This window comes from Sporosarcina sp. HYO08, assembly GCF_001563475.1.
GTDB lineage: Bacteria > Bacillota > Bacilli > Bacillales_A > Planococcaceae > Sporosarcina.
This window is the reverse complement of sequence record NZ_LPUT01000028.1, coordinates 1-57671: the sequence shown is the minus strand read 5'-3', so window position 1 is coordinate 57671 and position 57671 is coordinate 1. Positions and strand designations below refer to the sequence as shown.

The following is a 57671-nucleotide window of genomic DNA, read 5'->3' as shown; positions in this document are numbered from 1 at the left end:
ATGTTTGGCACTTTTCAATGGATTTGTTCCAATGGCCATAACCCCGATTTCCTGTTCTCCAATTTGTGCCGAATCCCGAATACAACCGTGAATGATGACACCAGCAAGTTTTCGGGATTCCGCAATTTCCCCGAGCCGATCCCCCATAAGTGCACATCTTCTAGAGCCGCTGCCATCTACGACGAGCACACTTCCTGCCGGCACTGTTTGCAACGCTTCCTTCACAAGCACATTGTCTTCCAACACTTTCACCGTTTCAATTGGCCCCGAAAAACGCTTATGCTTCCCATAAGAATGAAACGCAATTGAACAAACAATTAATTCATTTGCATAGTCATCACATAAGTCTGCTGTTTTGATGGACATCGCGCAACACCCCTTTAGTTTCTTTTCCCCCTCATTTCGCTATTGATCGGCCTTTCTCCTTTTTATTTCTTTCATTGATAAACAAAAAAGACTGAACGGCTATTGACAGCCATTCAGTCCTTGAAATTTATAAATTAACGTACACCTAGTGCCATTTTCGCGTAGCGGGACATCATATCGCGGGACCATGGTGGATTCCAAACGATATTGACCTCAACGTCTTTTACTTCTGGAAGCTCTAGCAGTTCTTGTTTAATATTCGCGACAATTTGCGGTCCCATTGGACACCCCATCGAAGTAAGCGTCATCGTTACTTTTGCAGTTCCGGCCTCGTCTAATTCAACATCATAAACGAGCCCAAGGTTAACGATATCGACACCAAGCTCCGGATCGATTACGTTTTCAATGGCTCCCATCATACTGTCTTTCATATCCTGACTCATTTGTGTACCCCCATTCATCAGTTGATGCTTTTATCATAACAGAATACACGTCAATCATTCAAATGTCTTGCCATCCATTCTGCCGCCAACAGCATTCCTTTTCTTGGTACAGCGTGTCCTGCATTTTCATCCGATTCAAATTTTAAATATTCGGGTCTTTGCTCATAATCTTTTTGAATGGATTCATAAAATTGATATGTAGGCTCATACGGCACGATCGTATCCTGTTTTCCGTGCCAGAAAAAAATGGGGCGATGATTTAAAGTTGATGGATTTTTCGCGAGGTCATATGTCCCGAGTCTATCCAGCATTTTATTTCGCTCTTCCCCAGACATCGGCAGTTCTAAGCCGTTTCGCTCAAAATGACGGATTTGTCCTTTTGCCAATTCTACAAAATCCGGAGCGCCCATCATAACAGCCGCTGTATCAATCCAATGGTAAGCGGTTAAGCAGCCAAGTGCCGTAATACCACCCATTGATGTACCGCTCAATCCAATCTTCGCAGTGATGTTCCGATTCAAAAGTTCTTTTCGAAGCAGGCCAACTTCCTCAATTGATTTCAAAACAATTTCCCAAAAATGCGGATACAACTGCTCCTCAGTTAACTGTTCGGAACGTGCTCCGTGAAGATCAGCATCGGGCAATAAAACGCGAAGGCCTCTTTTGGCCATGTTGTAAGCATAGTGTAAATTATGCTCTTTCGCACTTGTAAAGCCATGGAGAAATATGACGACGGGAACTTTTTTGTCGTCAAAAGCATCCTTTTCAACAATATGTAATAGTGGAATGTTCCCCCAAGTTTCTTCCATTAATAGCATGATCGCTGCCCCCCATCTTCCATGAGCGTACCAAAGTTTTTTCAGAAAAACAAAAGCCAGCATACCTCCATCGGATTTTTTTGACTTAGATCGCCTTATAAAGATAAACTATAGATGTTAAACGTATAAATGAAAGAACAACAATTTTTGGATTGATCAAGGAAGGCGCTTTTCGAGTGAATAGAAAAGTTCGATTTATGACAAAGGGGGAGAGTTTTTTTGAAGCCTCATTTAATTGTTCTTGACCTTGATGGGACATTATTAACTGATGAAAAAAAGATCACAGAGAAAACCGAGAAAACTTTAAAACTAGCCCAAGAAAAAGGTCATCATATTATGATTGCAACCGGAAGACCTTTTCGGACGAGTGAGCCTTTTTATCGGCAGCTAGAGTTGAAAACGCCTATTGTCAATTTCAATGGAGCTTTTGTTCACCATCCTGATGATCATTCTTGGCAGTCCGTTCATAAACCACTTGCTCTACCTGTCGTCCAGGATGTCATTGAAACGATACAGCCCTTTCAACACCAAAACATTATTGCCGAGGTGCTGGATGACGTTTTTATCAATACGCATGATGAAAAGCTACTATCGATCTATGGCAGTGGAAATCGGGTGCTGACTACTGGTGACTTGCGAAAAAAGCTGAGAGTGGATCCAACAAGCTTGCTCATTTGTGTAGAGCGCGGGACAACGGAGATCATTCGCAATCACTTAAGCGAAACACATGCTGAAATAATAGACCACAGGCGTTGGGGTGCACCGTATGCAGATGTGATTGAGGTCATCCATATTGGCCTTAGTAAGGCTGTTGGCGTTTCACAAGTTGCGAATCACCTTAATATTCCTAAAGAGCGTATTATTGCATTCGGTGATGAGGAAAATGATCTGGAAATGCTTGAACTCGCGGGTGTTGGCGTCGCAATGGGCAATTCTATTGATACTGTAAAGGTTATTGCAGATGAAATAACGGGTACAAACAATGACGATGGGATCGTCCCAATATTAAAAGAACGATTACACTTAAACGAGCTGTAACATGTAGGTTGGAGGAATTGACATGAAAATTTTTGCAGATAGCGCAAGTGATTTACCACTATCCTTTTTTGAAGAGAATGACGTAACGCTGTTGCCTTTGCACGTCATTATTGATGGGAAAGAATATGAGGACATCGTATCTATTCACCCACTGGAAGTTTACCAAGCGATTCGAGAAGGCAAACAGCCGAAAACATCACAAGCTTCACCTGAATTATTTCTAGAAACTTGGAAGAATCTTGCCGCATCTGGTGAGGATGGTCTTTATATTGCCTTTTCCTCGAAATTATCCGGAACACATGATACAGCCGTGATGATCAAAGACCAGGTCCAAGCAACAAATCCGAATATGAACTTAGTCATCATTGACTCGAGATGCGCATCCCTTGGCTACGGGCTGCTTGTAAAAGAGGCGGTACGTCTTCGAGACGAAGGCGATGATGTTCGTACGATCGAACGTAAAATTCGATTCATGGCGGCACATATGGAGCATTTGTTCACCGTGGAAGATCTTGATTATTTAGCAAAAGGCGGACGCGTTTCAAAAGCTAGTGCATTCGTCGGCGGATTGTTAAATATTAAGCCGCTTTTACATGTGGAAGATGGGCAGCTTGTGCCGCTAGAAAAACACCGGGGCCGTAAAAAAGTGTTGCGCAGAATGGCAGATCTCATGGCAGAACGAGGCGTGCAATTGTCACAACAAACAATCGCCATTAGCCACGGAGACGACGAAAGTGTAGCACTTGAATTGAAAGCCGCGATTGAAGAGTTATTTCGACCAAAAGCGATCGAAATCCATTTGATTGGTTCCACAATCGGTGCACATGTTGGCCCCGGAACCGTTGCTGTATTTTTCTTGAATAAACTGCCGAAAAATTAATATATAAAAGCTCCAAAGCATTTTTGCTTTGGAGCTTTTGCATTTAAGATGTTTTCATATCTTCTTCTTTACGCTTTTGCTTTCCTTTTCTCCAGACGATGAATAAGAAGCTTAAAAATAATACATAAACGAGAATGGATGCGATTAAGTAGGGGATGTTAAATCCTTTATCTTCATCTACAATAAACATTTCCGCAAGCTCACGTTCCATAACAATTCGAAACATGCCATCTTTTGACTCGCGCACTAGATCACCGTCCAAAACCCCCCGAAGCAAAACATTTTCGCCCACTACTTCTGGCGACAATGTAACACTTGCTGTTTTTGATGTATTATTAAGCGCAATAATCCATGTTTCTTTTTCCGATGAACGTTTAAAGACGATAAAACCATTTTCGTTATGCAGCATTTCAAAATGACCATTTCGTAACGTTTCAGATTGGTTTCTCAAAAGATTCAAGTTACTAATTAAATCCTTCAATTCCACATCTGTTTTGAAGTTCATCAACTGATGACTTTCAGCCCCGCTTGTTCCATTCATAGCAATTTCGGTTCCATACGTCATAAGCGGAATGCCAGGAAGCGTGAAAAGCGCAGTGGCTGCAACCTTCCATCTAGTTGGCGGAAACATTCTCGCTTCCACAATATCATGCGTAAATCTGTCGCTTGTTAACGTATCAAATTGGATCAAATTTGCTTGACTATCATCCGAAAAAATAGCCATTGGAGATGAATCAGCGTCAAACTTTGCAAACGATTGTCTAAGCGCAGTCATATTTTCTGTGTGAGGAATCGTATCAAAGTTTGCCGCACTTTCCTCAGTTGTTAACATATAGGCATGTGGCACAGCTTCCTTAACGGCCGCTATGAACTCATTTAACAAATCAGTTGATACTTTTTCAATTCCTGTTAATCGAACACCGTCCAACTCATTGTCTTTCACAAAAGCAACGAGCGCAGTTTTCAATGTTTCTTCCGTCTTAGAATCCGTTAGATCCCAGTCCACCGTTCCATCATCGCTCAGGTTAAATTTGACCTCGTCTTTTTTTACCCAAGTATGCTGCTCACTCACATGACTCAATGGAAAATCTGCAATCACGTAGAGTCCTTTTTTATGTATAGATTGAATCATTTCCGTAAATTGTTCTTCTGTTCCAAAATGCGGCTCGAGTGTTTTGTAATCTAGCACTTTACTGCCATCATAATTTTCCGCCTGAAAAACTGTGCCCAGTGATATCATCGTAAAGCCCATACCGGCAATATGTTCCAGACGATCGACAACACCAACAAAATCCCCTCCTTGGAATGCAAGCGGATCTTTTATGTCAATGTCGAAATCATTTCTGCCATCGCCATTATTAAAGCGATCGACAAGTAGATCATAAATACTTTCACCTTCAATTTTCCGTTCACTTTCCGCAAAACTGGTTAACGGCTGTAAAATTACCCCAATGATCAATGTAGATATGATGAGACCAAACCATTTTTTCCTTTTCACCGAAAAGCCTCCTAAAATGAGCTATCAATCGTTATTTTACCAAACAACAGATACTGCCGCCATTTATTCAAGATATTCCACTTTTTAAATAAGTCGAATATGTGAATAAAAAATTTTAATCCGTAACACTTGAAACATTTGTAATGAAACTGTAAAAACACACCCCTAACGCGATCATATCAATGTTTATCGCATCTCTATTGATGAATTGGTGTATCTTACCAAAATGGATCATCATTATTCCGTGATAAGATCAGTGCGTAGCTTACATCATCCGTTTTAGGAGGAACTTATGAAAAAACGTCTCATTACTACAACTTTAACATTTGCCATTGGATTTGCTGCGGTCATTCCAGTAGCAACTGATGTTCAACCATTACATGTATCAGCTGCTGCGGTTAATCCGCAAAATAATGATGCCGCTGTAGAAGCAAAAGCAAATCAAATCATTCAAACTGCTAAAAGTTTAATTGGAAAAGCAACTTATAGTAACACAGAATATAAAGCTACTTATCCTTACAAGTTTTCTTGCGCTACATTCCTTATGTATATTTTCGAAAAAAATGGCGTCGACCTCGCTACCTATAACGAAGATTATATGATGCAACAAGGCGTTCCAGTTAGTAAGAATCAATTACAAAAAGGTGATTTACTCTTCTTTGACAGTAAAGGCGGTAATGTACCTAATCATGTAGCAATGTACATTGGAGACAATCAAGTCATTCATATGGCTGATCCAAAACAGAATATCGTCATTTCTGATTTAGACAGCAAGCCTTACTATACAGATGCTTACATTACAGCACGAAGAGTTTTGCCAACTTTACTTCCTTCAAATCCCGCAACCGTTGGGGATCAAATTGTTTCAAATGCCTACCAATTAAAAGATACAAAACAATTTACTGGAACGAGATTCATTGATGAGGTATTTAAGAAAAACAATGTACAATTTGGCACGACAAATCTACAGCAGCTGATGAATAAAGGAACAACCGTTTCACGGTCAAACTTACAAAAAGGTGACTTGGTTTTCTTTAGCAACGCAAAAGGGTCCACTTATCCATCCCTCGTCGCCATCTATGCAGGGGACCATCGAATTATTGTACCGACTGCTTCTGGTGTCATAACAAGAGTACTTTTCGTAGATTACTATCAGCAACGTTATTTAACGGCAAAACGTGTTATTAATTAATAAATAGATTGATAAAAAAGTTGCGCAGTCTCTAACAGACAACGCAACTTTTTTTACTGATTTTCTTTCAATGCCTTGGCGAACGCAATCATTGAGCGACTAGACATGGGTCCTTTTATTAACACAACGGTTTGTTCATCGAGTTCTGATGCGAGTAAGTCGAACACGCCTGTTACATCTTGAAAATGATGCACATTTGCCTTTGTTCCATCCTCGATTGCTTTTTTAGATATTTCTTCTGACTGTTTTCCAATTGTAATGAGTGTATGAATCGCCCGCTTCGCTACCAGACTGCCAATCTCGCGATGATACTTCTCTTCAAAATCTCCCAATCTTTTGATATCGCCAAGTACAAGAATTACCTTCTTTCCTTTTCCAACAGAGTCCATCACTTTTAAAGCCGCTTCGACTGATGTAGGATTATTTGTCCATGTATCATCTATAATCGTACTTCCGCCAATTCCTTTCGAAAACTCCAAATGCCGTTCCATGTTTTGAAACGTTCTTAGACGCGCAATTGCTTCCCTGACATCCATTCCCAGTTCGTTCGCTACAGCAATGGCTGCCAATGCATTATAAACTTGATGTTCACCCAATCCGGGAACGAAAACCCGATACATTTGGTTTAAAATATGAAGCTGAAATGACATTCCCTTATTCATAAATCTTATATTGGAAGCCCTATATTTTGACTTCTTATCGATGCCAAAATAAATAACTTTTCCTTGAAATGTTTGAAGCGAAATCTTTTTAATATTTTGATCGTCAGCATTGAGAAGTAACGTGCCGCCTTCCGAAATCCCATCTATAATTTCTGATTTTGCTTGAATATAGCCTTCGAGATTTTTGCATCCATCCAAATGATGAACACCTATATTGGTAATCATTCCCATTGTCGGTTGATAGATCATGCATTGGTGTCGTATATTACCGGTATTGCCCAAGCCATGTTCAAATACTGCCACATCCGTATTGGCATCAATGCCCATCAAATAAGGGAGTGATTGCCGGGGTTCATTTTTGCTGCTGATTGAAGCTTGGACTGTCAGTTCTTTACTTAAAATATGCTTAATCATTTCTTTCGTTGTTGTTTTCCCGCAAGTACCTGTAATCGTTACAACCGGTATTTCAAAAAGACCTCGATAATAATTGAGAAACTTCCAGTATGCCTGCACAAGATTCCGCACTCTGATAATCGTGATATTTGAATAAGTCTTTTTTAGTTCTGATTTCGGCTGATCCGTAATGATCAAAGATGGTCCCTTGCTATTTATTTCCGTCCAATTGATCGAATCCTTCCTGCCAATAAATAGGAGTGTGTGACTATCTGTTAAATCATGTCTATGGTAGTAAATGGCATTCCTTACGTACCAATGCTCTGAACCTGTTACTAATTCCCCTTCTAATAACATGCGAACATCCTGCACTTTTAAATTTTCCAAAACAATCCACATCCCCTAATTATAGTCTGACCTTTCATCTCTTATTGTCTTTTCTTTATTTCTTGAATTCTATTGTATGTCGTTGAATCTTCTAACAACTGAAACATTTTGAGATCTGGAACATAATTCGCTTCTATGATCCAGAGTTCTCCAAAATCTGTCACTCCTACATCAAAACCGATAATCGATAAATCGGTATAGTTATCATTCAGCCTTAGTGTAGCAGATAGGCATAATTGATCCATCTCCTCTTCAATCAAGCTTCGGTAACGTGAAACGTTCGAATTTGCCAAAGCTGTTTCCAATAAGAGTACCTTTTGTGCAGCATTCGTAATAAAAAAACCCTTTGCTGCAACCTTTGCCAATTTACCAGTAATTTTCCACTCAGTATCTACTTTTTGTAAAAGTACCCTTACGTCAAACGGGCTGCCCCCAAGACTTGCCAATACTAATTTAGGCTGGACGATATAATCATTTTTTGAAAGATAGACTTCATATAAATAGTCGTACATTTCTTCAAATGAAGTCATCTTCCTCTTTCTAATTCCAGCATGCAGAAGATATGTTTGCTCCCCTCTTTTTTGTATGTGAACAATTCCATTTCCATGTTGTCCAACACATGGTTTGATAATAATTTCTTTATATTTTATTAAATATTCATGTAAGGATACAATCGTGAGTAAATCCGTGCTAGGAGCATAGGAAGATAATGGACCCCATCGCTTTAGTATTTGATATTGATCCCATTTACTAATTGAGAAATGTAAAATCGTATCACAAATCCACATCTTCCCAGTTAGGTCATAGATTAAATCTATTACGATCGTATTACATGCTGGAAAATATTCACCTAACTTCTCTGCTACCCGCGTTGCCAAACTTGTTGTTTTTGAACAGAATGATTGAAAATACTGTTCCCCTAATAACGATTGACACTTTTCCACATTAGAAACATGCATCCACGAAGTTTCCGTCGGCTTTCGGTGTACTGTGACATAATAATGGAAGTAGCTATTGAACAAAGTAGAACTTTTTTTCTTCGGTTGAATAATATAGTATTTCTGCTTCAGTAAATTTGCCAAATAGAAATGTAATGCTTCTATAGATGGTATTTGTTTCAGTTGGTTATTTGTCTGAACTTCAAATTGGTCATTATATAAAGTAATCACAGTTTGTTTAGGGCCAAAAGCGGGCTTTATAATAATCGAATGATATTTCTCCAAAAACTCTTCCAACTTCTCAATTGTATATTGTTCTGTTTCAAGTAAATGATTTGCAATTTTTACGTCAGAACTTAAAATTTTATTGAGACTAATCCTCCCTCTACTCGTTTTCACTTTCATGATCTCCTTCCAATATACTCATACTCAATACTATTCATAATGAAGATGAGTTCTTGGATAGTCGTAACGGTTCAGAAGAAAGAAAAAAACTCTCGGTGACCCGAGAGTTTTATGAGCAGGATTGGCACCCAATCGCTTCAATCGACCCCGAAGTGATTTTTGTCCTGCCGTTCTGATCAAAAAAATCAGTAATCACAAAACTAATGACTGAATCGTCCCCTGGTGCCCTTCCTTCGTCCCTAAATACAGCCTCAAACGAATACTCCTGACCGTTAACAAGCCCTGTTCCGATGACAGTTATGACACAACAGGCGCCAAAGGGCTGGCATTTAACGGATGCAATACGATTCGCCGTAAATGTAAAAGAATGATCATTAGGGGTTTCGGTGTCTACAAAGTTTAAAGATAGTGTTGACTTGTCTAGATTTGTAATCTTGACATCCGCGAGATAGGTTAGATCCCCTTCAACCGGCCAATTGTAATGAGTAAAAGTTACAAAGCGGTATTGTGCCGTTGCATTGACGTTTACGCCACAAGGACAATAAATTCCCATTTTTTCAGCCTCCTTCCTGGACATTACTTCACTATATTATTGATAGCTTGTACCTGATACTGTAAAACCCCCACTCAAAATAGACTTTATGACAACAAAAATCCCCCTTTACCTTTACGAGTAATGGTAAGGGGGTCAATTCTTCGTTCGTAGTTTAGCTGCCAGATCGATCATCGTCTTACTATACATATCTCCTTTAATAAGAATAACGGTATTTTCATCAGTGAACTGGGTGAGGAGATCATACGCACGTATACCATTGTGAAAGGAATAAACTTGTGCCTCAATCCCGAGATGTACTGCGTAATTTGCAATGATGCGCGCATGCTCGCCAATTGTAATGAGTACATCTACCCCGTGGCGTGTGATAAGTTCACCTGCCTGCTCGTGTATAATATATCCCCATGAACCTAAATCTGTGATTGTACCGATAATTGCTATTTTTCGCTTGTCTTTTCCAAGATCATTGAGTACTTTTAATGCAGCTTCCAACGAGGTTGTATTAATGCTCCACGTATCGTCCAATAATAACGATCCATTGATCCCTGTAAATACTTGGAGCTGCTTATTTAATTTTCGATACGTTTTCAAAAGATCTATCGCTTCTTGGATACTTACACCAACTTCATACACCGCGGCAATTGTTGCCAATGCGTTATACACTTGATGTTCTCCATATCCTGTCACAAATACGTGATACGTTTGTTCTTGATGATGTAATGTAAATGTCATGCCGCTTCTGTCATATTGAATAGTAGTGGCTCGAAAATGACACGATGGATGCTGTCCAATTTTTATCAATTTTCCTTGATAATCACTTCGATCAATTTTCATTGTATTTTGATCTTCAGCATTAATAATCAGAACACCATCTGTCTGATCTAGTATTTTCACCATTTCGCCTTTCGCTTCAATATACCCTTCTATCGATTTGCAATAGTTCAAGTGATGGGCTCCCACATTTGTAATAATGCCTATTGTTGGCTTGAAATATTTTCCTGCTGTTTGAATATCACCAGGTGCACCGACTGCCGTTTCAAAAACTGCGACTTCAATTTGATCATCTACACTTAATAAGTATTGTAAATGGGCTGTCCGAGAATTACTCGTATTCGTCGTGGCAGCTACTTTCTTTTGGGCAGCCAATATATGCTTGATCATTTCTTTTGTTGTTGTTTTACCTGAAGTGCCTGTAATCGCAATGATCGGTATTCGAAATAAGTCCCGGTAATAATGTACAAATTCCCAATAAGCCTGTTCCAAATTCAGTACATGAATGATTGTTAAATCCTCAGGGTCCCCAGGTAAGGCAACTTCCTGGTCGGTTACAAGTATCAGGGGAAAAAAGTCTTTTAAGCCTTTCCAATTGATAATTTTTTTGTTAGAAAAAAGAATCGTATTTGGATGTTTAATTTGCTTTAGCCGATAAGCCCCATATTGAACAATTACTTCATCTGATCCTTGCACCAACCTACCAGCAATGATATTTCTAATGCATTTGACCGTTAGCGGCCTCATGAGATCTTTCACACTCCTTTTCTTATCATACGCTGCGGCCAATCATTTGCTTGTACGAGCGACTAATAGTAGGAAACTAACTATCCTATTTTGCATTCCTGTCATACACATATATAGACTCGTTTTACTTCAGAGGTAAGCTATACTCTCGCTTATCAAATCATATTGATTTGCGTATTTTTTTGATTAGTGATGGTCGGGGGGCGACAGTTTGAAAACGATCGTTTTTTTAGGAACGAATAAATCAGGTTCTAGCCGCGAAGCAGTAAGAGCAGCTGAGCGGCTCGGGTATTTTACCGTTGTTTTCACCGATGATGAAAAGCAATTACTCCAAAGGACAGAATATCCCGATGTGCATAGGATGATTTTGATCAATACAAATGATCACCATGCTTTAAAACAAGAAATTGTAAAGCTTAAAATGAAAGGATTAGATATTAAAACGATTGTCAGTTTCGTTGATTCTAACGTGCATATGGCATCCATACTTTGCGATGAATTTTGTAACAGCAACACCTGCTCCAATTCTATTGAAATTATGGAAAACAAAGAGAACACAAGAGTTTTCTTAAAAAATCAAAGTTATACGCCTAACTTTCTTTTAATCCAGCCAGGAGAGTCAATACCAACAGATGAAATTCATTCGAAATTCCAGTTTCCTGTCATGGTCAAATTGCCCAATTCGACGGGCTCTAAAGACGTTCGTTTCACAAGAGGAATGAGGCAATTAGAAAAGGCTGTAAAAAGTTTAAGAGGAAAGAATCCAAACGATTCAATTATCATTGAAGAATATTTCGAGGGAGATCAATACTTAGTAGAGGTCATTGTCTCTAATTATCAACCTCATATTATCGGGATTGTTCAACAAGAAATTTCTCAGGGAGAACGTTTTATCGTTACAGGTTATGGATTATTGGTTGATGTCCAACCTTCGCTTCAAAAAGGGATCGAAACGTTAGTCCATTCAATTCTTCGCCAGTTTGGCATTCAAAATGGCGCTTTACATTTAGAAGTCCGGCTGACAAAAGATGGTTGGAAATTAGTTGAAATCAACCCAAGGATTTCAGGCGGTGCGATGAATCAAATGATCAAAGCAGCTTATGGGATCAACTTAGTAGAAGAAACGCTAAAATTATATTTAGGTAAAACGCCATCCCTTACTAAAAAAGTTAAGAACTACGTATACACACAATACGTCATTGTCTCCCAAAAAGGTATTTTGGCAAAAGTGACGGGAAAAGCGAAAGCGAAAAAGTTACCAGGCGTGATCGAAGTCTATGTAAAGCCTAAAAAAGGAGCTTGGCTCATCCCTCCATTATCGATGGGGCATCGGTATGCGTATGTCATTGCAGTTGGTGATAGTTTTGCGGAGGCCGAACGACGTGCAAAAAATGCTGCACGCACGATCACTTTCCATTTAGCAGAAGATTGAATAAAAAGTTCATTCCATACGTACAAAAACCGCCGGACGATTCCATTTTGATGGATCGTCCGGCGGTTTTAACTTCCCCATTATTCAACGATATGTCTCGTCTAAAAACTTTACGGTATCAAACATATTCGTTTTACTGGCGCCTTTCACCAAAATGGTATCATCTTTTTTCACGATACTTTGTAAAAGTGCATGCAGTTTTTCCTTATCTGTAAAATGGTAAATATTTTTTGCATTAAAACCATTTGCCTTTGCTTGCATGCCCATTTCTTCGGTTCGAAAACCATAGGTGATCAAAAGATCTATGCCCAATTGCGAAACATAGTCGCCTACTTTCCGGTATTCCCTCTCTCTTAAATTTCCTAGCTCCCTCATTTGTCCAATAATGGCGATCTTTCTTCCCTTTCCAATAGTAGACAGGACGTCTAAAGCTGCCTTTACGCCTTGTGGATGAGAGTGTACCGTATCATCAATGACCGTAATATTGTCACGGCAATTGTAAATTGTGAGCCTTCTAGGAGGCTTTCTAAAAATAAGCCCTGCCTTAATTTCCATCGGAGAAAAACCTAATTTATCTGCTATGGCAATTGCATTTAATGCATTATACACATGGTGCTCCCCTAGTATAGGTATGAATAATGAAACTTCTTGGCCTTGAAGCTTTATTTTAAAGCTCATACCAGTCTCTGCATATTTAATATCATATGCACGATAATCCGCTATTTTTTGAATGCCAATTGTAATTATTTGTCCTTTAAAGTTTTTCGTTTCTAGAAAGCGTGAGTTTTTGTCGTCTTTGTTTAGCACAAGGACGCCTTGCTGATCCATGCCATGTATTAACTCCGATTTTGCTTGGGCAACTTTTCGTATATCATCATCAAAATTTCCTACGTGGGCAAGACCAATATTCGTTACAATACTCATAGATGGTTGTAAGATTTCACAATGCTCCGTAATCACACCTTTATAAGCCATTCCATACTCCAGTACGACAGCATCATGTGTTTCATTAATAGCTGCTGCATGCTTTTTTGTATGCTCTGTCGTATTCCAATAATCTTTGGATTCAAATACATTCCATCTTTTTGATAAAATGGAGGCTAAAAAAGCTTTTGAAGTTGTTTTACCAGCACTTCCTGTTATTGCAATAATAGGTATTTTGCCTTTTTGTTCAATTTTTTCTCGCTTGAACTGATTAATTTTTTGTTGGATGCTCTTATAATTTTCGGCCAGATACTTTGCATAATGGATCGTATTTCTCACAACATCTAGTTCCAAGTAAAATGCCGGCGGACAGCCTGGTCTCCAATTCACTTCATAAATCCAAATCTTTTCATTTTCATCTAGGCCGATATCAATACCAATCTCGTCAATTACTTCGCCGAATTGAGTCATCTGTATTTCGTCTAAATGATGGGCAAGCGATAGTGTAAAATGTTCTAGCATTCGCTGAATATTATAAGCTTCTTCTTTAAACTCTTGTTGTAAAAATGGCCCTAAGTAATTCGTAAATCCCCCATTATTAATATTAGCAATGATCGAGCCCTTCGGTGCAACTCTCGGATAAATGGTTGTGATAACCCATTCTCCCTTGCCATTTTTTTGGACATGTAAACGAAAATCAAATACTTGACCAGACTTCGTCACGGACTGGATATAAGGCTGCATAATAAACCTGCCAGTCGACAAATGCTTTTGAATCAAATGATAAAGTTGTTGTTTTGTCATCTGTTCATTCATCGTATTTCTTCTTATTTCGTATAAATGATTTACTTTCGAAATGAAGAGAATCCCTTGCCCTTTTCGCCCATCTATTGGTTTAAACACAACTTTGTTAAAGGCCATTAAAAATTTGAAGAAACTTTCCGTATCTCTAACAATTTCCGAAGGAATTAGGTAGTTGGAAAACTCTTTCGCTTCTTTTAATCGATGATTGACACTCCATTTGTTGCCTATCGAATGTGTTGTAAAAGGAATGTCACTTTTTAACCGCTCGATAATTTCTTTGGACTCTGCTAATTTCTCTGGACTTCCTGCATTATAAATTACATCCGGAAAAGGCATGATCCTCTCCTGCCAATTGCCATTTTCATAAATCAACCCTCGAATCGAACGATTGATAAAGTTGACTGTCCCAGGAGAAAAATAGAAAAACGAAACCCCTTCTGCTTTCGCTACAGCTGCAAAAGCAAATGACTTGAGGACAGTTGTTGGATCTTTGCGATGGTGCAACATCCCAATGGTTGTCATTCTCAATTCTCCTTTTTGCTTTTTATAATATTTATAGTTCATTCCAAACATCTATTGACTGCTACAAAAGCTTACATGCCCTGTTCAAAGGCGAAAAAAAGCACCCTATAAATGAATTAGGATGCGATTAACATTTTGGTTCGATGATCACTTTTCTTTTTAGCAGTTCCACATCCAATGGCTGAACTGCGCAAACACATGATAATGGAATAATTGTACAAACATTCGTTTTCTGTAAGCGAAATACATCGCAAATAATATTCGTATCGCACCCTTCAATATCTAAAGGGCGCAGTAAAGATAATTTTGCACAACACAATTCTTCATCGATTTCTTCAATACGAAAAAACATCGTTTCAAAGCAACAGAAATCATCAAACTTATGAATGCGTTTAATAAAATCTCCTTTTTTTGTTTGCAATACGATGGGAATTGTATCCGTCCCAACAATTGTACGCAGCAAATCACAAAAATAATGTGTTGGGGATTTGGATATAAAATCCTGCATTGCTTTCAACTCTAACAATGCAGCGCATAAACATTGATTATTTTTCTCTGGAATGAAAATTGTCAATTCCCCCTACTACCTTTTTTCTATCATATTAATCATTAGAGTAGTTGGTTCAAAATATCTTTGGTTTTAGCCTATAAGGGTTCGATATAAAATCGAATTTCCCTTGCAGCTTTCAATGCACTTTGTTTCGCTCGTTCAGCAGTTTTGGCAACGGCAATAATACATGCACAGCGATGCCCCATACTCGTTGGATCTTTTATAATTGCACCTATAGAAGGCTGAATAGAAACGTATGTAACCCCCTCCTGTAATTGCGCATGCTCCGTTCCCGTCACTTTCAACAATTTCCCTATGGAACTGACTGTCAAATATTTAGCGTATACGTATTTTTCGGGCTTTTCAACAACAGAAGGACTTTTTCCAAGATGCATATTGATAATGGACTTGATTAGATTGACTCCACTGCCATCCTCTAAGATTCGGTTCATCGCTCCACCAGACATTCTTGGATTCATTTCAATCAGTTTCCATTGTCCATGCACAAGCTTCAATTCCAAATGACAAGAGCCAGTTTTAAGACCTATTTTTTTCACAATTGATGAAATCGTTGCTCGCAAACTGGTCATCACTTGATCATTCAGGACGGCTGGATAGCTGTACCCCATTACGATAAATCTCCCATTAAATTGAATATCTTGTTCAATCACCCCGATGATCATCATGTGATCCTGTAACACGAACAATTCCACTAAATATTGGGGACCTTCTAAAAACTCCTCCACCAATAGAGGGCTATTCGGATATTTTTTTTGTAATGCTGTAAGGTTTTTTAACAACTCCATCCGAGATGTAGCAAGTATGACGTCTTTTGATCCGCTTGAAATCGGTGGTTTAATGATCAATGGCAATAATGCTTCATGATTGTCCGTGAATCTTTTTGGCGAATCATTGATTTGAAAGACTGCATGCCACGGTGAGCTGTCATGATGATGTAAATGTGTTCGTAAATGGATTTTATTTTCCATCAGCTGTAATGCTGCTACTGAAAGGTCTGTTAAACCAAAGTAGTTTGATATCGCTGCAGCCATTGATACATACGGGTCTATAAAACTCAAAACTGCACAAAGTTGCATCCCTTGTTTTTCGAATTCTTCAATTTCACGAATGATTCCCTCTTTATCAATAAGATTCATCATATATACATAATGATCTACGTCTGGAAAAAGGTTTTCATCATTTTGAATGGATCTCTTATCGGTTAGTAATACAACTGTAAATCCCATTTCTTTTGCAATTGTGAGTGCTTCTTTACTCGTCCCATGACGATAACTGCCGATAAAAACAATCATTTTCATAAACGATTCACCCATTCTGCAATTGATATGAATACTATATGTAAAGACCAACGAAAGCGAGACAGTCACCCAAGTCGAACGAAAGCATAATATATAGGAGAGATTACATTAGGAGTGGAGTGTTTGAAAACACCGTGGATTAACTTTGCAGAAATGAGCAGACCACATACACGTCAACAAACGATTATTGTTTCCACAACTACTCCTCTAACCATTTCGGGTAAGGCCGAAGAAATCGTTGTGGCAGACGAATTAATCTATGAAAACACTTCTGTCAACAAACAAAATAGTCCGCAAGAACTTCCAAAACAACAACCAAAAATGGAAGATAGAAAAGTTATCATTCGGAAACTTTCAGCTCTATTAAAAGCGATTCAATTGCAAACCCCTTCCATACTCGACCATCCCCCCATGCAAGTCCAAAAAAACAATAGCAGCTTGGACTTGGACGAAAGCTATGAAGAAGCAAAGCAATTATCGGTACAACGTTTTATTCAAATCTTAAAGATCATTTGTGCCAACTTAAGTGACAAGCCAATGATTTCAGAACAGGCTCCAAAAAAAGAGATGTGTATTGAAGAATTGGTACATATTTTACAGCAAGTTCAAAAACATAAACATAACAATCACATTGCAAGATTCGCAACCGCTTTAAAACAAGTGCAAACGGTTCTAAGTGAACGTCCAGAAGCAGTCCACCATGATCCTGCGTCACTGTCTTCGTTCTATGAGGAAGAACATGCCGATGATAATGTTGCGTCAAAAGACAGTTTACTTAATGATGAAAGGCAATCTTACCAGACTGGTTTTGTTTATCAAAAAACAATTAAAACACCCTTTTCGACTGTCATTGAAATTGATGACTTCCATCATGCACCATTATTTCCCGAAGATATGCAATATACATTTGAATGGAGAGACAATCATAACGGCCAAAGTCCACAATTAGAAACCACTTTTGTCAGCTCGACTAACTATTACCCCGACCTGCCTTATTGCGAACTCGTTTGTTCTAAAATTCATGAGACAATCTTTTTATCCCCTTTGAACAATTTGAAAAAACAAAATCGTAATTTGCCACAGTCTACCGCAACACCTCTACACGCTAAACTGCCGAATGATCAAGCAGATGGCGGCAAGCATCCCCGCAAATCGATCAAAATTAAAGTTCCCGTCGTCATCGGGGAATATGAAATAGAAACAAGTCTGACAGAAGATGTTTTGTTTGAATATGAACCTATCCATTTAAAAAACATTTCAAAACGTGTAGTGCTAACGAATTGTCAGTTCAGCCCTGCAAAGTTTTCTGAACCCACCGGCAAAGGAATGCGATCAGCTTCAAAAGGATTATTATCAATCGAAGGATCTATCTTACAAACGATAGAATATACGGCCGCAGCCGATCAAACGAACCAACCAAGTCCGAATGACCAATTGTTTTCCTTACATGTAATGATGGCACTGGAAATTTGGATTCAACTTCTCCAAGTACAGGGAGTAGATGTTTCCGATCATCGTATAAATGATCAAGATGGATAGATCGCGCTATTTCCGAAATGTCTATCCATCTTGTTTGCACAGATCCCAAATACATAAATCTAGGATTTTTCTGCAATTTGAGGGGGAAAATGAAACAACTTTTAAAAAGCTCGGACAAAACTTCAAAAACGTCCGTTTTGCCCGAGCTACAAAGCATTTTTCACATACTGTAATACTGTAAGCTTACAAAATCAACCCAAGGAGATGTTTAATGATGAGTAATAATTGCGATCAAACCCCTCTCGTTCCAGCTTGTCCGATTACAAATGCAACTGATCAAATCCCTTTAGCCGATGAAGGTGTTGAGAATGTCTTAACCGGTGCCAATCCGATTATGAAGGTGCCAGTTGTCCTGGCAGAAAGAGCGCTTCAAATTGTTGTAGAGGCAAACATTCCACTAACTCCAGCAGCCACTGAAATCAAACGCGTGACAAAAAATGTGTTTTTAAATCAAGTAAAACTCGTCCCTGTTCGTTTCCGACGTATTGGCACAACTGACTATTTTGAAGTGACACGTGCCAAGTTGTTTGTCGCCGGATTCATTCGTAAAAACATTGAATATTCCTCAAGCAACTGCAATGGGACATTACGGGATCGGATTGCCGATGTTGAATTCTCAGGATTTGCAGAACTAACTCAAGGCGACTTCGAAACTTTCCCAATTATCGGTATTTCAGATAGCAGCAAAGCCTATTTCTTGAATGAATGTAATGATCAATCTCCACGTTTAGATAAGTATTTCTTCCAAAACCTCGTGAAATATAATGAGCAACCATACGGTGAATTACTTGGCGCAAACTTCTATGAACTCGACTATTCACCAACAAGCGTGGAGCCAGAAGGCGAGTTTTCGACCCTAAGAGAAAAAATTGTGATGGATCTTTATTTAAAAGTATTGCAAGTTCAGCAACACCGTGTAGCTACAACGAGAGTGATTCCAAGTTTCCCAGAAGGTACGCTTGGCATCTAATACTTCTCTTTGAAAAAGTGCCCGAAATGATTTTCATTACGGGCACTTTTTGTACGTTTATATATTTAACAAATATAGGTATGCCCATCCACTCTTATGTTGGTTAAGATAAAAATAGAGCCTGCCAGCATTTTTGCTAGCAGACCCTACTTACCTCATACCATATGAAGATTGGCTGCAAATTATGCAAACCAGTCAATGCCCATTGGCAGTTTGAACCCGTAAAACATCGTAACGAACAAGAATACGAAAAATAGAATCCAAAGCACCATGACATTTTTTCCTTTGTTCATACGGACAACTACCATTTCCATTAATCCAATCGTGACGAGGCCAAATAGAAACTTCATGCCATATTGTGCACCCATACCGTAATTCATCGTTTTCATGAAAAGCAAGATCCCTGACAATAAAATTAAAACATAAAATAGGCGTGCAATCATATGCGCGATCTTCTTGCCTTTTGAACCATTTGCCAGTACAGCAGTAATTAAAAATAAAATAATGCCTACGACCCAAGTGAAAATATGGAAATGAGTCGAATTTGATAATACGTCCAAACTTGTCACCTCATTACAATTTTAGGCCCTACATCACCATGTACCTCTCACGGTTGAGCTAAAAAAAGCTTAACATATTAAGAGGTTCGTATACAGTTTAACGCTTAGACGAATCGGTTCACAAGCGTACCGATCCCTTCGATTGACACTTTCACTGTATCGCCTTTCTTTATAAATGCCGGTGGATTCATCCCTTTTCCTACACCCGCAGGCGTACCTGTCAAAACAACATCGCCCGGCTCTAAAGTTACATAACGAGAAACGACTTCAATAATTTCGTCGATTTTAAAAACCATTGAAGATGTGTGGTCATTTTGACGTACATCGTCATTTACTTTTGTTACAATCGATAAATTATGGGCATTGGGAATTTCGTCTTTCGTCACGATATAAGGCCCCATTGGACACGCCCCATCAAAGCTTTTTCCAAGGAAAAATTGACCGTGTGCCGTTTGGATGTCACGTGCCGTTATATCATTCGCAATCGTATATCCAAAAACGTAGTCATAAGCAAGCTGCTTCGGAATGTTGCGCCCTTTTTTACTAATAATAACCGCTAGTTCCCCTTCATAATCGAGACTGTCCGTTTTTTCCTCATGTGACGGAAGGTCTTCCTGATCGGCTGCAATTGTAGTCGGAGATTTTGTGAAAATCATTAGCTTTTCAGGCGGCAAGTCCCCACCCATTTCAGCAGCGTGTTCTGCGTAGTTTTTCCCTACACATAAAATATTTTTTGGTGTTCTCGGAATCGGGGCGAGCCATTCAATGTCCGTAAAAGCGTGTTTAAAACGATTTGGATTGTCGTCTGCCAATGCACGTTCAACCAATTGCCGAATTTGTTCAACGAAATCTAAGCCTGCTGCCACACCTTCTATAATCGTTTGTGGGAAATTTGGCACATCATACGCTTCTGCAATGGACAGCACATTCCAAACTGCTTCTTCCCTTTTTACTTTTGGACCAAATAATGTCTTGCCTTCGAAACGGAACGACAAAATCTTCATCTACAAGCCCATCCTCTCATTTAAATGGTTTTCCCTATTAGTTCTACTATTACGACATTTGTTTGCTCTTTTCCTCTTTTTCCACCAAAATCTTTCCATATGTCAATTTTCTCCACAGCCATTCGATGGGTCCTGTCTTAAATTTTGACAACCAAACTTCTGCAAAAAGTACTTGAATGACAAAGACGCCTATTGCAATCCATGTTCCTGTTTCTAAGTCAATTTTCCCATAAAGACCGAGGCCATACGAATAAAAAATAAATGTCCCGACAATTGATTGTGTAATATACGTCGTTAACGACATTCTGCCTGCCTTTGCAATTGGTCGAAAGACAACTTGGAAAAGCGGAATTTGCATAAGAAGCAAAAGGAAAGCCATATATCCAAATGCAAGCAAAACGCCGCCGAACGTTTCTTGTAACAGCTGATTAGAAAATGTTGGTCCTTGTGTGAACGGTAATGCTTTGATCCAGATGCCGCCCGCACCGCCCAGTACAGCGACGATTGCCAACGGAACCTTTAACGTATGTGCGCGCTGTATGATCTTCCATTTCGACAATGCAGCCCCCAACATAATGAGCGGCAATACGATGATAAAACCAAGCATAAAACCACTTTGAACACCAATGACAAGCCAGTCCTGAAAACGCTGCGCAAAAATTTCTGAAAAACTCCCATGGGCATAGGCTGAAATAGACAATTCAATTTTATGCAAATCGACAAATTCAGCTGTTGCTGTTTCAGAAGCAAGTCCTTCCATCCAGCGAAGGAGAAAAATAAACGCGCCCATTGGCAAGCTATACAAAACAATGGCGAATGCCGACAGCCATTTTGCGGGAATCCGGACGAATAAAATTAACAAAAACCCCATGACTGCATAGGACATTAAAATATCTCCCGCCCAAATGAGCAACGCGTGGATAAGGCCAAACATCAATAGAATCATCATCCGACGCGCAAGTACAGGGGCAAAAGGAGTTTGTAATCTTTTTGCTTTTTCATATTGCATATTAATGCCATATCCGAAAAGAATGGCAAAGATCGGATAAAATGTGCCTTGGATAAATATACTAATCCAACGGTATGTTTCGACGTCTGACGGCACTTGAAACCACGTAAAAGGGTCAATATAAATAATTGGCGTATGGAAAAACAACATATTTGCGATAAAGATCCCTAATAATGCAAACCCGCGCATCATGTCGAGCGCGGCTATGCGTTCTCCGATCATCGTCGGTGCAAACTTCACAATTCTTCCTCCCGAATGTGTACGGTTCTCTCACCATCAAACAAATAAAGAATCATTTCTTTTATGTGAATACCCGTAATATTTTCAATCGCTTTTTTATACAAGTTCAGCTGTATACTGTAACGTTTGTGCATCTCAGTATCCACTGCATCTGCTGAATGAAAGCGTCCTTGAATCCGATCTGTTTTATAGTCAAGCAACACCCACCCATCTTTCTCTTCAAACAAACAATCGATGATCCCTTGCAAAATTTGAAAATCACCATCTTTGCCATCGAGCCCATACGTAAACGGTAATTCTCGTCGGATACGGGAAGCCTTCATTAACCGCTGGGCTAAATTCGATTGACAGAAATGTGCGATCGCCTGTGTATTTACCGCATTCGCTTCTTCAGAAGTGAGCAACTGCCGTTCCAATAATTCTGTAACAAGCTGCTCAATGTCTGCGACAGTATGAACTTTGCGCAAATCGATATGCTGCATAACCGCATGCATCGCAGTTCCAACCTCGGCAGATGATAACGAACGCTTTTGCATAAACGAAGGACGATCATGAAGATAGGCTGGACTGACATCCCCCACACTTGGTGCAAGCGCATCCACATTTGACTCTTTTTGAAGAATAGACAGCCGTTTCAGTTCACTGACCGTCTGTTTAGAGCGTTTCGAAACAGACGCAAGATGCGGGTAGACAAAATCGAAGCGGGCTTTTACTTCGTCCAGTAGTTGTGGGTCAATCGGTTCGATTTCAACTGTTTCCTGCATCGATTCTGACTCTTCATCACCATCATCTGTTTCATTCATAAACGCCGAGGTCGGCTGTGCGTTAATCGTCCATTTTGATGGATGCGCAATCGTTTCGCCGTCTTGAATCATTCCAAACTTTTCGTAGTCGGTATGGCGTGCAACAGCAGGTCCAACCCAGTCCAAATAACTGTTGGCGCGGGAACGTGTATATTCTGGCAGCATGTCATTGGGTTCCAACATTTGTGCATCTTGCCACTTCGTCATCATTTTTTCGATATCTTTCACCGAAGCAATCATTTCTAGATGTTCTTTCGCACGCGTCATTGCTACATAGAGGACACGCATTTCTTCGGCACGCATTTCAAGCTCTTTCTTTTCTTTCATCGCAAGAAAAGGAAGCGATGTATACATAATCCGGTTGTCGGGATCGATCGCTTTCACCGCAAGCCCAAAATGTTGATCGAACAAATAAGGCTCATTAAAATCCATTTTATTAAATTGGCGGCCAATGCCGGCTACAAAGACATACGGAAATTCCAAACCTTTCGATGAGTGAATCGTCATCATCCGTACAACATTTTCTGTTTCGCTCAAGGATCGGGCAGCCCCAAGATCATCGCCGCGCTTTTTCATTCGGTCGATAAATCTTAAAAACCGAAACAGTCCACGAAACGATGTTTTCTCATAATCGATCGCACGGCTATGAAGCGCCCGAAGATTGGCTTGCCGCTGGTTGCCATTTGGCATTACACCGACCATTTCATAATAATGCGTGTCTGCATATACTTGCCAAATGAGTTCAGACAACGAACCGCGTCGGGCTAAGTTTCGCCATTCCTCAAAATGAATCATAAACTTTTGAATTTTTTGCTGCGCATCACTTGAGATACCAGCACCGCCGATTGCAATGAATTTTTTCAACGCATCGTAGAAAGGTACATTTTTTTCCACTAACCGAATCTGGGCCAGCTCATTTTCTGTCAGTCCAACGAATGGAGCGCGAAGCACGGAAGCGAGCGGAATATCTTGGTAAGGATTATCGATCACACGCAGCGTATTCAACATGATCATTACTTCCATTGCATCAAAATAACCGCGAGAAAGCTCTGTATAAATTGGAATACCCGCAAGTTTAAACTCCTCCGCAATTTCACCTGACCATGTCATCGAACGCATGAGTATGACAATATCCCGGTATTCGATCGGCCGCTTCGAATCGCTAAATGCATCGGTCACTTCCACGCCAGATGCCATCAGCTGCTGAATTTTTCGGATCATGTATCTCGCCTCGGCTTGCGAGCTTTTCAAGTCCTCTTCCGGCGTATCCGCTCCTTCATCATCCTGATGCTCATAAAGGAGTGCCAACTCGGCAGACACAGTTTTTTCCGGGTATTTCGCCCCATATTTTAAAGCCGCCGCATCGTCATAATCGATTTCCCCGACACGTTCTCCCATAATTTGTGAGAATATATAATTCGTCGCATCCAACACTTCTTTTCGGCTTCTAAAATTGGCATTCAAGTCGATTTTTAATCCTTCTGCGCCATCATCATTCGTAAAACGGCTATACTTTCCTAAAAATAACAGTGGTTCAGCAAGTCGAAAACGGTAAATCGATTGCTTCACATCGCCAACCATGAACAAGTTCCCATCCGCTTCCCCGCCGCTTTTAACAAACTGTACGATTGTTTCTTGCAGTAAATTCACGTCCTGGTACTCGTCAATGAGCACTTCAACAAAACGGTTTCGGTATTCCAGCGCAATATCAGATGGAACGAGCACACCATTTTCTTCTCGGGATAAAATTCGAAGGGCATAATGTTCTAAATCCGAAAAGTCAACGATTCCTCGTTCAATTTTCACCGCCTCATAACGTTTGGCAAATTCAACGACAAGTTCGATTAATGTATGCATCGTGGGCGCCATTAAACGAATCTCATCCAAAAGCCGTGCTGGTGTTCTCGTAAAATAATCATCCTTTAATGTGTTAACAATCTTCTTCACAGCATCACGAATCGTTTTCGCACGTTTCGTAAGCTCTTCATCGCATGAATCTTTTTTAATCCTTCCCGCTGTCACCCATTTTAACGAATTGAAATAGGCATATATTTCTTCCCATGTCGCTTCCGTTAACAAACGGATTGCCTCCTGCACCCATTGTAAATCGGCATCGGCTGTTGCCGCGAGCGGTTCTGGCCCATCCGGCATCAGCGTAATCCGCTTAGTATCATGAAGCAGCGCCTCCGCCTCTTCTAGTGAATGGCGAATCGCCGTCTTTAACGATTCGATAAAAGGTAAATCCTCAATAGAGGCTGCGTCGCCAATTTCATATTGCTGCGGAATTAGGCGCAGCCATTGTTCTGGTGATGGGTGCACCCTGGAATAATCATAAAGTCGGTCGATCAGCGTTTCAATCGATTGGTCATTCCGATCAGACGTAAAGCTATCCGCTAAACGATACATCGCTTCTGGATCGGCCTGGCTATAGGCCGCCTCCAATACTTCGCCGACACAATCGTCCCGGAGTAATGCCGCCTCCGTCGTATCCGCAAGGCGGAAGCCCGGGTCAATATCGAGTAAATAAGCGTATTGACGGACGACATTTAAACAGAAAGAATGCAGTGTTGAAATTTGCGCTTTGTTTAACAAGTTCAGCTGTCTGCGCAAATGAACGGAACTAGGCTTCTGTGCAATGGCTTCTTCTAATGCTTCCGCCATTCGGTGACGCATCTCCGCCGCCGCCGCATTTGTAAAGGTAACGACGAGCAATTCATCAACATCAATCGGATTTTTTTCATCTAGTACTTTTTCAATCATTCGCGTGATCAGTACTTTGGTCTTTCCCGAACCTGCGGCGGCAGAAACGAGAATGTCCTTGCCTTTTGCCCAAATGGCTTTCCACTGATCGTCTGTAAACGTTACGCCATCAGGTTTCTTTGGAATTTGCATTGCCATCGACCTCCTTCCTCATTTTTTCCAATGACGTTTCTTCATCCATCGCCGAGTAAGCCCTCCATTTCGTTGACGGGTCCGTTTGATCAAACTGGCAGACCGCACGATAAGAACAAAACTCACATGGCATTTTCTCTTTTAATTTGTAAGGATAGACCCGGGTATCACCTGCAAGCATCGCATCCCCGGCTTTCTGGTGCCTTGTTCTCACAAACGATCGAATCATTTGCAAATCTTCAGCAGAAAGGACTTTTGAATACTTATAAAATGACCCGTCTTTTTTAATCGCTGCGGGAACAATAGCAGACGTGCTGCCGATATTCGCATCCATTCCCATGACAACTTCTTCATCTTCCAGTAAATAGCCCCGCATTTTATAGGACTTTGAAATTTCTTGTTCTAATAATTGCTCCGTAAGTTCTGTGCCCGATCGAATCATTGGATTATGAACGTGTAAATAGAGGACACCGGCAGGGTCTGCGTGAATGCCGAGCCATTCATCTGCATTTTCAATTGCGACATCTAAATACGTCAACATTTGCAAGGATAATCCATAATACACTTCTACTAAATCAAGACTTCTCGCAGATGATTTATAGTCGACAATGCGCACGTAGTTTTTACCGCCAATTTCAGTCGCATCAACGCGATCAATTCGACCGCGCAGCTTCATCGCATCACCGCGGCGAAGCTTAATTTCAAGCGGCGGCAGTTCTTCGCCTGGACCAAATCCCGCCTCAACCGCGATCGGCTTAAAGCTGGAGGCTTGCGCCTGGGATTGCAAGGAATAGATCGTTCTTTGAATGATGCGCATGAGCTTTCGTTGAATGTATAAGTAACGGCTCGTTGATAATAAAATGCGGTGGAAGAAGTATGGCGATAAATCCTCCACTGCTTCCCTCGAGAGTCGCCAGCAATCCTCTCTCGTCAACTCGGCCCATGATTTGCCTAAACGAAGGATTTCATCAGAAACCCATTTTAAGGCCGCATGGAATAGATCACCGATTGCAGGTGCTTCCAACGTAAATTCCGAACGCTCCTGCAAGCCTAAGCCATACGTTGCAAAGTGTTGAAACGGACAGCTGTAGTACGACTCAACGCGAGAAACACTTGACACAAATGTTTTGCCGTACAATCCTTCCGTCAATTCCGGACGTAATTGTTCTGTTTCGTTGCTTTCATTCATCGGTTGAAGTACATGACGAAGCGTCGATGACCAATAAGGATCATTTTCAAAATACGCATAGACCGCTTGCCATTCTGGTGACAGTTTCCCAGAATACGTCTCCTCTTTTAACTTCATCGATAAAAACGGCAGTACCGTCCGTGGATGACGAATGTATTGAAATGAGGCTTCCTCGTCTGATACCTCAAACGGATCCGTCGCAACCGTTATCTTTTTAGTTCCCAAAAGCAGCTGTTGAATTCTCGTAATATACAATGAAGGAATAAGTGCTTTCCCCTCTTCGTCTGCAATTGGATAAGATACATAAAGCTTTTCACAAGCAGCTGTAAAGGCTCGATAAGCAATATAAGTCTCGTCCATTAATTGCATTTTTGACGTAGGAGCCAATTCAAATCCAATCCCAGTAAACCATTCCCGATCCCCGTCCGATAAAATTCCTTCATGATCAATGCGCTGGGGCAGTACGCCATCATTCACGCCTAAGACAAATACTGCATCAATATCCATTAAACTTGCCACTTCAAGTGTTGTCACTGTCACTTGGTCAAGGGATGGGGGGATGCGAGTGAACTCCAGCGAGTCGAACCCTTCATCTAAAATATGAATCGCCTTCTTCAGAGGCATTTGTGTTTCTCCAAACATTAATACGAATTGGTCCAAAACATGAATCCAGCTATTCCATGCTTGTTCATGCTCGGCTGCACCAAGTAATCTGCCAACGCGCTCTTCCTCTGCACGCAAATCTATAATTTTATCAAAAACATGCAGTTTCTCCATAAATTTAAAAAGCGCTTCTGCCACTTGTCGGCCATTTTTTGCACGTTTCAACTGTGCCTCCAATGTGGCAAGCGGTTCTCGTATAACGTCCCGTACAAGATGGAGCTCTTCCTCTAACGCTTTTTCTTCATTTGTCTGAACCTCCGTGTGCAGTTCAAGCCCTCGGTATTTTTTCACGCGCCAATGCTGATCATCAAACCATCTTTTCCCATAGATTCCTCGTCCAAGTACATAGTTTTCTAATCGATCCGCGCGTTCACGCCAAAGGACCTTCGTCTCTCCATGCGGGAAAAAGAGATCCGTTTTCACTGCACGGAAAATCGTTTCATAAGACCAACCTGACAAAATAGCTTCTAAAACGGATCGTGAAAACTCGATCAGCGGATGATGTAACATCGGCTTTTTCTGGCTGATAAACACAGGAATTTCATACTGCGGAAAAATCGACTCAATGAGCTCATCATACTTCTCAGGCTGACGATACAATAGCGCAACGTCTTTATACCGCTTGCCGGATAAGATTAACGCACGAATCTCCCTGGCGATTGCATGCACTTCGGCTTGCGGATCTGCAGCTTCAATTAGCTGTACATTGCCGCTTGACTGCTTGCTCGGTGTTGGATAATGATCAAAGGACGCTTCCAGATGACGCAGGTCATCATTTTTAAAACGCTTTGCCTCTCCCAGATTGAAGTCTGCTTCCACTTCAACTGCATGCTCGCGTGCTAATTGCCGTAACCTCAAAGACGTCCGCACTGGGTTGAAAAACAACTCGTGGTCTGCAAAACCAAATTGTGCACCTTCCATCGGCAAAGACACTGTCACTCGGTCTGCATACTTCATCAGTTCTTGGATGATTTCATATTCGCGGGTTGTAAAGGTTTCAAATCCATCGATATACACTTCGGCCCCTCGTATGAGATCGGCATGTTGGATTTGCGTAGCCAGCAGCGCCAAATACCCTTCACTGTCGACAAAAGAGGTCCCGAGTTTTTCTTCAATTTTCGAAAGTAATAATGCCAAATCATCGGCTTTGTCGAGCAAAGTCTGCGGTGCATTCGCTGCAGTGAGCTCCATTTTCAATTCATCCATCGTCCCCGAATGAAGACAATAGCGGCTAAACTCTTTCATCAAATCGCCAATTTGTTCTGTAAATCCTCTTTTCGTGGCCGCTTGGCGAAACATTTTAAATTGATCTTGATTTTCTTCTAATATGCTGCGGATGAGCATGCGGTAACCGAAACCATCGATCTCTTCACGTGCAATCCCGCCCACTTCTTGTAATATCCGCCACGCAAGCCGTTTGAATGTCAATACTTGCGCACGAACGATGCCATTCAATCCAAAATTGACAGACAGGCTATGTTCCATCGAAAACGACATTTGGTCAGGTACGATTAGAATGATCGGAGCACCCAGCGGATCTTGCTGTAAAGATGCCGCGATTTCACGTTCAATGAATGTTGTTTTTCCTGATCCCGAACGACCTGTAATAAAACGAAGCGACACGTTATTCCTCCTTTTCAAACTACTATCTATCGTTGGTACAATGTAATCTTTTACGGAATCAAAAAGTCATCCTTGCTTTCCATTGTACAGAAAGAAATGGATGACAGAAACCCATACAGTATAAAATATCGAATATACGTTTCATTTATTCTTGATCATAATCCTGCCGGCTGGAGAATGATTGAAAATCGTCTTTCACTTTTTTATTGAGTCTGCCTTCAAATTCCTTCCCGATTAGCCAGAGAAGAAAAATAATGAGCAGCACAATTGTTGTGCGCAGCGGCTGTGTCAATAATGCTTTTAAGTCATAGCCAATGAAACTAATCGTAAAGATCATGACCAGTTTCCCTGCCATTAATATAAGCAAATAATACACTTTTTTCATATTCGAAAAGGCAGCGACTAAATTGACTAGCGCTGACGGTGTAAAAGGGAAACAGAGAAATAAGAAAAGAGGCCCAAATCCATTCCGATCTACCCATCTAATAAGCGCACGCACACGCTTACTTTTTGTTAAAAATCGCAGTAATCGGTTGCGCCCATATTTCCGAATGACAAGAAACACGATATACGAACCGAGGACTGTACCTACCCATGAAAGGATAAACCCTAGCCATAAGCCATAAGCACTTGCATTGGCAAACACAAACACAAAGAGAGGAAGAAATGGCAAAAAGGCTTCAATAAAGGGCAGCAAAATACCGATAAATGGACCGAGCGTCTTATAATGCTGAGCCAATTCAAAAATTTTGTCTACATCTAGCCATTCGCTCATCGCAACCCCTCCTTTTCTCATCAAGTATGTTTAATCATTGCACCAACAATACAATTATCTATTTAGAATTTTCCTTATCCTACCTCCATTTAAACACGGCTTTGTAGTATAATCACATAATATACTTACGAAAGATGTGACAAACTTTGGAAAAAAGTCAATTTTCAGCAGGTTTAAAGGCTGGTACAAGCATAGCCATCGGGTACTTTCCTGTTGCGCTTGCGTTCGGTCTGCTGGCAAAAACAACCGGACTTACCATGATAGAGGCAACAGCCATGAGTATATTTGTCTATGCGGGTGCCTCACAATATATGGCGTTAAGTTTGATCGCTTCCGGTGTCGTTCCTTTTTTAATTGTAACAAATACTTTTGTCGTAAACATACGACACTTTCTCATGAGTGCTTCCTTGAACGTCAAAATGGATCGTGCGCCGAAATGGCTAAAAGCGATCTATGCATTCGGTGTAACGGATGAATCCTTTTCAGTATTAGCAACAAGTAAAGAAGAAAAAGTATCGACTCCCTTTGCATTTGGCGTTATGTTGATCGCCTATGGGAGCTGGGTTTCTTTTACGGCAATCGGCCATATGATTGGCGCCAACTTACCGCTCTTTTTGCAAGCAGCGATGTCGATTGCATTGTACGCAATGTTCATCGGACTGCTCGTTCCATCGATGAAAGGAAACCGTAAAGTTGTCATGCTTGCGGGTTTGGCGGCTGCCATTCATAGTATCTTGCATGTGACGGGTGCTCTTTCTACCGGTTGGTCCATTCTTGCAGCGACACTCCTATCCTCTATTGTCGTTGAGCTCTTTTATGTGCATGGCAGAAAAACGGCTGAAACAATGTATAAACGAGAGGAGGAAGCTTGATGGGCGCTGCTTATTGGTGGATGTTATTCGGTATGGCACTTGTCACGTACATCCCTCGTATGATTCCTTTAACTTTCTTAGACGGAAAAGAACTGCCGCCGATCGTCGCAGGTGTTTTGCGCAATATTCCCTACGCTGTCCTCGGCGCACTTATTTTCCCGGCCGTATTGCTTGTCCAAGAGGGGAATTTGTTATTTGGCGTCGTCGGTGCAGCCGTTGCATTTCTCATCGCATTGTTAGGCGGCGGTCTCATGTCTGTCGTCCTAGGCACGATTGGTGTGCTGGCGATTTATAGTTTATTTATATGAGCCTTTGAAAGTCCAAATTTCCAAAAGAAAAGACCGTGCCATTTAAAGGTACGGTCTTTTTATTATTCTTTTTGCTGCCTGGCACGATCAACCATACGCTTCGCATACCAAAAGCCAATCGTTAAAGAGAGTGCATCCGCAGTATATAACAACCAATTATGCGTATAACCTGCATAAACAGATGCAGCGATCAATGCGAGCGTCAAGGTCAAACCGACGACATGATGAAAGGTTACCCGTGTAAACAACACGACTAGTAGTCCAGGCAAAAAGATTGCTAGTAATAACTTTGTTCCAAAATGCTCCATGTCCTACCATCCTTTCGTTCAATCCTATCGTACAACAAGCAATCCAAGGCGGTGATGATCATGATGATAAACGACCTGCTGGGTGAGGCGAACCTCCCCCTGGCGATCGATTACTTGTAAACGGCAATGCGCAGCATTAATTTGAATCGCATCGTAAAGCTCTTTTTCATTATTGACACGAATACCATTGACGGATTTAATACATTCGCCTGATTTAAGCCCCATCTTTTCCGCCGGAGAATGCGGTAAAATACCTGCAATCACGACTCCCGATGGCATTGGCGCCGCAACGAAGCCTTTGCTATACTCGCGAATCGTGGAATGCACAGAAATTCCGATTCGGCCAATCAATCCGATCTGAAGCGCCACCCAGCCAAGTATTGGCATCCAAAATGCCAACAGGCCCACTGCCACAACAATAAGACCCGTCCAAACGACAGATAAGCCAATTTTAGGCAGTGAAAGTTCCGGGTGAACGGCACGACCCATATGCGAAAACCCAATGACAATCGGCACCGGTATAAAACTAAAAGCTGCATTTCCTAATGTAAACTGTGGCCAGTAGGGTAAATAAGCTGAGATCCATTCACCCGGAATGAGGAATACAACTGGCAATAGCCAAAGTCTTTTTGACTTAAAAACAGCAGCCCGAAGTCCACGATTTGTTTGAACAAAGTACGGGGATGTGTAACGAGCAGTATGCCTTCGAATCAACAATCCTTCTATAATTAGTAATAATCCCGCAATAATTGGGATCGTTATCGCCAGATCACCTAACAAGTCAAGTTGCTGAAGCGACCAGCCCCGGTACGTGAATTCTCCTGCATACAGTTGTAAAAAATAAAGTGCAAAAAATGCACCTGCTGCATAATAAATCGGTGAAGCGATTGTATAAAAAAATGATAGCAATACAATAAAAGTAATGATCGATAGTAAAACAAGCCATCCTGGATCGACAATAAGCCCAACACCGGAAATGCTCACGGACAGCACAAGCGCATAGAGCCATGATTCTGTTAACAACTTCCTAAACTCTGTTAATCCTGGGAGTAGACGAACTTTAAAATTACGCCGTTCCCGTTTCACGCGAATATAGCCTAAAATAACGGCCGTAATTAGTGTCAAAAGGAACAACGGATTAAGAAAAAAATAAGCAATGGCATAGATAATTTGTTCCGCCAAAATGGTCACCCCCTAATTACGAAGCGATTCGTCACCTTATATTGTATCAAAATTAGACGTACTAATGTGAGGCTGGTGGTGATTTTTTCTAAAACACAATGACAAAACAGCTTCCAGCACAAATGGCTGGAAGCCGTCAACTTATTTGTTGCTAATCTTATGATGCAAATAGCCTATCGCCATTTGCAATTGCTCATCGTTTTTCTCGTCTTTTCTGAACTTCTCCACTTTCTCTTTCAGTGCAGTGAAAAACTTTCGATCCATGACATCCCCTTCGTCCAGTTTAGCATCTGCACGGAAATCGGTTACACCCATTACCGTAGATTCATCAAAATAGCCATCTTTTCGCTCCACACCGTAACCAAGGCCAATTAAAAGCCGCTGGGCGTACGCAATATCATCATGGAAATCGCCCTCTTTATACTTCTCCATAACTGGTCTTACATGCTCTTTAAACAAATCGTTTTGCTTTACTTCCAGATCTGGTTCAACACCCTTGCCATGAATCCATCGTTCTTTCGGCGTTAGCCACTTATGTGTCGATAACTTCATTTCACCGCCATTGGATAAGTCCATCGTTTCTTGAACGGTTCCTTTACCAAAGCTTGTGGTTCCTGTAATATATCCGCGCTTCAAGTCTTTTAATGCACCGCTTAAGACTTCACTTGCAGAAGCGCTGCCTTTATCCTGCAATAGTGCAATCGGTATATTTTTCAACTTCTCGTCGAATGCAAACTTCTTTGACGAGTCTGTAACTAACGGTGTGAGTGTACCATTTGCTTCTTGCATATGAGCAAAAACTGTGTCTTGGCTTAATAGGCTGCCCGCAATGTTTCCAACACTGTGCAAATACCCCCCGGGATTTCCACGAACGTCAACGAGCAATGCTTTTGCTCCCTTTTGAATAAGCTCGTCTGTTACTTTTTTCCACTCGGCGGCACTATCTTCTCCAAACATCGTAATTGCTATGTAGCCAATTTTCTCGCCGCGCTGTTCAATGATTTTTCCAGTAACTGTTTTGACAGGAATGACTTCCCGCGTAATGGATAATTCAAGATGCTTGTTTAAATCCGGGCGATAAATGGTCATCTTAACAGCTGTTCCTTCTTTTCCTCGAATCCTTTTGACAACATCTTGCAAGGATGACCCATCTAGCCTTTTCCCATCAATCTGAACAATTTCATCGTATGGCTGCAATCCAGCTTTCTCAGCAGGGGATGATTTCACTGGCGCAACGATGATGAACTTTCCATTGGAACGGGTGATTTCTGCACCAATTCCGACTCGTTCTCCTGCCAATGACTCTTTATGAGCCTTCGCTTCTTCCTCCGTAAAATAAGTAGAATACGGATCTCCAATCACATCGGCCATGCCGCGTAATGCACCTTCAACTAATGCATCCCCTTCAACCGGATAAACTCCTTTTTCTTTAATGAGCTTGTATGCCTCATCGATGACTTGAAATGAGCTTGAAGGGCCTTCCGTTTTTGTTTCGACTTCCTGTCCGGAACATCCGTCGAGTACTAAAAATACAATAGCCGCCACAGCAGCCAACGTCATAAAAAGCAAAAACCGGCTTCTACGCATATGTAATAGCTTCCCTCCTCCGTCCACTATATGAACAGAAAAGAAAGTTTACGACAGCGCAAAACCGGCTTTTTTCAATGTAATCTTCTCACAAGCTCTTTCATCATTTTCTCATCCATTGGTCCAACGATTTTATGGGCAATCGTGCCATCTGTATGAATTAAATAAGTTGTAGGGATCGGTTTAATTTGATACGCATCGATTGCCCAACCTTCTTCATCGAGCAAAATCGGGAAGGTGAGCTTATAACTATCTTTAAATTCCTTTACGCCTTTTAAACCGCGTCTTTCTGTTGTCGACAAATTGACCGCGACGATTTCAACATTGTCTTTTTCCTTGTACTTTTTATAATACTTTTCCATATGCGGCATTTCCGCCCGACACGGACCGCACCAAGACGCCCAAAAGTTTAAAATGACTTTCTTCCCTTGCAGATCAGATAACTTTACTTCTTCGCCAGAAAGCGTTGGCAATGTGAAATCAGGCGGCAAATCTCCTTGTTTTAAACCTACGTCATCTTGATCATTCATGTTATAATCCGCGCCAATCAGATATTCTATATCCGGCTCATTGGTTGCTAGATTCGATTTGACCATCATGACGACAAGGGATCCTATAATGAGCGCACTGATGACTAGACCTACCGTTTTTTTCTTCACAAATGCTCCTCCGATCTTTTCATGAAATGATGCCCTTTCAAATAAATGAACGCAAAGAACACCACAATGACAAACGTGCTGATTAATGGCTTCCCTATAACTCCTTCTGGTTGAAAGGCCGCTGCAAAAATATGTACAGCCATTAAAAGCATTGTAAGCTGAAATGGCCAAACGCCGCCTTGGTTGCTGAACCTCCAAAAAAATACTGCGAATCCTCCAAACAGGAGAATTGTCATGACACTAGCGACCAAACCGCCATCATTCAAAAACACCATCATCATTTGATAAAAGGCCTGCGCCAGTACAGCACCTGTCAGTAAAGCAAGCAACCCATCATCTTGGAGTTGTCCTTTCAAAATATGGTACAGCGTTTTGCCAATAACGACTAGCAAACCGAGCGAAAACCCAACCATCCCCCCGTGAAAATAAATAATCGCTAGGGGTGATCGAATGACAGAACTGAAATTCGTAATGATGACACTTAACTTCCATATTATGATTAAATAAAAGAACATATCTGACACAACAGCTGCAAGTTTTCTGCCGTAACGAATTCTGACAGCGATGTAAGCAAAGATAAATGCTGCGATTAAAGCAATCCAAGATGAAGATACGGACAAATTCCCAATGATATAATAGCGAGTCACTGTCATACCGTTTTCCCCTTATCCTTTTTCACTTCTATCCTAACGAATCCACGTTAAGAAAACGACTTTTCTGCCTAAAAAAGACCCACTCTCATAGATCATATTATGAGGTGGGTCTTTATTCTACTTATAAATTGATATAACGTAATGGGTTAACAGCACTTGGACCCGATGCTGACCAGTTGCCTACATGAATTTCAAAGTGAAGATGCGGCCCTGTAGAAGCCCCAGTGTTTCCAAGTCCGCCAATACGCGCACCTTTGGCAACTTGCTGGCCAGAGCTGACGCTAATTGAGGATAAATGCGCATAAACACTTGTGAAAATTTGTCCATCAATAGAATGCGTAATCATCACGACATTCCCGTAACCACCCATTGAACCTGCATGCGATACAACCCCTTCAGCGGCCGCAACAACCGGTGTGCCGACTGAGTTGGCAATGTCAATTCCACGATGCTGGCGCTGTATACCATAGATCGGGTGTGTACGCCAACCGAATGATGAGGTATATGTCCCCGCTGCTGGCTTCGTCCAAGAGCCGCTTGAGACAGCTGGAAGAGGCGCGCTGCTTGCGGATGATGAACTAGATGACGAACTAGAAGAGGATTTTTTAGCCGCCGCTGCAGCTGCTGCCGCTGCTTTTCGTTTCCGTTCAGCTTCGCGGGCAATTTCTGCCAAGCGCTGCTGTTCAGCGCTTATTTTTGCTTGAAGTTCTTTACTCACTTCATACGCTTCGTGAAATTCTTTTTCAAGTGAGCTTTTTTCTTTTAGTAATTTTGCTTGTTCTGCTTCCAGTGAATCGATCAGCTTATTTTTCTGCTGTTTTTGTGATTCTAGGGAAGCTTTTAATCCTTCTAAATCTCTTTTATTTTCTTCCTGTTTTGCTAATTTTTGTTCAACCAGTGCTTTTTCTTCTTCAAGCTGCTTTACATCCTCATCTTGCTGCTTCATAATTTTCCGGTCTGCATCCATTAATGTATTGACTGCAGAAAAACGGTCAATGAAATCTGCAAAACTATTTGCACCCAGCAACACATCGATATAGCTAACTTGTCCACCTTTTACTTGCATCGCACGCACACGATCCCTTAAGACCGCATCTCGCTCCTCAATTTTCTGTTCTAGATCTTGAATGGACGCACGCAACGCATTAATTTCCTCGGTTGTTACATTGATCTCATCGATGACGCGGTTAATGGTAGACGTTGTATCCTCTATTTTTCCGTTAAGTGTAGAAATTTGATCTAAAATTGAATCGATTGTTGATTTATTTGTGTTAATTTCAGATGATTTCTTTTGAATAGTAGAGTTTAAGTTTTGTTTCTTCTGTTCTATTACTTTTTGTTCGTTTTGCAAGTCTTTTAATGAGCTCGCTAAAACACCCGGAGCCGCTAATGTTGTAGACAAAAGCAGTCCCGCTATTACGCTGGCAAACAGCCACTTACGCTTTTTCAACTCTCAAAATCCCCTTTCAGGCTTACGATCTCTTTATACCTTTAAAAACTTCCGTACAGACATGAAGCTGCCCCATATACCGATCACGATTCCCATGACGAATAACAAACCGTTCAACTGTAATAAAAATGGCATGGTATCTAGTAAGTGGAATAACTCTGCTTTTAACTTTGGTGCCCAGTGAGCGTGCAATTTGTAATAAGCAATCGACACGATTAGCATTGGAAGAATAGCCCCTAAAACGCCTAACCAGATCCCTTCCAACACAAATGGAATGCGAATGAAGTTATTCGTTGCACCTACTAGCTTCATAATCTCAATTTCTCTTTTTCTAGCTGTAATCGTAATCCGAATTGTATTTGAAATGAGAAACATGGCTGTAAATAACAGCGCGATGATCAGCGCAATGCCAATATTTCGGCTAACGTTTAACACTTTAAAAAGCTTTTCAACTTTTCCTTTACCGTATTCGACTTCATACGTGTATTCATATGTATCAATTTTTTTGGCGATTGCTACGGTCTCTTGTGGATTTTTCGCTTTTACATAGAGCGCATCGCCAAGCGGGTTACTCTGTTGGTATAATTTAAGTTCATCCCCAAATGACTGAATCATTTTGTTTAACTCATCATCTCTTGAGGAATACACAACTTCAAGGACACCTTCCGTTGCCCGCACTTTGTCTGTTAGCTCTTTTACCATTGCTTCATCAGCAGCCGGATCAGCGATCACTTTAATCTCTACATCATTTTCGATATTTACAGCTAATTCGTTTAAGTTCATCATAATGACCATAAATACGCCAACGAGTAATAAAGTAACAGTTACCGCGCTAACCGAGGCAAAGGTCATCCAATTGTTTCGACGTAAACTTTTTAAACTTTCCCGGAAATGACGGCCGATTGTTCTAGCTTTCATAGCCGTAGTCACCCCCGAATTCATCGCGTGTGATTAGTCCGCCTTCTATCGCAATTACGCGGTGGCGAATCATATTCACAATTTCCCGATTATGGGTGGCCATGACAATCGTCGTGCCGCGAGCATTAATCTGTTCGAAAATCCTCATGATCTCCCATGAAATTTCAGGGTCCAAATTCCCTGTCGGTTCATCTGCTATGACAACTTTAGGTGTATTGACAATAGACCGCGCAATGGACACTCGCTGCTGTTCTCCGCCAGATAACTCATTCGGAAACATCCGCGATTTTTGCGTCAGTCCGACAAGCGCAAGCACTTCATTCACTTTTCTTCGAATTTCTGCCGGCGATTCTTCAATCACTTCAAGTGCAAATGCGACATTCTCGTATACATTTAACTTCGGTAATAGTTTAAAATCTTGGAAAACGACGCCAATTTCTCTTCGCAAATGAGGCACTTGTTTGTTTTTTAAAGTTGCAAGGTTGACGCCATCAATTACGATCTCTCCACTTGTCGGTACTTCTTCTCGATACATCATTTTTATAAAAGTCGATTTTCCGGCCCCACTTGGTCCGACTACATATACAAATTCCCCGGGGTCGATTTCGACATGAATCCCATTTGCCGCAACGACGCCATTCGGATACTTTTTGTAGACATTTTTCATCACAATCATACTAAAACCACCTGATTTTTTATTCCCCTTTTTTACCGACATGCCCATTATAACATGATTCGCATCGTTCGGTATTACAGTTTCATTTCATTTTGAATAGGCGAAGATCCTTGATATGAAAAGACTTACATACTAAAGTCATAATTCGAAACAACTACATATATTTCATCATCCGCCTCCTTTTTGTAACATCCTTCCGTACAGCAGGATTTTACAAAAAATAAAATAATTGTCAAAGTTCAAATGAATATGCAGAAACAACAAAAGCGCAGGATGCCTGCTCAGCAAAGGTACGTAGTCTAAGATCGCGACATCCTGTCGCAACGACTGCATGATTAGCATCCTGCTGACCCGAGCGTCTGGCGCCCGGAGCCTAGACGTAAAAAAGACCGCCCATTTCTAGGCGGTCTTTACAATTTAATTTATTTTTTCTCTGCTAAGTATTTAGCAACTGCTGTGGCTTCATCACCTTTAATAATTCCTGGTGGCATAGCCCCTTGACCATTAATAATAATATCGTGAATTTGTTCTTCAGACATTGTTGCACCAATTGCGTCAAGTGCTGGTGCATTTCCGCGTCCTTCGAGGTTGTTCCCATGACAGGACACACAGCTGTTGTTGACGATTTTCTCAGCATCGACACTTGCTGTATCGCCACCTGTGTTATTGTCGTTGTTGGCGTTGTCACCGCCGCCACCACACGCTCCTAAGATAAGTGCAGCGCCAAACAGGACTCCGAGAAACTTAGTTTTCATGTTTCTTCCTCCAATACTGTAAATGTTGTATTGCAAATATAAGTATACCAAAGGTTGGCATAATTGAACCCTACACGATTTGTAAATTTTTGTCAAAAGAGGAGAAGAACGGCGTCATATCAAATAAATGCCAATTCTTACATTTCTGTGAACAAGTCATTTACCACTCATTTAGGACTGCCCTCTACTCCTTACTATACACCAATTTGCATTTTCCAAACATTTTACATCGTATTTTCGGTGGAGGCCAATGCTCGTTAAGAAATGCGGGAACGCAGATAAGCATTAATGAATGCGTCAATCTCTCCGTCCATAACAGCACCGACATTTCCTGTTTCTGCATTCGTACGGTGATCTTTCACCATCGAATACGGGTGGAATACGTAAGAACGGATCTGACTGCCCCATCCAATTTCTTTTTGTTCACCACGGATTTCGAGCAGACGTGCTTCTTCTTCTTCAATTTTAATTTGATAAATTTTCGCTTTCAACAAATTCCAAGCACGTTCACGGTTTTTAATTTGCGAACGTTCAGTTTGACAAGTAACGATGGCACCCGTCGGAATGTGGGTCATTCGAACAGCGGAGTCTGTTGTGTTGACGTGCTGTCCGCCCGCACCACTTGAACGGTACGTATCAATTTTAACGTCTTCAGGTTTAATGTCGATGTCGATATCCCCTTCAAACTCAGGCATTACTTCAATTGACGAGAATGACGTATGACGACGGCCTGATGAATCAAATGGAGAAATACGCACAAGACGATGAACGCCTTTTTCCGCTTTTAAATAACCGTAAGCATTATGCCCTTTAATGGAAAGGGTCACAGATTTCACGCCTGCTTCATCGCCCGCTTGATAGTCAAGTGTTTCTACTTTAAAGCCACGATCATCAGCCCAACGCGTATACATGCGTAGCAGCATGGAAGCCCAATCTTGGGATTCTGTGCCACCTGCGCCAGAATGGATTTCTAGAATCGCGCTATTTTTATCAAATTCGTCACTTAACAGCATCTGTAATTCAAAGTCTTCAAGCTTCCCTTTGAATTCTTTCAGCTCTTCGCCGAGTTCCTCCTGCAAATCTGCGTCAAATTCTTCACGCAGCAGTTCCAACGTCATTTCTAGATTTTCTTGTGTATCATTTAACGCCACAAAATCGCCAACGATATCTTTTAAGCCATTCGACTCGGAAATGACCTTTTGTGCAGCATCTTGGTCATCCCAGAATCCGGGTTCCAACATAATTTCGTCAAGTTCTTGAATTCTTGCCTCTTTGTTTTCTAAGTCAAAGAGACCCCCTAAAGTCCGCTAATTTCTTAGCTGATTTGTCGAGCTCGTTCCGTACTTCCGATAATTCCATCATAACGTGTTCCTCCTGAATGTAGATTGCCAGGCCGCTTACGCTTTACCGTGACAATGTTTGTATTTCTTTCCGCTGCCACAAGGACATGGATCGTTGCGTCCAATATTGACAGCGCGGCGAGCCGGTTTTTTGCGCACTTGCTCTCCGCCTTCTTTCGGGTTCACTGCCTGACCTTTTGCGACTTCTTCCCGCTCAAGGTTATTGCGAATTTCAGCTTTCATCACATATTTCGCTGCGTCATCCTCGACTGACATCACCATCTCCTCGAACATCGCAAAGCCTTCCGCTTGATATTCACGAAGCGGATCTGTTTGACCATATGCGCGCAAGTGAATCCCTTGTCTGAGCTGATCCATCGCGTCGATATGATCCATCCATTTCGAGTCAATCGCACGAAGTAAAACGACTTTTTCGAATTCACGCATCCGTTCTGCAGACATTTCTTGTTCTTTTTCGTCATACCGCTCCATCACTGTATTTTGAATGAGCGCCGTTAATTCTTCCAATGACTTTCCTTCCATATCGGACTTGGTTAACCGTCCTTCTGGCAGGAGATTGGCGCCAAGATAATCTTCCAGACCTTTTAAGTTCCAGTCGGCCTGTTGTTCAGAAGATGTATGTGCCGCAACTGCTCGTTCAATCACATTCGTCAGCATGTCGTCAAGAATGTCACGAATATTTTCCGAAGATAAGACATCGTTTCGTTCTTTGTAAATAATTTCGCGTTGCTGACGAAGTACATCATCGTACTGAAGGAGACGTTTCCGCGCATCAAAGTTGTTCCCTTCGACTCGTTTTTGAGCAGATTCAACGGAGCGGGAGACCATCTTCGATTGGATCGGTGTCTCATCGTCCATCCCAAGCTTCGTCATCATTGATTTCATTTGATCTGATCCGAAGCGGCGCATCAAGTCGTCTTCTAGTGATAAGTAAAACTGGGTAACACCTGGATCTCCTTGACGCCCCGAACGACCGCGCAGCTGATTGTCGATGCGTCGTGATTCATGACGTTCCGTGCCAATGACCGCAAGTCCGCCAAGTTCTTGAACACCTTCACCTAGTTTAATATCCGTACCTCGCCCTGCCATGTTTGTCGCAATGGTTACAGCACCTCGCTGCCCTGCTTCCAAAATGATATCGGCTTCTCGTCCGTGGTTTTTCGCGTTCAATACATTATGTTTTATGCCGTACTGCTTCAAATAGTTCGAAATAATTTCTGACGTTTCAATTGCTACGGTTCCAACAAGTACTGGCTGTCCTTTTGCGTTGCGATTCTTAATCTCTTCTGCAACCGCTTTGTATTTTCCATTCATTGTTGCATAGATGAGATCTGCACGATCATCCCGCGCAATTGGACGGTTTGTCGGAATCGCAATCACATTCATATTGTATATATTGCGGAATTCCTCTTCTTCCGTTTTCGCAGTACCTGTCATCCCCGACAGCTTTTCGTACATCCGGAAGAAGTTTTGGAACGTAATCGTTGCAAGCGTCATCGTTTCATTTTGAACTTCCAAGCCTTCTTTCGCTTCAATCGCTTGGTGAAGTCCGTCACTGTAACGACGTCCTTTCATTAAACGACCTGTAAAGGAGTCAACAATGACAACTTCGCCTTCTTGTACAACGTAATCGACGTCAATATGCATACTAGCATGTGCTTTTAACGACTGTGTAATCGCATGATTCAACGCAACATGCTTTAAATCAAATAAGTTCTCAATTGAAAATGCCTTTTCCGCTTTTTCAATTCCTGCCTCCGTTAATACAACGCCTTTTGTCGATTCGTCGTAGGAATAATCTTCTTCTTTTTGCAAAGAGATAACAAAGCGGTTTGCCAATCTGTATAACTCCGCAGATTTTGCCGCCTGTCCTGAGATAATAAGTGGTGTTCGCGCTTCATCAATAAGAATCGAGTCCACTTCGTCAACGACGCCAAAAAATAGAGGCCGCTGTACTTTGTGCTCGTTATACAACACCATGTTGTCCCGTAAATAATCAAAGCCGAGTTCGTTGTTCGTGCTGTAGGTAATATCCGCTTCATAGGCTTCGTATTTTTCTTCCTTCGTTAAACTGTTCAAGTTTAAGCCAACAGTTAAGCCAAGGAATTCATACAATTGTCCCATTTCATTTGCGTCACGGCTCGCAAGGTATTCGTTAACCGTTATGACATGCACACCTTTTCCTGCAAGTGCGTTTAAATAGACGGCTAATGTAGACGTTAACGTCTTCCCTTCTCCTGTCTTCATTTCCGCAATATTTCCTTCATGTAAAGCAGCCGCCCCAATGATTTGAACGCGGAATGGATACATGCCAAGCACACGGCGGGATGCTTCGCGAACAACCGCAAATGCTTCAACTTGCAAATTGTCCAGTGTCTCTCCATCTGCCAATCGTGCTTTAAATTCTTCTGTCTTCGCTTTTAATTGCTCATCAGACAGTTGTTCCATATTAGCGGAAAGCCGTTCAACTTGATCTGCAATTTTTTCCAGACGCCTTAACTCTCTTTTATTCATATCAAACATTCTATTCAGTACGCCAAGCATTTTTGGTCACATCCTCATATAGTTCATCGTTTATTTTAACATTGCGAAAAGAGCGGTGCAAATGGTCTTACTTGAAATTAATTCTTCATGATGATTAACGACTTTTTCTTGTAATTTGTTCCGTGAAAAATTAAAGTTACGTAATACTGCACCGATGTTTTCGATGACCTCCCGCTTGTTTCGGGACATAAAAAAAGCCCCCGTTGGATAGGGAGCCTTTACTAAATTCATTAATTTGTTTCAATTAATCCATATCTGCCGTCTCTTCGCTTGTAAACGATGTGTGTGCCGTCAGATTCTGCATCTGTGAAGATGAAGAAGTTATGGCCAAGCATATTCATTTGCAAAATTGCCTCGTCTTGGTCCATCGGTTTTAAATCAAATTGTTTTGTACGAACGACTGAAAATTCATGATCTTCTTCCGTTTGAACGTTTTGGTCATCGCTTTTGCTCACTGAATTGAAGAAATTGGCAACTCCTTCGCGCTCGCGGAATTTACGGTTTACTCTTGTTTTATATTTACGAATTTGTCTTTCGAGCTTGTCAACAATTAAGTCAACAGCCGCATACATATCTTCATGACGCTCCTCTGCGCGGAGTGTCAGATTTTTCATTGGGATTGTCACTTCTACTTTTGTTTGTCTGTCATTATATACTTTTAAATTCACGTTTGCAGTCGCATTCGCACCTTCAGTGAAGTACCTTTCAAGTTTTTGAACTTTCTTCTCAACGTGCTCACGAATTGCTGGAGTCACCTCAATATTTTCACCACGGATGTTGAAGTCTAACATAAGAACTCCTCCTTTATTTAAACCTTATACTTACACTTCTACACCTTCCCCATAAAGTCCTTCTGAAAACTGAATATTATTTTAAATTTTATCGAAATGTGGCGAAATATGGAACGTTCCGTATTTCGCTACATTTCAATACAGTGGGAAGTTAAAAGCAGCACTTATAGTATAGGAAAATAGAAGGTCTTTCATGAATGGAAACTGTTGTCTATTCCGGAAAAATTGAAGTGTTTTAACGATCCGCTTCATCATTTCGTCTCATAAAAATTTCCGTCTCTTGCCATACTACTGTATGGATTAACATTACTTTTCATATTGCGTGGCTAAAATTGTTGTTGGATTCTTCGGATTGCCGGTGTTTTTTGAAGTCTGACGACTAAAATTGCACCAATAATTGCACCACTCACACTCGAAACGAGAAAAGGCGGTACGAAAAATAGAGCAGTTACCGTTGTGCCCATTAAAATGGCAGCGTAAGGTACAGCAAATAATGAGGCAATAACGCTCGTTCCGATCATTTCCCCAATCGCCGCAACCCAAACGCGGCCTGATGTTTTAAATAGTAAACCTGCCAGCGCAGCACCGATCATGCCGCCCGGAAAAGCGAGTAAAGAGCCTGTTCCGGTCAGTACACGGATGAGTCCAGTTAGAAATGCAATGATGACAGCTGGGAGCGGCCCAAGCAAAACAGCCGCAACGACATTGACCGCATGTTGGATTGGATAAGCGCGTGCAATACCTGCCGGAAATGACACAAAGACGGAACCAGCGACTGCGATTGCTGAAAAGACGGTTATGAGTACAAGCTTTCTCGTGTTCATCTTAAGATGCCCCGTTCTTGCATTTCATTCGCAATCACATCTTGAAAGCGGCGCACGACTGCTTTTGGGCTTTCCGCAGAGGCAATGATAGAGATGGCCGCTACTCCTGCACCGCCTGCGCGAAATACGGGAGCGGCATTTTCCGGCGTGATGCCGCCAATGCCGACAATTGGCAAGTCTGGAAATAACGCTGCTACTTCTTGCAATTTGTCCGTCCCCGCAACCGGCTTCGCATCAGACTTCGAAATTGTGGGATAAATAGGTCCCATCCCTACATAATCGGCACCCGCTTCTTTTGCAGCAATCGCTTCTTCTATTGAATGAACTGACACACCGAGTATCTTATGAGCACCCATTTTCTTTCGCACATCTGCCGCACTTTCATCGTCCTGCCCGATATGTACGCCATCCGCGTCAATTGCAAGTGCAAGTTCAACATCATCATTCACAATAAACGGCACGCCATATTGCCGACAGAGCTGCTGACACTTCTCCGCAAATGCACGTTTTTCGTCGCCTATTAGGGCATGCGGTCCTTTTTCCCGCAGTTGAAAACAGGTAATCCCTTCCTGCAACACTTCTTCTAGAACCCCAAGTGGATTTTTTGTATTTTCTGTCCCCATAATGAAATACAGTTGGATATCAATGTTTGCCAATTAACTCGACTTCCTTTCGAACAGCAGCTCTTTGTTTTCTAAATGCTGCATGATTTGTCGGACCGTGCCCTTGTCCGATTGCAAGACCTTCTACAATCGCCGCATGAATGAAATGCTTGGCTGTAATGACCGCTTCTTCTATTGAAACGCCTTTCGCAAGTTCTGCCGTAATCGCCGCGGCAAATGTACAACCTGTTCCGTGCGTATCTTCCGTATCGATTCGCGGGCTGCGCATTAAAAAGCTTTCGCCGCTTGCCGAAACGAAATAGTCTTCGGCAAGCGCCGTATCAAGACGATGTCCACCTTTAATAACGACCGCTTCCGAACCCATTTCCAACAGTTTCTCCGCCGCAATCGTCAAATCTTCTACCGTTCGAATGGTCATTCCCGTTAACACTTCTGCCTCCGGGACATTCGGTGTGATGAGCGATGCAAGCGGAAGTAACTCTTCTTTTAACGCCGTAACAGCTTCTTCTAGCAGTAAGGATGCCCCGCCTTTTGCAATCATCACCGGATCAATGACTAGCGGGAAACGTGGATAATTTCTTAGTGTACGTGCAACAGCTTCTATAATTTCAGCTGAGAACAGCATGCCTGTTTTTGCTGCACCTACTGTAAAATCATTTAACACGGCTTCTATTTGTGCAACAACCACTTCAGTATCAATTGCTTGCACACCATGAACGCCTAATGTATTTTGCGCTGTTACGGCGGTCAATGCCGATGTCCCAAATACATCTAATTCTTGAAATGTCTTCAGATCCGCCTGGATACCAGCGCCCCCTCCGCTGTCCGATCCGGCAATTGTCAATGCGATTTTTGTCATGTTACTTTCTCCCCTATTCGTGTCTGTTTTATGTTTGCGAATGTGTTTTCATTTAGCGTATACAGTGCATTCAAAAACTGAACTTCAAAATCGCCAGGTCCTTTTGCCTCTCCCGCTGCAATTTCCCCCGCTTTTTTATAAAACGCCAAACTTTCCGCGACAGCTTCAAGCGGACGATCATTCCCAACTGCTAAAAACGCCGCACTGACTGCGCTTAACAAGCAACCCGTACCGGTAACACGGGACATGAGCGGATGACCACCTGTAATGCGAATAAGCTGTACACCGTCTGTAACGATATCCGTTTCACCCGTCACCGCCACAATGCAGCCATATTGCTTGGCCACTTTTTGAGCCGCAACATCTAAATTAGCCGTTCCATCCCCCGCGTCGACACCTTTTGAAGACCACTCCACCCCGGCAATCGCAGCAATTTCCGCAGCATTCCCGCGAATGAGTGTAACTTTTAATTCCCCTAACATTTTTTCAACAGTTCGCTTCCGAAAAGCAGTCGCCCCTACACCGACAGGATCAAGAACGAGTGGCTTTCCATGTTCATTGGCACTTTTTCCAGCAGCGATCATCGCATCGACTGAAGCAGGGTCCAACGTTCCAATATTGACCAACACCGCAGATGAGAAAGCAGCTACTTCTGCCGCTTCTTCAATCGAATCTGCCATAATTGGTGATGCGCCGAGGGCAAGTAAACCATTCGCTTGGAAGTTCGCCACAACGATATTCGTTAAGCAATGAATTAATGGATTTTTTTGTTTAATATCATTCAGATTTGTCATATTCCCGACTCCCTTTTCCCGTAATTGAAAATTGAAAAAGCCGCTCCCTCAACTCATCAGTTGAAGTAGCGGCTCGCACTGTCGGTAGCTTTCTTAGTTTAAACGGCGAACCACTTCCCTTCGCTGGTATGAGCCAGATCAGGTTCAAAGGGTCCGCATATCAAAATGCGTCTCAGCCGTACAAAAATAGACACCCCTAGCGGTTAAATCTTTTCAGTTTTCTTATAATTCACTATATCATAGATTGCTAAAATCGCAAATGGGCTTTTTAAAAACGCTTTTAATGCAATTGTTTCATTATAAGTCTAAATTAATGATTATATTGACCGACATAATAAGAAGATCAAATTTTTTTGAATAGAGGGTGTCTTATGTTTCGATCGATTAAAACAAGAATTATAGTCACTGTCATGGTGCTATTTCTGATTGGTATGACTGCCGTGACTAGTTTTAGCAGTATGCTCGTAAAGAGTAAAACAGAAGAAAGTCTGATCCATCAAAGCAGCGCATTCGTAGGAGAAATCAGCAATTCTATTATGTATTATCTTGAACAATATGAAAAAACCCTATTGCTACAAGCAACATCGGATATAATTTCAGGGTACACAGAGGAACCCATAGCGGTTGGTGGAACAGAACATTCACGAGAAGCGCTTACCAAAGAATTAACTTCTTTGCTACATTTATTTGACGATGCCTCATCTGTTTTCTACGCAACTACTACTAAACAGACAACGATTGTTCCTTATGTAGATTTAGGCGATTTTGATCCAACCATCCGTCCATGGTACGAAAATGCAGTGGCGGATCCACATTCGGTCCACTGGACAAGCCCTTATATCGACGAAGCAACCGGAGAATTTGTCATTACTGCATCGAAAGCTGTACAAAATAACAATAGGCTTTCCGGTGTCATCGGTATCGATATTCAACTCACAACGTTGACGGAGAATATCGGAAAAAGCCAATTAGAATTTGATGGTTATCCAATCATTCTCGATGCAAACGGCGTTGCAATCGTTCACCCCACTTTACGCGGGGATAATTTAATGGACTATCCATTCATTCAAGACATGTATACTTCCAGTGAAAATCAAGGTGCGATTCACTACCAGTTTGAAAACACCAATCGGGTAATGGTATTCAAAACAACTCCAAATCTTCATTGGAAAGTCGGTGCTGTTTACGAAAAAAAGAATATTAATCAAACAGCCGATACAATCCAAAATTCCATGATCATCATTGCACTTGCGACGCTGTTACTATTTTTCATCGTCCTTTACTTCATGATCAATAGAATGATTCAACCGCTTTCGAAATTGAAGACATTGATGGATTCTGTTTCGAATGGGGATCTTACCGTTCGATCAAAAATACAATCTAAAGATGAGATTGGAGAACTTGCCGTTAATTTTAATGCGATGATTGAAAATATGAATGCAATCATTGGAGTCGTCAATGACTCTGCATCTAATGTTCGTGCTAGCTCTGAAAGCCTAAGCGCAGTGGCTGAAGAAACGAATGCATCTAGTGAAGAAGTCGCACACGCGATCAATGAAATCGCACTCGGTGCGGCCAAATCGGCGGAAGATGCAGAAACCGTGACGGAAAGATCTGAGCACTTAGGAAACCAAATCAATGAAATTATGCTAAAAGCCAGCGGAATGACTGATATTGCCACAAAAGCTGGTGAAATGAATACCAACGGCCAACACCAAATGCAAGACCTAAAACATTCATTCAACGACTGGGAACGCAATTTACAATCGATGTCTGAAGTCGTCGGTACGCTTGAAGAAAAAGTCGGTGCAATCGGGAACGTTATGACGACAATTACCGAAATTTCTTCTCAAACGAATCTTCTTGCATTAAATGCGAGCATTGAAGCTGCACGCGCCGGCGAACATGGGAAAGGGTTTGCAGTCGTAGCGGAAGAAGTTCGAAAACTTGCAGAGCAATCAGCACGCTCAACGGATGAAGTGCGTGCGACCGTCCAAGAACTTCAGGAAGGATCTCGTCAAGTGGCTGCGCAAATGACGGACACGCGTGAAAACTTCCATCACCAAAGCGCGGTTGTCCACAATACGGAAATGACTTTCAGCGAAATTTCTGCTTTAATGACAGCGATGCAAAATTCAATCGACGCCGTGTACAAAGAGATCCAAAGCGTTGACATCTTGAAAACGGACGTCGCCGTAACGATCCAAACAATGGCTGCAACAGCCGAGGAAACGGCAGCTGCTTGCGAAGAAGTGAGTGCCTCCTCAGACGAACAACTTCGCGCAATCCAGTCGGTAACGGATGCCGCGGAAACGTTAACAGAGTTGAGTGAGGAATTACATCAAGCAGTCAATCAGTTTAAAGTTTAAGATAGGAAAACCGTTCAGGACTTTGGGTCTTGAACGGTTTTTTAGTGTTTGTTGCGGGTCAAATGCGTATCTCCCGATGAATCTAATTGCTTGATTACCATTTGTTGTCACAGATGTGTTGAAATTGTGTAGTGAACGTATTGAAATTTTCTTTATTTTCGCCGATATAAGACAGGTAAGAGGAATATGTTTAAAGGGAGCAAAATAATGAGAAATACATTAACAGTACAACTTGGGGCCATTATAGTAGGTATCATGATTGCAATGCTGGTGATCAACTCATTCTCCACCTATAAAACAGCATATGACAAATTGTATGACGCAGCCGGCGTAGAAGCATATGGCTGTGCGAATATCACAACAGGGCTAATTCGCCCCGATGATGTCGATAAAATGTTAGCCGGTGATCAAGAAACCCGGGATGCGGTCGGCAAGCAATTAAACTGGACGATTAACCATAAGGATATTTTCGAAACGCAATATATCCTCGACCTGAACGGAACGATTCTCGCATTGGATGATAACTTGCGAAACAAAGGACTTAAGCCGGGAGATACTTTCCCGATGGATGAAAAAGCGATCAATCGGCTGCTGACGATGAAACACCCTACGTATTCGGAACTGTATGAAGCAGGCGGCATAGAAAGACTTTCAGGCTACGCGCCAATCTTTAAAGACCATGATTCAAGCAAAGAAATTATTGCCATTAGCGCCATCGATTTTGATGGATCGATTGTCGGTGAACGGACATGGGATGTTGTGCGAAACGGCATTTTGATCAGCCTAATCCCGATGTTGATTGCATCGATTATCACGCTTTACTTAATTAGAAGAAAAACAAAACCAATCTCAGACTTGATTGCACATGCAAAAGAGATTGCGGATGGAAATCTAGCGATTGAAGATACCATTGTGAAAAGCAATGATGAGGTTGGCGATCTAGGACGAACACTGAATATGATGACGGCAAACTTGCGCGAAATGATCGGGACGATTCAATCGACATCTGTCCAACTTAGTCAAAACTCGTTTGAAACCGCCGCCACTTTGAGTGAAATGCAGGACGCGGTCCAACAAGTTGCGCAAAATATGATGCATACTGTGGAATCGATCTCAGATGGGACAATGAACGCCGAAAATGCTTCGTCCATTCTTCATTCATTGGCGGATGATTTACAAGAAGCAAGGGAAAAAGCGGACTTTACCGTTCAAAGTTCTCAAAGTACGATGAAAATTTCGAATGACGGACAAAGACGCACGACTGAAATTCATGAGGACATGGAAAAAATTCGAAGGTCTTCCGATGAAGCGAGTGTAACCGTACAAAACCTGATCGAATCGACGAAAAAGATCCAGGATATTACCGGTTCCATTTCGACGATTGCAGCACAAACGAATTTGCTGGCGCTTAATGCTTCTATTGAGGCGGCCCGTGCTGGCGAACACGGGAAAGGGTTTGCAGTCGTAGCGAATGAGGTACGTAAGTTGGCAGAACAATCCAATGCAGAAGTAGTAGAAGTGGAAAAGCTTGTCCAAGAGATTATGATGAGTATTCAGGAAGTCGTCCATTCGACAATGGAAAACACGAAACTGATTGAAACCGGAACCGAAACCGTGCGTTTGACGGCTGAATCGCTAAGTGACATTTCAAATGCGGTAGCAGAAACGGTTGAAGAGATCACGATCATTTCTGACATGACGACGGCAGAGGCAGAAAGTTCACAACGTGTCGTCAAGCTCATCAATCAGTTGACGCATTCCCTCCAACTCATTGAAGATGCAACGAATAATATTTCAGCAGCGACGGAGGAAACATCCGCTTCCATCGATGAAGTAGCGAATCGTTCAAATGATATGAGTCAAATGGCGAAAGAACTTGAGCGGATTGTTGGGCAGTTTACGATTTAACAAGAAGGGGATGTCCCAGAAGTGCCTAGCTCTTCTGGGACATCCCCTTTGATCTTTCTATCCTTTTATATCTATATTCCCACCTAGATGAGGTTGGGCCGCATGTTGCAGCGCCTGCAAATCCGTCTCTCCCATCATCTTGTTGATGAAATCCGCATTTCCTGCTGCCTGATTCATCACTTTCTTCATCACTGATATAGAAGTTTGTTGCTGAACTTGTCCCTGGCTTAATGCCATTGATAGGTATGCGACATCCATGCTCCCCCCACCTTCCCTGTTTTAATGAACAATGGACTGCAACTGACTTTCTAGAAAATGAACTTCACGCTTCAATTCGTTCAATTGACCATTCAACTTATCAACTTCCACTACAGTAAGCTTATGTTCGACAGCGTATTCAGCTATTCTTTTCATTTCATGCAGTTTCACATTCATTTCCTCTAAGATAGCGTCTTGATCCTTACACCATTGGAGCTGTTCTTCAAGAAACTTTTTACGATCTTCGTAAGTTTTATCCATCTTGTCCCTTCCTTAATTCTTTTTATCGTAAAACACGCCATCGGTTTGCAGTGCTTCATACGGATTCGTATATTTTTGTACCGATTGTTCTTTCTTTTTCACCTGCTGAAAATCCACTTGAATTCGCGTGCGTAAACTTTTTAGCTTCGTATCGATCAGCTGATTATATCCAACGATTTGCCGGCCAAGTTCTTTCTCCTCTGCTGAAAAAGGCGGTTGGATTTCTGGTAGAATTTCCTCCCTTTGGCTTAGTAGAAGGTCAATTTGGCGTATCTGTTCATCCCTATCTTCTTCCTCCACTGTCTCATTGACCAGGTCATACAGTTGTTTCGTCAACGTAAAACAATGCTTAACAGCGGCCATTACGCCTGTCCACCAGTACCAAATTGCTGTTGTCGATTCATTTGAATGACTTGCTTCCACGTATCGCGAAACTCAATGACCAGTTCCGCCACTTCATCCAAAGCAGCTGGATCATTTTTGATATTCGCTTCGATAAGCCGTTGTTTCATATAATCATAAAGTGCCATCATTTGTTTAGACACTTCGATATCCATATTCAACGTCACCATCAGTTCTTGAACGATGTTTTGCGCTTTTTGGATATTAGTATTTTTCTCCGCATGATTTTTCTCTTCGATATTTTTCTTCGCCTGATTAATAAATTTTAGACACCCATTATAAAGTAAAAGCGTCAACTCACCCGGCGAAGCCGTGTTGACTGAATTATTTTGATACGCCCTGTAAGGGTTATTTACTGCCATGTAAGCCACCTCATTTTATCTAATTTACATGCTAAACTGCTGCATTAAAAACATCATTTGCTGGTTGGAACGCTGAATCGCTTTTTCCATTGCCGTAAATTGCCGCCAATAACGGTCCTCTACTGACTTAAGTCGGTTTTCAAAGCTATTAATCCGGTCGTCCACATTTTTCATCTCCCGGCCGAGCGCAAATTGATGGCCCACGGAAAACGAATTACCCGCTCGCTCTTTCAACTGATCCATTGTCGCATTCACCGAATCATATAGACGGTGGATCACACCGCTTTGAGCTTCCGTCCCGCCGCTTCCTCTAAAAAAGTTCTCTACCGACTGCGGATCTTCTTCAATGGCTTTTTTCAACTTCGCCTCGTTAATTTCTAACTTGCCGCCCTCCAAGTAATTCGCAGAAGTCGTAATGCCAAGCTTCGACAACTGATTAAATAAAGAGGAAACTTCATCGTTCATAACAGGCTGGGAAAAATTCATCCGCATATTGGACAGCACGCTTGAAAGAAGCGGATCCCGGCGAAGCAACCCACTTTTTGCCTTCTCCTCCCACTGCTCTTGCTGCTTATCCGAAAGCGTCTCCCGCTCATCGTCTGTCAGTGGCAAATAAGACCGGAAACGTTCTTCATTCATTTTCTTTTGGATCTTGTCGATCAAGTCATTATATTTACCAACAAACTCTTTAATATTTTCAAAGATTTGGTTGTTGTCTCTGTTTACATTTACGCTAATGGGCGCATCTGTTGCATTGAAAGTTTGCTTTAACGTGAAGGTTGTCCCGTCCATTGTAAACGTGTTAGTGTGACGTTCTGTTGTGATGCCGTTGATTTCGAATTTTGCATTCACCCCCGCTGTTACGGATGCTTTCCCATCTTCAAAACCAAATACTTTTTCCATTAAAGCCCCGTTTACCTTAATATCGTCGTCTATTATTTCCTTACCATCATCATCTGTAATTGGAGCGCCCCCTTCACCTGTAACAACTTCCTCATTATATTTCCCCGTTTCCGTCCTTGACAAAGACATCTGACCGGAAAATTCATCGTAAAACATCGACACGCCAACGTTCGAAGCATTCACCTTAGTGGACAACGAAGCAATCGTCTCATTCCCTTGCACGATAAAGTTTTCATGCATTTCTCCTTTGGATGTATGGGTATCGAGGGAAAAAGTCGTGTAGTTTTGGGTATAGGTAATTTCGAGATTAGAGTCTTGCCCTTGGCTAGATACATATTGCTTAAATCCATAGGAAAAAGTAATTTTCCCTGTCACCGTATCCAGTTTTCCTAACTCTGCTCCTCCGTCATTATACTTAACGTTGCCTTCCGCATCGATTGTAACTTTCAGATCTGTTCCCGATAGTTTAAAATTTATTCCAGTCGTATGCACCGAACCGCGCGTCAATTGCACCGATGTTGTTTGATCGTTAAGCTTGAATGTATCCGTCCGGTTTTTCGCTATATAGTCAACCCGGATTGCACTGTCCTTGGCGATAGCGTTTTTAAATTCAATCTCTCCTTGAGCATTCACAAGTACCTCGTTATCTGCCAGACCCTCGCTGCCAACCGATGTAACTACTTTATACGCTTTCCCATTTACTTTTACGCTCCATGAAGAAAGAGCATCATCTTTTAATACTTCGTTCAATTTATATTTATTGCTTCCCAGTCTGTCATTTTCACCCAACGTTTTACTTTCTACAGATCCTTGCGACCATACTACCCTGTCCCCTTTATTCTGGAAACTTTTAAACAGGTTGTCGCTACTTTTCAACTTAGTATTTTGGTCAAGGTCCGGATCTTTCGTAATCTTTCCAGACAAAATCCGCTCAGAACTCGCGAGCTGCGTCACTTTAGAAATCGAAAAAGAAGCCTGCCCTGCACTGCTGGCAGCTGTCGCTGTCACTTTTGATTCGTCAGTGGAAGATGTAGCGCTTGAGCGATATCTCGATGTCAATTTCATTTGTGTCAATTCTGCCCGAAAATCCAACAGCAACGTATTCATCGCCCGATAATCATCTCTTTGCCATTCCAACACTTGCTTCTTTTGCTTTAATTTATCAAGCGGCATTCTTTCCGCCCGCATTAAATCACTTACGATCTGGTTAATGTCCATCCCGCTCGCTAAACCGCCAATTCTCACGATGTTCCAACCTCCTCAAGTTTAATGGATATGGGATGTGCCAACACTTTTCAAAAGTTGTGTTGCGCCTGTTCGTTATTGTGTATTATTTATTTTATCGGTTTGATGGGTGGATTGTTAATAGGAGGAAAGATTAAATACAGTTTGTCCACTTTTTCGAAGGCATGGTCTATATAAAATGTGAACGCATTGTTCATCCGGGGAAAGGTGTCGTTCGATCTTCAAATAATAGAGGGGGATTCAATGTGTATGGATGAATCAAAAATTTACTGTTTCTGCCGCTTGTGCTGCAAGCCGGACTAAACGGGGCAATTTTACGCCGGTAGCTATATGTTAAATTGTTCATCTCGACAAATGTCTAGGATGGGCCTAATTGGGTTGGCAAAAAAAGGATCTCGCATTCGTTATAAAAAGCCACAACTGCAGGCGGTGCAATGTGCATCCTCGGCGGTAGCACAATCAGCCGATGGAGCAGTGCAAAATGCCCCGACTACAGAGGGCAATTTGCCCCTAGCAATAACCTAAAAGAATAAAAGGTTTAAAAGATATATTGTCGAGAACGATCTCGACGTTGTGTCTGTTATCAAGTAACTTAAAGAAAAAATCTGTGCTATAAAACTGTAAAAAGGAATCAAATATCTGGTTCCTTGTGTAAAACCTGAAATTAAGAGCGTTTTTATTTGATGGTGTCTCGCAATTTAATAATTAGGCACCTCTCAAAGGTCAGTACCACGGAGAACGAGTGTGATTTGGTTGTTGTTGAAGGATAAAACAAAGCTTATTTAGTTACTTTTATTCTTAAAATAAGATACAATAAAAGGAACATACATTCTATCGGAGGATGATAATTATGAATAAGGAAGATGTGATTTCATACGTAAAACAATTTTACCCCAGTACTGCAACAAAAGATGTTGCAAAGGCCTTAAATTTAAGCATAAATCAAGTTCGAACACTCGCAAAACAACACAAGGTAACAAAATGTAAAACATATAAGCAAGAATTAAAGCAACAATTAGTCGTCAATAGAAGAAAATGGTATGAAGATAACATCCCCAAATTTGAACCCTCTCATTTACAGGAACAAATTATATTTGGAAGCTTACTTGGCGATGGCTACATTAGTAAAGGAGCGGAAAGAAGTATCAATTATTATTACCAAGAACACTTTGGAGAAAGTCAAAGGATGTACCGAGAATGGAAATTATCCCAGTTAAATGATTTAAATTTTAAGATTAATGGAAACTTTTTACATTCCACTAGTCACCCATATTTCAAGAAGCTTCATTCTATCCTATATCCAAACAACACCAAATCATTAAGTCAGTCATTTATTTCACAATGCACGCATCCAATATTTTTAGCTACTTTGTATTTGGATGATGGAAGTCTAACAATATCCTACTCATATAATAAGCAAAAAAATACTGTATACTGTCATCCGAGCATCATCTTATACACCTTGAATCTACCACCTCATGAAAATCACCTATTAGCTGATCATCTGAATAAAACATTTGGTACAAACTTTGTTGTCTCTGGCCATCCTCACGGTCATAAAAGTTTGCTGAAAATCAATAAAGAGCAAGATGTCAGACACTTATTAAATGTCATTGCGCCTTACGTCAAATGTATTCCCTCTATGGAGTATAAAACGAATTTAGAAACAAATATTAAACAGAAAACAGAGAACATTTATAAGAAATACGGTCAGAGCGTTAACATCGTGATCAGTTCTTCCGAAAGAAATAGGGCATATACCTTCGAAGAAATCGAACTTATTATTAAACTAAAAACAGCTAATGTCACCGATCAGGCCATTGCAGACCAACTGGGGAGGACATATTGGTCAATTGTTTATAAAATTGGGGATCTAAGAAAAAAATCTTTGCTGTAGAATTGTGAAAAGGAACCAGGCATCGGGTTCCTTTTGTATAACCTAAAATTAAGAATTTTTTCATTTAATGTTGTCCAGAAATCGGATTATCGGCATATTTCATCGCTAGGGATTCAGCCGCATAAGCACCTTTTTTTGCATCAAACCCCATTGTCCGAATCGCACGGCTAACAGATCCCCGAACTCAATTTCTTATCGCCGATTATTTGAATTATTACTATTCTCCCTGTTCCCTGTGCCTCTTGTAAAACCTTCATTTATTATTACAGGTTTTAAACTTGGTGGCGGCGGTGGCGGTGGTACTTGACGTTTTTCTTCACTCATATTTATTACCTACTTTCTATTATAATTTTATATACATCTGTATTTTTCATTTCATAGTCGTTAATTATTTCACTTTTATTTACCGGCTCTTCTTTTTTCAAAAAAACGGTATCATTAACGAAAAACTTAACAACAAAAGTAAAACAGCTATAACTATCAACTGTGTGGATTTTAACACATCGGAAACAGTTCTATTGTTAATTTTTGAAATTTGTGAAGCACATTATATATATATGTCAGTTAATCTTTTTACGAATTCAATCCCTATATTATCTTTATACTCAGGATACAGCGAATAATGTGATACCAGGTTTTGGTATTCTCTATCAATATCTTTTGGTGGCGGAGCATAATATACTGCCTTCCCCCATAGACACTTACCTATAAAGATTGTTGAATAACACAGTAAAAACCCGCTAATTCTGTAAACGAGCACATTATTACAGCTACTCATTTTCACAGTAATCCAGTGGGAAATCCGAAGTAATGTGCTCATTTTTTCACTTTAATCCGGATTGTGAAAAGCTTTGTTCGAATTATACCGGCCAAGAAAGAAAGAAAAACCCCTAAAAAGGGGTAAGCGTTGGTGTGTATTCATGTGTATTTATCCGAACTTTGTACACTTGGTAAGTATGAAGGACAAAGCTAACGTCGCTATCCAACGTGACA

The 57671-nt window shown here is 41.3% G+C and carries 49 protein-coding genes and 1 riboswitch (1 of these 50 running past the window's edge); of the genes, 11 read left to right on the top strand and 38 right to left on the bottom strand.

Translation table 11 applies throughout. The features are described from left to right. The 3 genes from rraA to AU377_RS11645 all read right to left on the bottom strand — a co-directional run. On the bottom strand, window positions 1-366 hold the 5' portion of the coding sequence (gene rraA, locus AU377_RS11655; RefSeq protein WP_067407942.1) for a ribonuclease E activity regulator RraA. Its footprint begins 117 nt before the window's first position; 366 of the gene's 483 nt are visible here — the first part of the coding sequence; it begins with the start codon at window positions 364-366; the stop codon falls past the left edge of the window. A gap of 134 nt (window positions 367-500) precedes the next feature. Continuing rightward, window positions 501-809, bottom strand: a complete 309-nt coding sequence (locus AU377_RS11650) for a metal-sulfur cluster assembly factor (protein ID WP_067407941.1) — start codon at window positions 807-809, stop codon at window positions 501-503. Between the two features lie 50 nt (window positions 810-859). Beyond that, window positions 860-1627: a prolyl oligopeptidase family serine peptidase gene (locus AU377_RS11645; protein ID WP_067408257.1), complete on the bottom strand. Its 768-nt coding sequence runs from the start codon at window positions 1625-1627 to the stop codon at window positions 860-862. 219 nt (window positions 1628-1846) lie between these two features. On the opposite strand from AU377_RS11645, the gene AU377_RS11640 reads away from it, so the two are divergent. After that, a complete protein-coding gene (locus AU377_RS11640) occupies window positions 1847-2665 on the top strand; it encodes a Cof-type HAD-IIB family hydrolase (protein ID WP_067407940.1) in 819 nt (272 codons plus the stop codon). A gap of 22 nt (window positions 2666-2687) precedes the next feature. Next, on the top strand, window positions 2688-3545 hold the full coding sequence (locus AU377_RS11635; RefSeq protein ID WP_067407939.1) for a DegV family protein: 858 nt from the start codon (window positions 2688-2690) through the stop codon (window positions 3543-3545). 43 nt (window positions 3546-3588) lie between these two features. On the opposite strand, the gene AU377_RS11630 is transcribed toward AU377_RS11635, so the two are convergent. Next, entirely contained in the window at window positions 3589-5043 is a 1455-nt protein-coding gene (locus AU377_RS11630) for an alpha-amylase family glycosyl hydrolase (protein WP_067407938.1), read from the bottom strand. 292 nt (window positions 5044-5335) lie between these two features. Between AU377_RS11630 and AU377_RS11625 the strand changes: the two genes are divergently transcribed. Further along, the gene (locus AU377_RS11625) at window positions 5336-6235 is read left to right on the top strand and encodes a C40 family peptidase (protein ID WP_067407937.1); all 900 of its coding nucleotides are present in this window, start codon (window positions 5336-5338) and stop codon (window positions 6233-6235) included. Between the two features lie 53 nt (window positions 6236-6288). On the opposite strand, the gene murF is transcribed toward AU377_RS11625, so the two are convergent. The 4 genes from murF to AU377_RS11605 form a co-directional block, all read right to left on the bottom strand. Beyond that, window positions 6289-7677 (bottom strand): UDP-N-acetylmuramoyl-tripeptide--D-alanyl-D-alanine ligase, encoded by a 1389-nt coding sequence (gene murF, locus AU377_RS11620; RefSeq protein ID WP_067407936.1) that lies wholly within the window; start codon window positions 7675-7677, stop codon window positions 6289-6291. Window positions 7678-7718: 41 nt separating this feature from the next. Then, on the bottom strand, window positions 7719-9014 hold the full coding sequence (locus AU377_RS11615) for a YheC/YheD family protein (protein ID WP_172794060.1): 1296 nt from the start codon (window positions 9012-9014) through the stop codon (window positions 7719-7721). A gap of 115 nt (window positions 9015-9129) precedes the next feature. Beyond that, window positions 9130-9573, bottom strand: a complete 444-nt coding sequence (locus AU377_RS11610; protein ID WP_067407934.1) for a hypothetical protein — start codon at window positions 9571-9573, stop codon at window positions 9130-9132. Window positions 9574-9708: 135 nt separating this feature from the next. Next, window positions 9709-11103: a Mur ligase family protein gene (locus AU377_RS11605; RefSeq protein ID WP_253724476.1), complete on the bottom strand. Its 1395-nt coding sequence runs from the start codon at window positions 11101-11103 to the stop codon at window positions 9709-9711. Window positions 11104-11302: 199 nt separating this feature from the next. Here AU377_RS11605 and AU377_RS11600 point away from each other — a divergent pair, with 199 nt between their 5' ends. Continuing rightward, entirely contained in the window at window positions 11303-12523 is a 1221-nt protein-coding gene (locus tag AU377_RS11600) for an ATP-grasp domain-containing protein (RefSeq protein WP_067407932.1), read from the top strand. An 84-nt stretch (window positions 12524-12607) separates the two neighbouring features. Here AU377_RS11600 and AU377_RS15355 read toward each other — a convergent pair whose 3' ends face one another. The 3 genes from AU377_RS15355 to AU377_RS11585 form a co-directional block, all read right to left on the bottom strand. Beyond that, the gene (locus AU377_RS15355; protein ID WP_082732028.1) at window positions 12608-14773 is read right to left on the bottom strand and encodes a YheC/YheD family protein; all 2166 of its coding nucleotides are present in this window, start codon (window positions 14771-14773) and stop codon (window positions 12608-12610) included. A gap of 127 nt (window positions 14774-14900) precedes the next feature. Continuing rightward, on the bottom strand, window positions 14901-15347 hold the full coding sequence (locus tag AU377_RS11590) for a CotY/CotZ family spore coat protein (protein ID WP_067407931.1): 447 nt from the start codon (window positions 15345-15347) through the stop codon (window positions 14901-14903). Between the two features lie 71 nt (window positions 15348-15418). Then, window positions 15419-16642, bottom strand: coding sequence for an ATP-grasp domain-containing protein (locus AU377_RS11585; RefSeq protein ID WP_067407930.1), 1224 nt, complete (start codon window positions 16640-16642; stop codon window positions 15419-15421). A gap of 123 nt (window positions 16643-16765) precedes the next feature. On the opposite strand from AU377_RS11585, the gene AU377_RS11580 reads away from it, so the two are divergent. Then, complete coding sequence (locus AU377_RS11580; protein ID WP_067407929.1) at window positions 16766-18181, top strand: BC_2427 family protein; 1416 nt, start codon at window positions 16766-16768, stop codon at window positions 18179-18181. 214 nt (window positions 18182-18395) lie between these two features. Continuing rightward, complete coding sequence (locus tag AU377_RS11575) at window positions 18396-19151, top strand: CsxC family protein (protein ID WP_067408256.1); 756 nt, start codon at window positions 18396-18398, stop codon at window positions 19149-19151. A gap of 182 nt (window positions 19152-19333) precedes the next feature. On the opposite strand, the gene AU377_RS11570 is transcribed toward AU377_RS11575, so the two are convergent. From AU377_RS11570 to AU377_RS11545, 6 genes are all read right to left on the bottom strand, one after another. After that, on the bottom strand, window positions 19334-19711 hold the full coding sequence (locus tag AU377_RS11570; protein WP_067407928.1) for a YisL family protein: 378 nt from the start codon (window positions 19709-19711) through the stop codon (window positions 19334-19336). Window positions 19712-19815: 104 nt separating this feature from the next. Continuing rightward, window positions 19816-20715 carry a fumarylacetoacetate hydrolase family protein gene (locus tag AU377_RS11565; RefSeq protein ID WP_067407927.1) on the bottom strand — a complete coding sequence of 300 codons (900 nt, stop codon included), beginning with the start codon at window positions 20713-20715 and terminating at the stop codon, window positions 19816-19818. A 49-nt stretch (window positions 20716-20764) separates the two neighbouring features. After that, complete coding sequence (locus tag AU377_RS11560) at window positions 20765-21964, bottom strand: DUF418 domain-containing protein (RefSeq protein ID WP_253724475.1); 1200 nt, start codon at window positions 21962-21964, stop codon at window positions 20765-20767. Then, window positions 21961-25665 (bottom strand): helicase-exonuclease AddAB subunit AddA, encoded by a 3705-nt coding sequence (gene addA, locus AU377_RS11555; RefSeq protein ID WP_067407926.1) that lies wholly within the window; start codon window positions 25663-25665, stop codon window positions 21961-21963. The genes AU377_RS11560 and addA overlap by 4 nt, the downstream gene beginning before the upstream one ends. Further along, window positions 25637-29134: a helicase-exonuclease AddAB subunit AddB gene (addB, locus tag AU377_RS11550; RefSeq protein WP_067407925.1), complete on the bottom strand. Its 3498-nt coding sequence runs from the start codon at window positions 29132-29134 to the stop codon at window positions 25637-25639. The genes addA and addB overlap by 29 nt, the downstream gene beginning before the upstream one ends. Before the next feature lie 145 nt (window positions 29135-29279). Beyond that, window positions 29280-29909, bottom strand: coding sequence for a TVP38/TMEM64 family protein (locus AU377_RS11545; protein ID WP_067407924.1), 630 nt, complete (start codon window positions 29907-29909; stop codon window positions 29280-29282). Between the two features lie 146 nt (window positions 29910-30055). Here AU377_RS11545 and AU377_RS11540 point away from each other — a divergent pair, with 146 nt between their 5' ends. Both AU377_RS11540 and AU377_RS11535 read left to right on the top strand, forming a co-directional pair. Continuing rightward, window positions 30056-30781 (top strand): AzlC family ABC transporter permease, encoded by a 726-nt coding sequence (locus tag AU377_RS11540; protein WP_067407923.1) that lies wholly within the window; start codon window positions 30056-30058, stop codon window positions 30779-30781. Then, window positions 30781-31089: an AzlD domain-containing protein gene (locus AU377_RS11535; protein WP_067407922.1), complete on the top strand. Its 309-nt coding sequence runs from the start codon at window positions 30781-30783 to the stop codon at window positions 31087-31089. The genes AU377_RS11540 and AU377_RS11535 overlap by 1 nt, the downstream gene beginning before the upstream one ends. Window positions 31090-31151: 62 nt before the next feature. On the opposite strand, the gene AU377_RS11530 is transcribed toward AU377_RS11535, so the two are convergent. The 16 genes from AU377_RS11530 to thiM form a co-directional block, all read right to left on the bottom strand. Next, the gene (locus AU377_RS11530) at window positions 31152-31397 is read right to left on the bottom strand and encodes a CsbA family protein (protein ID WP_067407921.1); all 246 of its coding nucleotides are present in this window, start codon (window positions 31395-31397) and stop codon (window positions 31152-31154) included. A gap of 24 nt (window positions 31398-31421) precedes the next feature. Beyond that, entirely contained in the window at window positions 31422-32579 is a 1158-nt protein-coding gene (locus tag AU377_RS11525) for a PDZ domain-containing protein (RefSeq protein WP_067407920.1), read from the bottom strand. A gap of 141 nt (window positions 32580-32720) precedes the next feature. After that, a complete protein-coding gene (locus AU377_RS11520; RefSeq protein ID WP_067407919.1) occupies window positions 32721-34166 on the bottom strand; it encodes a S41 family peptidase in 1446 nt (481 codons plus the stop codon). A 74-nt stretch (window positions 34167-34240) separates the two neighbouring features. Beyond that, a complete protein-coding gene (locus AU377_RS11515) occupies window positions 34241-34825 on the bottom strand; it encodes a peroxiredoxin (RefSeq protein WP_067407918.1) in 585 nt (194 codons plus the stop codon). Beyond that, window positions 34822-35478 carry a hypothetical protein gene (locus AU377_RS11510; RefSeq protein ID WP_067407917.1) on the bottom strand — a complete coding sequence of 219 codons (657 nt, stop codon included), beginning with the start codon at window positions 35476-35478 and terminating at the stop codon, window positions 34822-34824. Before AU377_RS11510 ends, AU377_RS11515 begins: the two co-directional genes overlap by 4 nt. 121 nt (window positions 35479-35599) lie before the next feature. Further along, window positions 35600-36928, bottom strand: coding sequence for a murein hydrolase activator EnvC (locus AU377_RS11505; RefSeq protein WP_067407916.1), 1329 nt, complete (start codon window positions 36926-36928; stop codon window positions 35600-35602). Window positions 36929-36961: 33 nt separating this feature from the next. After that, window positions 36962-37846 (bottom strand): permease-like cell division protein FtsX, encoded by an 885-nt coding sequence (gene ftsX, locus AU377_RS11500; protein ID WP_067407915.1) that lies wholly within the window; start codon window positions 37844-37846, stop codon window positions 36962-36964. Continuing rightward, window positions 37836-38522 carry a cell division ATP-binding protein FtsE gene (gene ftsE, locus AU377_RS11495; protein WP_067407914.1) on the bottom strand — a complete coding sequence of 229 codons (687 nt, stop codon included), beginning with the start codon at window positions 38520-38522 and terminating at the stop codon, window positions 37836-37838. Before ftsE ends, ftsX begins: the two co-directional genes overlap by 11 nt. Before the next feature lie 422 nt (window positions 38523-38944). Further along, complete coding sequence (gene cccB, locus AU377_RS11490) at window positions 38945-39277, bottom strand: cytochrome c551 (protein ID WP_067407913.1); 333 nt, start codon at window positions 39275-39277, stop codon at window positions 38945-38947. Between the two features lie 257 nt (window positions 39278-39534). Next, window positions 39535-40636, bottom strand: a protein-coding gene (gene prfB / locus AU377_RS11485) for a peptide chain release factor 2 (RefSeq protein ID WP_156450447.1) whose coding sequence is annotated in 2 segments (ribosomal slippage) — window positions 39535-40563 and window positions 40565-40636 — 1101 coding nt in all. Because the reading frame shifts where the segments join, the coding sequence is not laid out codon by codon here. Between the two features lie 38 nt (window positions 40637-40674). Further along, entirely contained in the window at window positions 40675-43182 is a 2508-nt protein-coding gene (secA, locus tag AU377_RS11480) for a preprotein translocase subunit SecA (protein ID WP_067407911.1), read from the bottom strand. A 230-nt stretch (window positions 43183-43412) separates the two neighbouring features. Then, window positions 43413-43973 carry a ribosome-associated translation inhibitor RaiA gene (raiA, locus tag AU377_RS11475; RefSeq protein ID WP_067407910.1) on the bottom strand — a complete coding sequence of 187 codons (561 nt, stop codon included), beginning with the start codon at window positions 43971-43973 and terminating at the stop codon, window positions 43413-43415. A gap of 326 nt (window positions 43974-44299) precedes the next feature. Continuing rightward, the gene (gene thiW / locus AU377_RS11470) at window positions 44300-44797 is read right to left on the bottom strand and encodes an energy coupling factor transporter S component ThiW (protein ID WP_067407909.1); all 498 of its coding nucleotides are present in this window, start codon (window positions 44795-44797) and stop codon (window positions 44300-44302) included. Beyond that, entirely contained in the window at window positions 44794-45453 is a 660-nt protein-coding gene (gene thiE, locus AU377_RS11465; protein WP_082732025.1) for a thiamine phosphate synthase, read from the bottom strand. Before thiE ends, thiW begins: the two co-directional genes overlap by 4 nt. Beyond that, on the bottom strand, window positions 45440-46279 hold the full coding sequence (gene thiD / locus AU377_RS11460) for a bifunctional hydroxymethylpyrimidine kinase/phosphomethylpyrimidine kinase (RefSeq protein WP_067407908.1): 840 nt from the start codon (window positions 46277-46279) through the stop codon (window positions 45440-45442). Before thiD ends, thiE begins: the two co-directional genes overlap by 14 nt. Beyond that, window positions 46276-47073, bottom strand: a complete 798-nt coding sequence (thiM, locus tag AU377_RS11455; RefSeq protein ID WP_067407907.1) for a hydroxyethylthiazole kinase — start codon at window positions 47071-47073, stop codon at window positions 46276-46278. The genes thiD and thiM overlap by 4 nt, the downstream gene beginning before the upstream one ends. Window positions 47074-47171: 98 nt before the next feature. Beyond that, a riboswitch (TPP riboswitch) is annotated at window positions 47172-47281 on the bottom strand. Window positions 47282-47444: 163 nt separating this feature from the next. Here thiM and AU377_RS11450 point away from each other — a divergent pair. Both AU377_RS11450 and AU377_RS11445 read left to right on the top strand, forming a co-directional pair. Then, window positions 47445-49442: a methyl-accepting chemotaxis protein gene (locus AU377_RS11450; protein ID WP_067407906.1), complete on the top strand. Its 1998-nt coding sequence runs from the start codon at window positions 47445-47447 to the stop codon at window positions 49440-49442. Window positions 49443-49649: 207 nt separating this feature from the next. After that, window positions 49650-51350, top strand: a complete 1701-nt coding sequence (locus AU377_RS11445; protein WP_067407905.1) for a methyl-accepting chemotaxis protein — start codon at window positions 49650-49652, stop codon at window positions 51348-51350. A 57-nt stretch (window positions 51351-51407) separates the two neighbouring features. On the opposite strand, the gene AU377_RS11440 is transcribed toward AU377_RS11445, so the two are convergent. The 5 genes from AU377_RS11440 to fliD are packed head-to-tail and all read right to left on the bottom strand — an operon-like array spanning window position 51408 to window position 54781. Next, a complete protein-coding gene (locus tag AU377_RS11440; RefSeq protein ID WP_067407904.1) occupies window positions 51408-51608 on the bottom strand; it encodes a YjfB family protein in 201 nt (66 codons plus the stop codon). Window positions 51609-51629: 21 nt separating this feature from the next. Further along, window positions 51630-51869 (bottom strand): hypothetical protein, encoded by a 240-nt coding sequence (locus AU377_RS11435; protein WP_067407903.1) that lies wholly within the window; start codon window positions 51867-51869, stop codon window positions 51630-51632. A 12-nt stretch (window positions 51870-51881) separates the two neighbouring features. Continuing rightward, window positions 51882-52232: a hypothetical protein gene (locus AU377_RS11430; protein ID WP_067407902.1), complete on the bottom strand. Its 351-nt coding sequence runs from the start codon at window positions 52230-52232 to the stop codon at window positions 51882-51884. After that, entirely contained in the window at window positions 52232-52633 is a 402-nt protein-coding gene (fliS, locus tag AU377_RS11425; protein WP_067407901.1) for a flagellar export chaperone FliS, read from the bottom strand. The genes AU377_RS11430 and fliS overlap by 1 nt, the downstream gene beginning before the upstream one ends. A gap of 24 nt (window positions 52634-52657) precedes the next feature. Beyond that, window positions 52658-54781: a flagellar filament capping protein FliD gene (gene fliD / locus AU377_RS11420; RefSeq protein WP_253724473.1), complete on the bottom strand. Its 2124-nt coding sequence runs from the start codon at window positions 54779-54781 to the stop codon at window positions 52658-52660. 850 nt (window positions 54782-55631) lie between these two features. Here fliD and AU377_RS11415 point away from each other — a divergent pair. Next, the gene (locus tag AU377_RS11415) at window positions 55632-56678 is read left to right on the top strand and encodes a hypothetical protein (protein ID WP_067407899.1); all 1047 of its coding nucleotides are present in this window, start codon (window positions 55632-55634) and stop codon (window positions 56676-56678) included. Window positions 56679-57671: the final 993 nt, after the last annotated feature.

Bases quoted from the DNA above. Each gene is read 5' to 3' on its own strand.
- AU377_RS11635 (WP_067407939.1), top strand. From the start codon at position 2,688: ATGAAAATTTTTGCAGATAGCGCAAGTGATTTACCACTATCCTTTTTT.
- AU377_RS11545 (WP_067407924.1), bottom strand. From the start codon at position 29,909: ATGAGCGAATGGCTAGATGTAGACAAAATTTTTGAATTGGCTCAGCAT.
- ftsX (WP_067407915.1), bottom strand. From the start codon at position 37,846: ATGAAAGCTAGAACAATCGGCCGTCATTTCCGGGAAAGTTTAAAAAGT.
- thiM (WP_067407907.1), bottom strand. From the start codon at position 47,073: ATGACAAATCTGAATGATATTAAACAAAAAAATCCATTAATTCATTGC.
- AU377_RS11430 (WP_067407902.1), bottom strand. From the start codon at position 52,232: ATGGCCGCTGTTAAGCATTGTTTTACGTTGACGAAACAACTGTATGAC.
- AU377_RS11510 (WP_067407917.1), bottom strand. From the start codon at position 35,478: ATGACAGTGACTCGCTATTATATCATTGGGAATTTGTCCGTATCTTCA.
- ftsE (WP_067407914.1), bottom strand. From the start codon at position 38,522: ATGATTGTGATGAAAAATGTCTACAAAAAGTATCCGAATGGCGTCGTT.
- AU377_RS11625 (WP_067407937.1), top strand. From the start codon at position 5,336: ATGAAAAAACGTCTCATTACTACAACTTTAACATTTGCCATTGGATTT.
- AU377_RS11530 (WP_067407921.1), bottom strand. From the start codon at position 31,397: ATGGAGCATTTTGGAACAAAGTTATTACTAGCAATCTTTTTGCCTGGA.
- thiD (WP_067407908.1), bottom strand. From the start codon at position 46,279: ATGACAAAAATCGCATTGACAATTGCCGGATCGGACAGCGGAGGGGGC.
- raiA (WP_067407910.1), bottom strand. From the start codon at position 43,973: ATGTTAGACTTCAACATCCGTGGTGAAAATATTGAGGTGACTCCAGCA.
- AU377_RS15355 (WP_082732028.1), bottom strand. From the start codon at position 14,773: ATGACAACCATTGGGATGTTGCACCATCGCAAAGATCCAACAACTGTC.
- AU377_RS11435 (WP_067407903.1), bottom strand. From the start codon at position 51,869: ATGGATAAAACTTACGAAGATCGTAAAAAGTTTCTTGAAGAACAGCTC.
- thiW (WP_067407909.1), bottom strand. From the start codon at position 44,797: ATGAACACGAGAAAGCTTGTACTCATAACCGTCTTTTCAGCAATCGCA.
- AU377_RS11585 (WP_067407930.1), bottom strand. From the start codon at position 16,642: ATGAAAATGATTGTTTTTATCGGCAGTTATCGTCATGGGACGAGTAAA.
- AU377_RS11415 (WP_067407899.1), top strand. From the start codon at position 55,632: ATGAATAAGGAAGATGTGATTTCATACGTAAAACAATTTTACCCCAGT.
- AU377_RS11565 (WP_067407927.1), bottom strand. From the start codon at position 20,715: ATGAAGATTTTGTCGTTCCGTTTCGAAGGCAAGACATTATTTGGTCCA.
- AU377_RS11575 (WP_067408256.1), top strand. From the start codon at position 18,396: ATGAGTAATAATTGCGATCAAACCCCTCTCGTTCCAGCTTGTCCGATT.
- AU377_RS11520 (WP_067407919.1), bottom strand. From the start codon at position 34,166: ATGCGTAGAAGCCGGTTTTTGCTTTTTATGACGTTGGCTGCTGTGGCG.
- AU377_RS11645 (WP_067408257.1), bottom strand. From the start codon at position 1,627: ATGCTATTAATGGAAGAAACTTGGGGGAACATTCCACTATTACATATT.
- AU377_RS11650 (WP_067407941.1), bottom strand. From the start codon at position 809: ATGAGTCAGGATATGAAAGACAGTATGATGGGAGCCATTGAAAACGTA.
- AU377_RS11445 (WP_067407905.1), top strand. From the start codon at position 49,650: ATGAGAAATACATTAACAGTACAACTTGGGGCCATTATAGTAGGTATC.
- AU377_RS11440 (WP_067407904.1), bottom strand. From the start codon at position 51,608: ATGGATGTCGCATACCTATCAATGGCATTAAGCCAGGGACAAGTTCAG.
- AU377_RS11535 (WP_067407922.1), top strand. From the start codon at position 30,781: ATGGGCGCTGCTTATTGGTGGATGTTATTCGGTATGGCACTTGTCACG.
- addA (WP_067407926.1), bottom strand. From the start codon at position 25,665: ATGGCAATGCAAATTCCAAAGAAACCTGATGGCGTAACGTTTACAGAC.
- AU377_RS11610 (WP_067407934.1), bottom strand. From the start codon at position 9,573: ATGGGAATTTATTGTCCTTGTGGCGTAAACGTCAATGCAACGGCACAA.
- AU377_RS11450 (WP_067407906.1), top strand. From the start codon at position 47,445: ATGTTTCGATCGATTAAAACAAGAATTATAGTCACTGTCATGGTGCTA.
- cccB (WP_067407913.1), bottom strand. From the start codon at position 39,277: ATGAAAACTAAGTTTCTCGGAGTCCTGTTTGGCGCTGCACTTATCTTA.
- secA (WP_067407911.1), bottom strand. From the start codon at position 43,182: ATGCTTGGCGTACTGAATAGAATGTTTGATATGAATAAAAGAGAGTTA.
- fliS (WP_067407901.1), bottom strand. From the start codon at position 52,633: ATGGCAGTAAATAACCCTTACAGGGCGTATCAAAATAATTCAGTCAAC.